This window comes from Methylobacterium sp. Gmos1 (assembly GCF_053764715.1).
Window position 1 is genome coordinate 1 of sequence record NZ_JBSNCC010000031.1, and the last position, 42,139, is coordinate 42,139.

General features: G+C 59.3%; 34 protein-coding genes and 9 pseudogenes. 24 read left to right on the forward strand and 19 right to left on the reverse strand.

Translation table 11 applies throughout. The annotated features are described in order from the left end of the window. Positions 1-196: 196 nt before the first annotated feature. The gene (locus ACS5PV_RS30595) at positions 197-850 is read right to left on the reverse strand and encodes a recombinase family protein (RefSeq protein ID WP_455399098.1); all 654 of its coding nucleotides are present in this window, start codon (positions 848-850) and stop codon (positions 197-199) included. Between the two features lie 265 nt (positions 851-1,115). Here ACS5PV_RS30595 and ACS5PV_RS30600 point away from each other — a divergent pair, with 265 nt between their 5' ends. Together ACS5PV_RS30600 and ACS5PV_RS30605 are read left to right on the forward strand one after the other, a co-directional pair. Beyond that, on the forward strand, positions 1,116-1,379 hold the full coding sequence (locus ACS5PV_RS30600) for an AbrB/MazE/SpoVT family DNA-binding domain-containing protein (RefSeq protein ID WP_455399099.1): 264 nt from the start codon (positions 1,116-1,118) through the stop codon (positions 1,377-1,379). Continuing rightward, positions 1,376-1,762 carry a PIN domain-containing protein gene (locus tag ACS5PV_RS30605; protein WP_455399100.1) on the forward strand — a complete coding sequence of 129 codons (387 nt, stop codon included), beginning with the start codon at positions 1,376-1,378 and terminating at the stop codon, positions 1,760-1,762. Before ACS5PV_RS30600 ends, ACS5PV_RS30605 begins: the two co-directional genes overlap by 4 nt. 718 nt (positions 1,763-2,480) lie before the next feature. Here ACS5PV_RS30605 and ACS5PV_RS30610 read toward each other — a convergent pair. Beyond that, entirely contained in the window at positions 2,481-2,732 is a 252-nt protein-coding gene (locus ACS5PV_RS30610) for a type II toxin-antitoxin system Phd/YefM family antitoxin (RefSeq protein WP_455399101.1), read from the reverse strand. A gap of 83 nt (positions 2,733-2,815) precedes the next feature. Here ACS5PV_RS30610 and ACS5PV_RS30615 point away from each other — a divergent pair, with 83 nt between their 5' ends. After that, complete coding sequence (locus ACS5PV_RS30615) at positions 2,816-3,190, forward strand: hypothetical protein (protein ID WP_455399102.1); 375 nt, start codon at positions 2,816-2,818, stop codon at positions 3,188-3,190. A 102-nt stretch (positions 3,191-3,292) separates the two neighbouring features. On the opposite strand, the gene ACS5PV_RS30620 is transcribed toward ACS5PV_RS30615, so the two are convergent. The 3 genes from ACS5PV_RS30620 to ACS5PV_RS30630 form a co-directional block, all read right to left on the reverse strand. After that, positions 3,293-3,424: a hypothetical protein gene (locus tag ACS5PV_RS30620; RefSeq protein WP_455399103.1), complete on the reverse strand. Its 132-nt coding sequence runs from the start codon at positions 3,422-3,424 to the stop codon at positions 3,293-3,295. Positions 3,425-3,852: 428 nt separating this feature from the next. Then, positions 3,853-4,365 carry a metallophosphoesterase gene (locus ACS5PV_RS30625; protein WP_455399104.1) on the reverse strand — a complete coding sequence of 171 codons (513 nt, stop codon included), beginning with the start codon at positions 4,363-4,365 and terminating at the stop codon, positions 3,853-3,855. Between the two features lie 539 nt (positions 4,366-4,904). Then, positions 4,905-5,249, reverse strand: a complete 345-nt coding sequence (locus ACS5PV_RS30630; RefSeq protein WP_455399105.1) for a mobilization protein — start codon at positions 5,247-5,249, stop codon at positions 4,905-4,907. Between the two features lie 260 nt (positions 5,250-5,509). Between ACS5PV_RS30630 and traA the strand changes: the two genes are divergently transcribed. Next, a complete protein-coding gene (traA, locus tag ACS5PV_RS30635; RefSeq protein WP_455399106.1) occupies positions 5,510-8,521 on the forward strand; it encodes a Ti-type conjugative transfer relaxase TraA in 3,012 nt (1,003 codons plus the stop codon). A gap of 82 nt (positions 8,522-8,603) precedes the next feature. Continuing rightward, on the forward strand, positions 8,604-9,266 hold the full coding sequence (locus ACS5PV_RS30640) for a DUF6118 family protein (RefSeq protein ID WP_455399107.1): 663 nt from the start codon (positions 8,604-8,606) through the stop codon (positions 9,264-9,266). Positions 9,267-9,601: 335 nt separating this feature from the next. On the opposite strand, the gene ACS5PV_RS30645 is transcribed toward ACS5PV_RS30640, so the two are convergent. The 3 genes and pseudogenes from ACS5PV_RS30645 to ACS5PV_RS30655 all read right to left on the reverse strand — a co-directional run. Then, positions 9,602-10,903, reverse strand: coding sequence for an HlyD family type I secretion periplasmic adaptor subunit (locus ACS5PV_RS30645; RefSeq protein ID WP_455399108.1), 1,302 nt, complete (start codon positions 10,901-10,903; stop codon positions 9,602-9,604). A gap of 12 nt (positions 10,904-10,915) precedes the next feature. After that, entirely contained in the window at positions 10,916-11,113 is a 198-nt protein-coding gene (locus tag ACS5PV_RS30650; protein ID WP_455399109.1) for a hypothetical protein, read from the reverse strand. Next, positions 11,110-11,853: pseudogene (locus ACS5PV_RS30655) on the reverse strand (peptidase domain-containing ABC transporter); the annotation flags it as partial. The gene ACS5PV_RS30650 and the pseudogene ACS5PV_RS30655, both read right to left, overlap by 4 nt. 81 nt (positions 11,854-11,934) lie before the next feature. Between ACS5PV_RS30655 and ACS5PV_RS30660 the strand changes: the two are divergent. From ACS5PV_RS30660 to ACS5PV_RS30680, 5 genes and pseudogenes are all read left to right on the forward strand, one after another. Then, a complete protein-coding gene (locus ACS5PV_RS30660; RefSeq protein ID WP_455399110.1) occupies positions 11,935-12,111 on the forward strand; it encodes a hypothetical protein in 177 nt (58 codons plus the stop codon). Between the two features lie 348 nt (positions 12,112-12,459). Beyond that, a complete protein-coding gene (locus ACS5PV_RS30665) occupies positions 12,460-13,395 on the forward strand; it encodes a hypothetical protein (protein WP_455399111.1) in 936 nt (311 codons plus the stop codon). Further along, on the forward strand, positions 13,392-14,039 hold the full coding sequence (locus ACS5PV_RS30670; RefSeq protein WP_455399112.1) for a hypothetical protein: 648 nt from the start codon (positions 13,392-13,394) through the stop codon (positions 14,037-14,039). The genes ACS5PV_RS30665 and ACS5PV_RS30670 overlap by 4 nt, the downstream gene beginning before the upstream one ends. 1 nt (position 14,040) lies before the next feature. Continuing rightward, on the forward strand, positions 14,041-15,135 hold the full coding sequence (locus ACS5PV_RS30675) for a DegT/DnrJ/EryC1/StrS family aminotransferase (RefSeq protein ID WP_455399113.1): 1,095 nt from the start codon (positions 14,041-14,043) through the stop codon (positions 15,133-15,135). 559 nt (positions 15,136-15,694) lie between these two features. Further along, positions 15,695-16,805 (forward strand): annotated as a pseudogene (locus ACS5PV_RS30680) (IS630 family transposase). Between the two features lie 198 nt (positions 16,806-17,003). On the opposite strand, the gene ACS5PV_RS30685 reads toward ACS5PV_RS30680, so the two are convergent. Further along, complete coding sequence (locus ACS5PV_RS30685; RefSeq protein WP_455399114.1) at positions 17,004-17,180, reverse strand: hypothetical protein; 177 nt, start codon at positions 17,178-17,180, stop codon at positions 17,004-17,006. Positions 17,181-17,788: 608 nt separating this feature from the next. On the opposite strand from ACS5PV_RS30685, the gene ACS5PV_RS30690 reads away from it, so the two are divergent. The 3 genes and pseudogenes from ACS5PV_RS30690 to ACS5PV_RS30700 form a co-directional block, all read left to right on the forward strand. Beyond that, positions 17,789-19,492, forward strand: coding sequence for a glycosyltransferase family 4 protein (locus ACS5PV_RS30690; RefSeq protein ID WP_455399115.1), 1,704 nt, complete (start codon positions 17,789-17,791; stop codon positions 19,490-19,492). 9 nt (positions 19,493-19,501) lie between these two features. Then, positions 19,502-21,217 (forward strand): glycosyltransferase family 4 protein, encoded by a 1,716-nt coding sequence (locus tag ACS5PV_RS30695; protein ID WP_455399116.1) that lies wholly within the window; start codon positions 19,502-19,504, stop codon positions 21,215-21,217. 204 nt (positions 21,218-21,421) lie between these two features. Next, positions 21,422-22,079, forward strand: a pseudogene (locus tag ACS5PV_RS30700) (IS630 family transposase); the annotation flags it as partial. On the opposite strand, the gene ACS5PV_RS30705 reads toward ACS5PV_RS30700, so the two are convergent. Further along, the gene (locus ACS5PV_RS30705) at positions 22,055-22,201 is read right to left on the reverse strand and encodes a DUF3768 domain-containing protein (RefSeq protein ID WP_455399117.1); all 147 of its coding nucleotides are present in this window, start codon (positions 22,199-22,201) and stop codon (positions 22,055-22,057) included. The pseudogene ACS5PV_RS30700 and the gene ACS5PV_RS30705 sit on opposite strands and share 25 nt — an antisense overlap. Before the next feature lie 307 nt (positions 22,202-22,508). Then, positions 22,509-23,171, reverse strand: a pseudogene (locus ACS5PV_RS30710) (integrase); the annotation flags it as partial. Between the two features lie 177 nt (positions 23,172-23,348). On the opposite strand from ACS5PV_RS30710, the gene ACS5PV_RS30715 reads away from it, so the two are divergent. After that, positions 23,349-23,660: a hypothetical protein gene (locus tag ACS5PV_RS30715; protein ID WP_455399118.1), complete on the forward strand. Its 312-nt coding sequence runs from the start codon at positions 23,349-23,351 to the stop codon at positions 23,658-23,660. Between the two features lie 158 nt (positions 23,661-23,818). Then, positions 23,819-24,322 (forward strand): annotated as a pseudogene (locus ACS5PV_RS30720) (DUF1612 domain-containing protein). Here ACS5PV_RS30720 and ACS5PV_RS30725 read toward each other — a convergent pair. The 7 genes and pseudogenes from ACS5PV_RS30725 to ACS5PV_RS30755 form a co-directional block, all read right to left on the reverse strand. Further along, on the reverse strand, positions 24,287-25,108 hold the full coding sequence (locus tag ACS5PV_RS30725; protein ID WP_455399119.1) for a transposase: 822 nt from the start codon (positions 25,106-25,108) through the stop codon (positions 24,287-24,289). The pseudogene ACS5PV_RS30720 and the gene ACS5PV_RS30725 sit on opposite strands and share 36 nt — an antisense overlap. A 36-nt stretch (positions 25,109-25,144) precedes the next feature. Then, positions 25,145-25,306 (reverse strand): hypothetical protein, encoded by a 162-nt coding sequence (locus ACS5PV_RS30730; protein WP_455399120.1) that lies wholly within the window; start codon positions 25,304-25,306, stop codon positions 25,145-25,147. A gap of 221 nt (positions 25,307-25,527) precedes the next feature. After that, entirely contained in the window at positions 25,528-26,664 is a 1,137-nt protein-coding gene (locus ACS5PV_RS30735) for a glycosyl transferase family 90 (protein WP_455399121.1), read from the reverse strand. Between the two features lie 486 nt (positions 26,665-27,150). After that, a pseudogene (locus tag ACS5PV_RS30740) lies at positions 27,151-27,345 on the reverse strand (IS630 family transposase); the annotation flags it as partial. A gap of 31 nt (positions 27,346-27,376) precedes the next feature. After that, a protein-coding gene (locus ACS5PV_RS30745; protein ID WP_455399122.1) for an IS3 family transposase occupies positions 27,377-28,560 on the reverse strand; the annotation gives its coding sequence in 2 pieces (ribosomal slippage) (positions 27,377-28,296 and positions 28,296-28,560; 1,185 coding nt in all). 204 nt (positions 28,561-28,764) lie between these two features. Further along, complete coding sequence (locus ACS5PV_RS30750) at positions 28,765-29,418, reverse strand: ABC transporter ATP-binding protein (protein WP_455399123.1); 654 nt, start codon at positions 29,416-29,418, stop codon at positions 28,765-28,767. 239 nt (positions 29,419-29,657) lie between these two features. Further along, positions 29,658-30,017, reverse strand: a pseudogene (locus ACS5PV_RS30755) (transposase); the annotation flags it as partial. A gap of 530 nt (positions 30,018-30,547) precedes the next feature. On the opposite strand from ACS5PV_RS30755, the gene ACS5PV_RS30760 reads away from it, so the two are divergent. From ACS5PV_RS30760 to ACS5PV_RS30800, 9 genes and pseudogenes are all read left to right on the forward strand, one after another. Next, positions 30,548-32,029 (forward strand): FG-GAP-like repeat-containing protein, encoded by a 1,482-nt coding sequence (locus tag ACS5PV_RS30760; RefSeq protein WP_455399124.1) that lies wholly within the window; start codon positions 30,548-30,550, stop codon positions 32,027-32,029. A 461-nt stretch (positions 32,030-32,490) separates the two neighbouring features. Continuing rightward, positions 32,491-32,835 carry a hypothetical protein gene (locus ACS5PV_RS30765; RefSeq protein ID WP_455399125.1) on the forward strand — a complete coding sequence of 115 codons (345 nt, stop codon included), beginning with the start codon at positions 32,491-32,493 and terminating at the stop codon, positions 32,833-32,835. A 491-nt stretch (positions 32,836-33,326) separates the two neighbouring features. Further along, complete coding sequence (locus tag ACS5PV_RS30770; RefSeq protein ID WP_455399126.1) at positions 33,327-35,000, forward strand: FG-GAP-like repeat-containing protein; 1,674 nt, start codon at positions 33,327-33,329, stop codon at positions 34,998-35,000. A gap of 430 nt (positions 35,001-35,430) precedes the next feature. Beyond that, positions 35,431-36,588, forward strand: coding sequence for an IS630 family transposase (locus tag ACS5PV_RS30775; RefSeq protein ID WP_455399127.1), 1,158 nt, complete (start codon positions 35,431-35,433; stop codon positions 36,586-36,588). A 164-nt stretch (positions 36,589-36,752) separates the two neighbouring features. Next, entirely contained in the window at positions 36,753-37,106 is a 354-nt protein-coding gene (locus ACS5PV_RS30780; RefSeq protein WP_455399131.1) for a hypothetical protein, read from the forward strand. Continuing rightward, positions 37,045-37,467, forward strand: coding sequence for a transposase (locus tag ACS5PV_RS30785; RefSeq protein ID WP_455399128.1), 423 nt, complete (start codon positions 37,045-37,047; stop codon positions 37,465-37,467). Before ACS5PV_RS30780 ends, ACS5PV_RS30785 begins: the two co-directional genes overlap by 62 nt. 1,117 nt (positions 37,468-38,584) lie before the next feature. Beyond that, a pseudogene (locus ACS5PV_RS30790) lies at positions 38,585-39,915 on the forward strand (IS701 family transposase). A gap of 54 nt (positions 39,916-39,969) precedes the next feature. Continuing rightward, a pseudogene (locus tag ACS5PV_RS30795) lies at positions 39,970-40,059 on the forward strand (IS5/IS1182 family transposase); the annotation flags it as partial. 23 nt (positions 40,060-40,082) lie between these two features. Further along, positions 40,083-40,376, forward strand: a complete 294-nt coding sequence (locus tag ACS5PV_RS30800) for a DUF4113 domain-containing protein (RefSeq protein ID WP_455399129.1) — start codon at positions 40,083-40,085, stop codon at positions 40,374-40,376. Between the two features lie 863 nt (positions 40,377-41,239). On the opposite strand, the gene ACS5PV_RS30805 is transcribed toward ACS5PV_RS30800, so the two are convergent. Beyond that, a partial coding sequence (locus ACS5PV_RS30805) for an IS630 family transposase (RefSeq protein WP_455399130.1) occupies positions 41,240-42,139 on the reverse strand: 900 nt, incomplete at its 5' end.

Here is a 42,139-nt window from a genome sequence, read left to right on the forward strand (position 1 = left end):
TCAACCGCTACATCGCTGAGCACAACGACAGGCCAAAGCCCTTCGTCTGGACCAAGCCAGCCGCCGCCATCCTCGATGCTGTCAACGGCAACGCTGTACCATCCGTTTGAGTCAGGGCACTAGATTGCTCGGCATCCTCGTTGGTGAGGAAGGCGTCCAGGGCGTGCGCCCGAGCCAGGCTGTGCTTGCCGCAGGTTCAATCTCCCGCACCATGCTCCTGCTCGTAGGCGTTCGCCGCCTGCAACAGGCCATCGCGAAGTTCGTCCGGCATGGCGTCGAGCGTGAAGGCCTGGCGCGGATCATCTGCCCCGATCGCACGGTAGACGCTCCGGCGAGAGACCCCGAGCGCGCGAGCGATCGCGGTTGGCCCCTCACCTGCGGCATGGCGGCGGCGGATCTCGTCCCCGGGGACGGATTTCGGCCGCCCCTTGCCGGCGTAGACGCCCGCCGCCTTGGCCGCCTCGATCCCGGCGCGCTGGCGCTCAAGGATGAACTTCCGCTCCATCTCCGCCACCATCCCGAGCACCGTGACCACGATCCGCCCGACATCTCCGCCGGTGGTCAGCTCGGGATCGAGAATGCGCAGCGAGGCGCCCTTCTGGTCGAGGTCGTGTACCAGGTTGAGAACGTCGCGGGTCGATCGCCCGAGCCGGTCGAGGCGGACCACTACCAACTCGTCGCCCTCACGCAGGAACTGCATCACGGTGGCGAGTTCGGGCCGGTCGTCGGCGGATTTCCCCGACAGCTTCTCCGAGCGGATCACGGTGCAGCCGGCTGCTTTGAGCTTGTCGATCTGGATGGTGAGGTCCTGGTCGGTTGAGGAGACGCGGGCGTAGCCGAAGCGGGGCATGCGGGGCTCTCGATCGTGCCAAAAGGGTGGCTTGCGTACCTGCTCCGACGCATAAGTCGGAACCGACCTTTTTGCCACATGCCGGCGGTGTGCCGTGGTGCTGGTGCGGAACGGTATACCGTTATGTGGCGCACACGCTTGGCATTACTCCTATGGCGACTCCAGTCATAAATATGTACGAGAGCGTTCAGTGTCATTTGCATCAAAGTGACATTTTCGGATAAGTTCAATAGGAAGTGATACGACAACGGCGTGCAGGTACCTCATGGCATTCGTGACCGATGTGAAACTGGCCGCCAACGGACGCATGCTCCTCCCTCAGGCCGTGCGCGAGGCGATGGGCATCACGGGCGAGACGCGCATCATCGTCACCGTCGACGGCACCGAGGTGCGGCTGTCACCGATGACCAACGTCGTCTCGAAGCTCCAAGCGCTCTATCGCCAGCATGCCACCCGGGACGCGGACTCGGCCGCCTTCCTCGACGAGCGTCGAGCCGATGACGGCGACGGCCAGGATGCCGGCGCATGAGCGGTGTTGTCTTCGACACCTCGGCGGTGATCGCGCTCCTGCGCGGGGAGACCTGTGCCGGGATGGTGGCCGCGCGCGTCGGCCAGGCCGCGATGTCGACCGTCAATCTCCAGGAGCTCGTCGAGGCGTTGCTCCTGCGCGGCCTGTCCCACCCGGTGATCGAGGAGATGGTGCAGGAGCTGCGCCTCGACCTGCATGCCCACGACCGCGAGGCGGCCTTCGCCGCCGCCCGCCTGACCGAGGCCACGCGCCGGCACGGCAGCGGGCCGGGCGATCGGACCTGCATGGCGCTGGCAATCAAGCTCGGCGTCCCGGTCCTGACCACCGATCACGCCTGGGCGAACCTGAGGATCCCCGGCCTGGTCGTCGAAGTGGTCCGCTGACCGGAAAGGCAATCCATGGCCTCACGGTCGACCATGGTCCTCGCGGGCGGCACGCTCGTCCTCCCGACCGACCTGCTGCATGAGTTGGGGTCCGGGACGGCGATACCGTCGTCCTGGAGGTAGTCCAAGGCGAGCTTCGGGTTCGCTCGCGCGGCGCGGTGATCGCCGGGATCCAGGCCCTCGCCCGAGAGTACGTTCCCGAGGGCGTCAGCGTGGTCGACGAACTGATCGCGGAGAGGCGCGCTGAGGCGGTCCGGGAGTGAGGCCAGGGCTGGAAGGGGCGAAAGTTGGCTGCGGCTGACTTTTCTCGCGGGCTTCGTCCGTGGCAGCGTCTCCGTACCGTCGCCGACGGGAACGGATTGGCCGCGAACGCCGTCACCGGGTCGTGTACGAATGCCGCGAGGCGATCCCGCTCCACGATGCGGCTTGCGCCCAGCGCCTCGACGAGCCGGGCCTTATCCCCCGAGATGTCCTGTAACCGCTTCCCCTTCCGATCGGGAGCATCCTTCGCCCGCGTCAGTCGATCAGCCAACCCGCCATGATCGTGAGGGGGGTGTCGGGCCAAGGCCCGGCGTCACGTAAGTTCGAGTGGTCGTTCGCACCCGGAACCTGGAGAGCATGACGCAGGTCGGGCGCGCCTTTCGGCCGGCCTCTTCGCCGCGGTCGTACTCCCGTACATACAGGGAGGAGCAGAGGATGATCTCGCCGTGCCCGAGGCTCAGTTATCGCGCCCGTCGTCCTGCGTGACGGCGTCGAGCCCGGCCAGGATCTCGTCGCGCTCCGGACCCGTCAGGTCTTCGGCACGGTGCGCGCGCTGCGAGCCTGCGCCGGACAGGCGATCGAACTGCTCGGCCGTCATCAGGACGAACTTGCGCTTTCCGTGCTTGGTGATGTCCACGGGGCCACGAAACGCCGCCTCGACCACCTCACCGGATTTGTTGCCGAGATCCGTGAGGGTAAAACTCGCCATTGCCACCTCCTGTATTTTCTGTAAAATACAGAAAATAGCCATATTAGCTGTTTTGGCAATTTAGTGAAAGGCAATCGCGCTGGTTGTGTGTCTCCCGGTCGACGGCCGGGGCGGCGCGCCAGCGCTGGGGCCTGCGCGCGATCGAGTTCGAGGCGATGCTGGTCGCCTCGGCCGGGCTGCACTGCTTGATGGCCGCCCTCTCTGACCTGTCGGCCGGCGGCGAGTTGCGCCAGGAGATCCTGCGCTCGCCGAGGCACGTTCTGTACGTGCTGCGACGCGGGGAGGCGGGCCCGATCGTCGGGGCCGTGCTGCACGGCAAGCCGCGCGAGGCGCTGCCGGCATTCACGCCGGCGGCGAGATCGGCGACGGTGCCTCCGGTCATGCTGGCGCGCAGCGTGACCAAGCGCCCGTCACGCCGGCGGGTGGATGCGCGCCAGCTCGATCTGTTCGCGACCTGATCTGGTTAGGGATCGGCCTCCGATCGAGGGCTGCGGTTGAGACCGCGGTGCTGGAAAAGAGGCACATCGCTCGACGGCGCCATCGGGTCCTCTCCGCCTGGTTCAGCCACGCGCAAACAGGGCGATGAAGGGCGGCAGCCAGATAACGGCGATGAGGATGCCGACCAGCACGGTGAGGCAGATCACGATCCTGAGCTGAGCCTCGATACGGGCATTTGCGTCCTTGATCTTCATGGTGACCGATCCCCCGGTTGGCCATGCCGCCCGACGCCGTCTGTCCCTCTGATCTGAGGGTCGAGCATGCCCCTTACAACAGGAGCGGCTTGCGGCCCTGCGTCGTTCGATCGGGAACATGATTCGTTGCCGCGTTCGCCTGCCTGGTGTGCGGCTCGTCGCTCGTGATCGACCCGTCCGGCGTCACTTCACCGCGACCACTAGGCCGTCCGCGAAAGCCGGATTGGCAAAGCCCGCGCCGGCCGGATTGCACAGGACGCGCGTCCCGCCCGGACGCACCAGGTCGACCGTATGATGCACGTGCCCATGCACCCACAGGGCCACTCGACCAGAGTCGGTCAGGGCGGAGAGATCGGAGGCGGAATTCCCGGCATTCCAGGTGCCGCGTTGGGCTGCATGGATGCAGTCCGGGTGGGGGGCGTGGTGGGTCACGACCACAAGGGCAGGGCGCCGTCATCCTCCGCGATCCGGGCGGCCAGCGCGGTTCGAGCGCGGCGATGCAGAGCCGCAGCGTCGCCAATGGTCAGGAGATGGCTGCCGCCCTCGTGCGCCAGTTCGACCGGCTCGCCGGTCGGCATACGGGGATCGAGGTGACCGGCCAAGCGGTAGTCGCTCCATAGCGTGGTGCCGACGAACCGGCATCCGGCAAGGGTCGCGCTGGTGCCGTCGAGGAGGGTGATGCCGGCGCGTTCGGCCAGCATCCCGGCCAGGGCGAGATCCTCGTCAATGAGCCCGTTCCAGTGCTCGTGGTTGCCCATCACGAACACCACCGGCCTGTCGCCGGCGAGGCGGCGCAGGACCGCGAAGCCGCGGCCGGGATCACCTTCCTGGATGTCGCCAGCGGCCACCAGCACGTCGAAGGCCGGCGGTGCGGGGCGGAACTCGTCGGGATCGGGCAGGGTCTCGAGGTGCAGATCGGAGAGGATCCAGAGCTTGGCCACAGACGCTCCCGGAGGCGCGAGGATGGGGCGGGATCGCCGCGACGGGCTTTCGCCCTTCGCGGTGTAGACAACGGTCCAGGAGCTTGCCGATCCCGGTGCCATCCCGGTCGATGATGCAGGCTCGGCCGAGGTCGCAAGCCGCGACGGTCCTCACGGAAGCGAAACCGGGTTCACCGGTCCAGGCCAACCCCGACATCTGCGCCGATCGGCCCAGCCGGTAAGCTTCGCTGGCGGGAGAACCTCCTGCGGCCGAACCACGAGGATCGCTGTGACGGCTTCACAGTTCGCAGCGACCGCTTCTGCGCAGACCAGCGAGGCGGTTCGACCTCACACAGCTGGCGTCGGATCGGAGGCTTGGCACCTTCGCAGGTCGTGTCGTCGGTGACGGCGCCGTGGATCAGGGACCAAGGTGTTCGACGAACGCACAGGCGAGGCAGACGATCACCAGGAGGGTGCCGCCCAAGGCGATGCCCCAGGTTCGCCTCCTAAGATAAGCTTCGAGCCTGGCGTTGGCGTGCACGACCTTCATGGCAACCCTTTCAGGCGGCATCCTGCGGCCTCGCTGCTTCGCTGCTATCCGCCTCGGTCTGTCCCGCGGGATCATCCGTGCTCGGCGTCTCGGCCGATGAGCCGATCAGATCGGCGAACAAGGCCCTGTCGGCGTCGCGGGTGAGGAAGGGCGGCAGCTCGCGGCGGAGCCAGTCGGCGAGGCGCTTGGTGAAGGCGGGATCGTGGCCGGCCTCGAGCCGCTGCAGCACGAGCGCACCGAGCAGGACCTTGCGGCGGGTATCGCGGGTGCGTTCCTGCTTGCCGCGGCGGGCCTGCAGGCTCTTCTTCTGCGCCTCGAGGCGCGCGATGCGTTCGTCGATCGTCCGCCGCGCCATCGTCATCTCCCAGGGTCAGGCATGACCGTTGTAGCCGTCGCACGCGTCATGGCCAAGCTCGCTGATCAACGCCGGCTGCTTCTTCTCTATGGAACGACTACGGTGCAACACCAGTGCCGTACCCTGCTTCTCACGACCAGTCCTGCCAGTGGACACTTTCCGCAGCGGAGGAGCGAAGCGACAGCAGCGGAAGGGCGCAAATACGAATCGCTTCGCGACTCTTTTGCTGCTACGCTCAAGCTCTCAGGAGCAAACCTCTCGTGTCGATCTACCACTGCCAGATGTCGGTCGTCGCCCGCTCCTCCGGGCGCAGCGCAGTGGCCGCCGCCGCCTATCGGGCCGGCGAGCGGCTGGAGAACCTGCGCGACGGCCTGGTGCACGACTACACCCGCCGCATCGGCATCGGGCCGTCCGGGATCGTGCTGCCGCAGGGCGTCGAGGCCGCCTGGGTCAAGGATCGCTCCGCGTTGTGGAATGCGGCCGAGGCGGCCGAGAAGCGCGTCGATGCCCGCGTCGCCCGCGAGTTCGTCGTCGCGCTGCCGCACGAGCTGTCCGGCGAGTCGCGCCTGGCGCTCACCTGCGCCTTCGCCCAGGACCTCGCCGATCGCACCGGCGCGGCGGTGGATTTTGCGCTCCACGAACCACATTCCCGCGGTGACGAGCGCAACCACCACGCCCACCTCCTGATGACCACCCGCGTGGTCGAGGCCGGAGGGCTCGGTGCGAAGACGCCCCTGGAGCTTGCCAACAAGCAGCTGATGCTGCGCGGCCTGCCGACGACGCAGGCGCAGCTAGTCGCGATCCGACAGGCCTGGGAGGGGCTCGCGAACGCGCATCTGGCGCGCGAAGGCCTCGACCTCACCATCGATCATCGCAGCCATGCTGAGCGCGGGCTGACGCTCGCGCCGACGCAGCACGTGGGTGTGGCGGCCACCAGCGTGCGGCGGCGCGGCGGCACGATCGAGCGCAAGCGCCTCAATCCGGCCGACGCCGCCCACAACGCGGCGGTCATAGCTCAGCGGCCGCAGGAGGTGCTCGACCTCGTCACCGGCGAGAAGAGCGTGTTCGACGCTCGCGATATCGCCCGCGCGCTACACCGCGCGCTCGACGACGATGCAGCCGCCTTCCAGAACGCGTTCGCGGCGGTGATGGGCTCGCCAGCCCTGGTGACGTTGCAGCCCGAGAGCACCGACCCGCTCACCGGCGAGGTGAGTGCCGCACGCTACACCACGCACGAGATGCTGACGCTCGAGACCGAGATGGCGCAGGCGGCCGGGCGGATGCAGGTGAGCTACCGGCACCCGGTCGGGAAAGGGCATGTCGCCGGAGCGATCGCGGCGCAGGACGCGGCGATCCGGGCCAGCACGGGCGAGGCCTCGGCCGGGCTGTCGCCGGAGCAGCGCGAGGCGATCCAGCACGTCACCGGGCCGGAGCGGATCGCCGCGGTGGTGGGATTTGCCGGAGCCGGCAAGAGCACGATGCTCGCTGCCGCGCGGGCTGCCTGGGAGACCCAGGGCTACCGGGTGCACGGCGCCGCGCTGGCGGGCAAGGCGGCGGAGGGCCTGGAGGAGAGTTCGGGCATCGCCAGCCGCACCCTGGCCTCGTGGGATCTCGGCTGGCGCAACGAGCGCGGGCTGCTCGGAAGCGGCGATGTCCTGGTGATCGACGAGGCCGGGATGGTCGGCTCGCGCCAGCTCGCGCGGTTCGTCGCGGAGGCGGAGGCGCGCGGGGCGAAGCTGGTGCTGGTGGGCGACCACGAGCAGCTGCAGGCGATCGGGGCGGGAGCGCCGTTCCGGGCAATCGCCGAGCGGATCGGGCACGCCGAACTCTCCGACATCCGCCGGCAGCGCGAGCCGTGGCAGCGCGCGGCCTCGGTGGCGTTCGCCAGCCATCGCACCGGCGAGGGCTTGCGGGCGTATCGCGAGAAGGGGGCGATGTCGTTCGCCTCCGATCGGGCGCAAGCCGAGGCGACGATCGTGCGGGACTACCTCGCCGATCGGGAGCGACGGCCGACCGGTTCGCGGGTGGTGCTGGCGCATCGCCGGGCCGATGTGCGGGCGCTCAACGACGGCATCCGGGCGGCTTTGCAGAAGCGGGGCGCGCTGGCGCAGGGCGAGGAGGCGGGCGAGCGGGCGTTCCCGACCAACGACGGCGAGCGCTGGTTCGCGTCGGGCGACCGGCTGGTGTTCCTGGAGAATGACCGGACGATCGGCGTGAAGAACGGGATGCTGGGTACGGTCGAGGCGGTGGCCGCGGAGCGGATCGTGGTGCGGCTCGACGGGGCGGACGAGCGCCGGGTCGAGGTGGCGACGGACGCGTACCAGGCGCTCGACCACGGCTACGCGACGACGATTCATAAGAGCCAGGGGGCGACGGTGGACCGGTCGTTCGTGCTGGCCTCGACGACGATGGACCGTCACCTGACCTACGTGGCGATGACCCGCCACCGCGAGGCGGTGGAGCTCTACGTCGACGGAAGCGAGTTCTGTGAGTGGGGCCCACACCGACGGGGCCGCCGCGAGGCGGTGTACGCGGCGCTGGAGGCGCGTCTGTCGCGCTCGGGTGCGAAGGAGACGGTGCTGGACTACGCGCCGGCGTTTGCGGCGCGGCGGGGTCTGGCGGAGCGGCTCGGTATCCGCAGCGGGATCGTGCTCGGGGCGGAGCCGGCCTTGAGGAACCCAGCGGCGGGCGAGTACTCTCGTCGGGATCTAGTCGCCGAGCTGCGGGGCGAGCCGACCTTGCCATCAAGGACGGGCCAGGTCGAGCCGCCACGCAGCCCCCGGTTTGCCGGGTTGCGGCTGCGTGCAGGGCCGTCCGTGCCGCGACCGCCGGAGCCGGAGAGGTTGGAGCCGGTCGCCGATCCGCTGGCCGATCGGCTTCGGTCGCGGTCGGACCTGGAGCGGGCGCTGGAGCGCTACCTCCAGGTCCACGATGCGCGCGAGCGGCAGGCCCGGGAAGGTCTGCCGCGGCTGGACAGCCAGAGTGAGGCGCTGGAGGCGGCCGGGCTCGGGCTCGACGCGGCGCAGGCCGGGACACAGGCAGCCTTGAAGGAGGCGCTGCAGCGCGATCCGGGGGTCCGGCAGGCGCTGGAGGAGCCGTCGGGCCCGGGGCGGATGCTGGAGCTGATGGCGGGTCTGGACCGCGAGCGGGAGCGGCAGGTTCAGGTGGAGCTGACGGCCGAGATCGCACGCCAGGAGCAGCTGCGCCGGGAGCAGGTGCAGCAGCTGGAACGGCAGCGCGCGCGTGCCCTGGGTCTGGATCTTGGTCGGTAGAGAGCACGAGGACGGCATGCGGGACGACCGACACCACGATGGCCGATCTGGAAGTATCGCGGGCGTAGCGCCGGATCCAGACGTGGAGGAGGGTGACGCGGCCGCGGCCTTTGACGCGCTGCGAGCACATGTGGAGATCCTATCCGGACAGCTAACGACGATCGGCCGAGGGGTGGGAGCGGTGCTAGACCAGCTCGAGGCGCAAGGAGCGCCGGTCGATTATCGGACGGATCTCGGGCGCCTGGTGCAGGCTCTCGATGCGGTGGACGACCGTCTGCTGGCAGTCGAGCGGGCGCCAGCCCTGCGGCAGGACGCCGGCAAATTGGTGGAGCAGTTCAACGAGCAGAGGCGGATCCTGAACCGGATCGACAGCCTGATGGACTCCCGTCCGGCGCGCGCCCGCGAGCGGTGGCGGCGGAATGCGTGGCTCGGGGGCGCCGGCGCGGCGGGGATCCTGGTGGGGGTGGTCCTGGCGCTGGCGGTGCCGCGGTTCCTGCCGTTCTCGCTGGCGGAGCGGACGGCGACGACGGTGATGGGGCTGCGCGCATGGGAAGCCGGCAACCGCCTGATGGGGTTTGCCAACAAGGATGCGGTCGACTGGATCGTTGCTGCCCAAGACCTCGTGAACGTGAACGCAGATACCGTGGCTTCATGCCGTGCGGCGGTGGCGAAGGCAGGGAAAGAGCAGAGCTGCACGATCGTGATGCCAGTGCAGGGCTGGAGCCTAGAGAAGATCCGTCCCTGATGGTTTTATATTTTGATTTTAAAATATTAACAATTATTTATATTATGATGTATTTGTAGATACAAATACTGATAAAATCATAACTGATAAATGATATTGTCGCTCATAAGAGGGGTATCAGCACCGAATCATAATCCTACCAAAAAATTTCCTTGAACCATTGGTTATGAACTAGAAAAATGGGCTAAGGCGGGGTCTCGATCGGCGCCGATCGGGACCCCGCCTTAAGTGAATTTCCCAATGTAGCTTCAAGGGCTTGTTCCTGATTCAGCCCGGGGTCCCACTTTGCTGTCGATCTACAGCTGAGACCATGGCAACGGGCTGTTTTGCTCAGCTCACCGCTCATGCCCCGCCGTTGAGGTGGTCTCGCGCACCGGTGACAGCAGGTAGTCGATTACCCGCCGCCGCCCGGTCCGGATCTCCACCGTCGCGGTCATGCCCGGCGTCAACGCCACCTCCTTGCCGTCGGCCATGATCGCGGTCCTGGCTAGCGCTACCGTCACCGGGAAGATCAGGTTCTGGGTCTTGGGCATCCCGGTCACCGGGTTGAGGCCCTGGCCCCGCGCCACCGAGAGCGCGTCGCTGCCGCCGCTCGCCTCGCGGTCGTCGATCGCGTCGCGCGACACCCGCACGACCTTGCTCTCGATCGAGCCGTAGCGGGTGAACGGGAAGGCGTCGATTTTCACCACCGCCTCCTGGTCGGGTAGGACGAAGCCGATATCCTTGTTCTGGACCTGGGCCTCGACCTCGATCGGTCCGTCCGTCGGCACCACCACCATCAGCGGCTGGCCCGCCGTCACCACCTGGCCGAGCGTCGTCACGGCGAGCTGCTGCACGGTGCCGGAGATCGGCGCCTTGAGCGCCGTGCGCTCGCGCTTGAGCTGCGCCTTCACCACGTCCTGCACCAGGGCGTCGCGCTTCTGCGCCGCTTCCGTCAGCGCTTGGTACTGGCGCGCCACCGTCTCGCTGGTCAGCTGCGTGATGCGCCGCTGCAGCGAGGTCGCAGCGGCCTTCGCCTCGGTCAGCTGCCCGCGATCGTAGGCGAGGTCGGCGGCGACCTGTTCGACCTGCTGCACCGCGTCGATCACCGCGGCCCGGGTACCGGCGGCCCGCTCGACCAGGGTTTCGCGCATGTCGGCGCGTTCCTTGAGCACTGCCTGGAGGCGCATCCGCGCCGCGATGCTCGCCGTGAACCGCTCCTGGGTTGCCACCTTCTCGGCAAGTTGCGCCTCGAACGCCTCGCGGGTGGTGATGTACTGACCGATCTCGGCCAGCATCGCGCCCTCCTCCCGGGCCTGCACCGCCAGCGGCACGTCGGCCGGGAAGCTCACCTTGGCGGTCGACTTGTTCTTCTCCACAGCCTCGATCGTGGCGCGACGCCGCGCGATCTGGGCCTCCAGGGCCGAAAGGTCGCCCTGGCGCGAGGACAGGTCGGCCTCGGCTTCCGTGGGCTCCAGGGTGAGGAGCACGTCCCCGACCTGGACCCGGCTGCCGTTCTCGACCGCGATCGTCTGGACCTTGCCGGTGTCGAAGGGCTGCACGACCTTCGAGCGGCCGGAGGGCTGGATGCGAGCGGTTGCCACCGCGTGGATGTCGATCTGGGCGAAGATGCTCCAGAGGAGTGCTGCCCCGAACATCAGGCACATCACTCAGGTGAACACCACCGCGTAGGGCGAGGGCGGGGTGTCGAGGATCTCGAGATGCGCCGGCAGGAATTCCTGGTCCGAGCGGTCGTCGGCGAGACGCCGCACCTGCTCGGAGAGGCCGCGCGGGCTGAAGCGGACCGGCGGCGTGGAGCTGCGCCGGGGCGCCGGCAGGTTGGCGGCGGGTTGCGGGTTCGTGCTCACGCGGCCTCTCCCTGGGCTGAGCCGTGGTCGGATTGCAGGCGCCAGAGGCGGCCGTAGAGCGAGGCCGGCCGCTCGACCAGCTCGCGGTGGGTGCCATCCTCAACGATCCGTCCTTCCTGCACGGCGATGATGCGGTCGCAGATCCGCACCGCCGCGAGGCGATGGGCGATGATGATGACGGTGCGCCCGCGCACGATGTGCTTCATGTTCTCCTGGATGATCCGCTCGCTCTCGTAGTCGAGGGCCGAGGTCGCCTCGTCGAGGATCAGGATGCGCGGGTTGGTGGCGAGCGCCCGCGCGATGGCGAGCCGCTGGCGCTGCCCGCCCGAGAGATTGGCGCCGCGCTCCTCGATCGGGGTGTCGTAGCCGAGCGGCAGCCGGTTGATGAACTCGTCGGCGCCGGCAAGGCGCGCGACCTGCATCACCTGCGCCCGCGACAGGCCGGGATTGGCGAGGGCGATATTCTCGAACACCGTCTTGTTGAACAGGAGGTTCTCCTGGAGCACGACGCCGATCTGGCGCCGCAGCCAGGCCGGATCGACCTGGGCGATGTCGACCCCGTCGACCAGCACCTGGCCCTTCTGGGGCATGTAGAGGCGCTGCAGCAGCTTGGTGAAGGTCGACTTGCCCGAGCCCGATGGGCCGACGATGCCGATGACCTGGCCTGCCGGGATGTCGAGGCTAACGTCCTTCAGCACCTCCGGCGTGCTGGGCTGGTAGCGGAACGACACGCCCCGCACCAGGGTCGGCCTCGCCTGCGGCGGTGCAGGCGGCGCGCGTCTCCTTCGCGCTACTTCCACGCGCCGGCAAGCCGCGCGACCGTGCTGCGGCTCGTCACCCGCATGCCGATGCCCGACGCGCCGGCTCCCATCCGGGTCGGGATCGACGGCTGGGCAATCCGCAAGGGCAGCCGGTACGGCACGATCGTCGTCGATTTCGACCGTCACCGCGTCATCCACCTGCTCCCGGATCGCACGGCACCCACGCTGGCCAGGTAGCTCGAACGGCACTCTAGCGTCGAGCTCGTCGCCCGGGATCGCTCGGCCGAACCGGCTCCGCCAGCCAAGCTACCTGTGGTGGAAAGGCCCACGGTCCACTAACATTTCACTTGGGCCACCTCGTGGGGGCTGATCAGCTGGCGCACGGCTAGCTACACCACTCCAAGGGACATGATCGATCTCGACGAGACACATACAATCTGGCAGAAGTTCGTGCCGAGCTTGGTTGCGGATATGCATCCCGGTCCCATATGTCTCCAAGAGTCGAAAAAATATGTCGGCTGTCAAAAAGTAAATGTCGCGCGTCTATCTCTTGATATGCGACAATCATGACAGGGAATATGCAAAATGTCGTTCGTAGAAAATAAACGGATAAAGCGTATAGACATCTTGGTTACAACCTTATGCCGTCCACATCTTTTGATGAAATTGGCTGATTCGCTGAGTAAGCAAATAGATTACGACCATCTTCATATAAAGACGTTTCTCTTTGCAGATAGTGTTCAAACAAGGGACGGGAATTTTATTGGAAGTTTAGCTGATTCAGACAAGTGTGTTCAGTACTTTTCTGAATGCTTTCCTAATTCGACAATTATGAGACCCTCTTACAATCTTGGAATTTGCGGAAATTTTGCCAGAATCAATGACCACATGCTTAATTCAGAGGCTGATGCATTTATTTTTATTGAAGAAGATGTTATGTTAAGATCAGATTACATAACAATGACCGCCGATTTGCTAGACGTTACAGCGCAAAATCCAGCTATAGGCTTAATTTCGGGTGTTCCTGGCATTGCGTTGACGCAAGATGAGCAAGAAGCCAGTGCGTCCGAATTGATTCCTATTGGGCACAAATGGAGTTTCGCTCTAAACCATGAAACCGCTCGCATTCTGTGCCCAATGCTAAAAGTCTATCTTGATTTTTGTAAGTCAGTAAATTTTTATTGTAATGGGCGAGATGGACTTAAAGAGACCGGCGCGGTTAAGGCATTTTTAAGCCGGTATAGTTACCCTATCCCCGTAGAAGGGACTGGTCCTGACGCCGCAATTGATATTATGTCTAGTAAACTCGGGCTGCATAGCATTTGTACAAAATCTTCTTATGGTGTCAGCACAGGACGCAACGGTTTGCATTTTACAGACACTCAATTTGAAGCTATGAATTTGCATCAAGTTACCTTGTTTGAAGGGCAACGCGTGCGCTATTCGACTAGCGATGTGAATAAAGCTCTACATAGCTCGATGCAGTATCATAGAAATTTATTACTGGAGTCGATCTCTTGACCCATAAAATATTCGTCGTCGGCGCTGGAGGACTTGCAAGCGAAGTCTTTTCCGTTTTGAAAATGCAGCATAGTCAGAACGAATCTCAGATTGAAACATATTTTGTCGTCGAACACGGAGTGGCTGCGCCTCATACAGTGTTTGGACGTCCGGTTCTCGTCGGCCTAGATGAAATACCAACAACAGAGCGTAGCGAAATTTATGTTGCTATCGGATCTATCGTCGCAAGAGATCGCATCGTAACCGCACTTCAGCTGCGTGGTCACAATTTATTTCCGAATTTAGTTCATCCTGATTTTCGAATGGGATTGAATATCAACATTGGCGAGGGAGTAATTGCGCTCGGTCCTGGTATCATGACTTCTAATTGTAGTATAGGAGCATTTTCGATTGTCAATCCTCTTTGTTCTATATCTCACGATTGTAAAATTGGAAGTTTTGTCAATCTCGGCCCTGGTGTTTTACTAGCAGGAGGTGTGACGATTGATGATAGAGTTGATATTGGAGTAGGAGGCAAAGTAGCACCGAGAAAGTATATCGGACAAGGAGCTGTACTAGGCGCCGGCGCGGTTGCAATCCGCGATATTCCGTCAGGGGCGACAGCCGTTGGTGTACCAACTAAGTTGATCAAAAAGGAGATCTAAAGTGGTCATACCTGTAACGAAGCCATTCCTGCCCGAGAGAGTCGAGTTTGAAAGATTGATAGACGGTGTCTGGTCAAGAAACTGGCTAACTAACAATGGCCCATTGGTTAACGAACTTGAGATTAAGTTGAAAGAGCGTATTTCAGTCGATCATTTATTATTTGTTACAAATGGCACAGTGGCTCTTGAATATTGTATACGCAGTTTAGGAAAAAAAGGCAATGTAATAACAACTCCTTTTACATACATTGCTACAGCGTCAAGCTTAGTATGGCATGATTTTTGCCCGATATTTGTTGATATAGACGAAGAAACATTTAATATTTCACCAGACAGCGTTGAGAAAGCCTTGCAAAGCACAGATGCAGTCGCAATCCTTGCGACCCATGTGTTTGGAAATCCTTGCCATGTGGTATCCCTACAGAACATCGCGCAAAAATATAATACAGCTTTAATCTATGATGCAGCGCATGCCTTTGGTGTGTCAATTAACTCAAAGTCGGTCGCAACGTTTGGCGATATGTCAGCATTCAGCTTCCATGCAACCAAACTTTTTCACACTGTTGAGGGAGGAGGCGTAGTAACAAGAGAGCCGAACCGATTGGCACGAATGGCAGCATTTCGCAATTTCGGTCATATCACTCCTGATACTTTTAGCGAAGCAGGCATTAACGGAAAGAATTCCGAGTTCCATGCTGCGATGGGTTTGGCTGTATTGCCGCATTTGGATAAAATAATTCTACGAAGAAAAGAATTATCTGTGCGTTACAATACTAAATTGGAGAATTCAAATATTAAACGACAAAAAATTGATCCTCAAGTTGAGTATAATTATGCTTATTACCCTGCTTTATTTGAGTCTGAAGCTGTTATGCTCTCTTGCAAGCAAGAACTCGAGGCACATAATATATTTCCAAGGCGATATTTTTATCCTGCGCTAAGCGATATTCCCTTTTTTAATTCAAAAAAAATCAGCACCGCGACAGATATTGCTAGCAGAATACTATGCTTGCCTTTATATCATGAATTAAGTTTTGAGGAAGTTGATTTGATATCACGAATCATACTAAGAACGATAAGGTATAGATCAAGCTAAATAAATGTACTGAAATGACTCTCAGCGCTATTTGAAAATAGATAACTAAGTGAGAGCCTACAAATGTGATTTGATCGACCGTTAGAAAGATTTTTTGAATTGAGTCGAGAGATGAATTCAGCTGCATCCAATCTAGTTAAAATAGATGTCGTCATGCGTAAGGCTTCTTCTATAAGGACTGGATCAGCTTGATAGTTGCGTGATCGGCAGGCGTCGCGGGTGTTGATAGAGTGTATAACGCTCATCCAATAGATCCAAGGTAGACGCCTGCCGCCTATGCTGACATAATGCGTGAAAGCCTGCTTTTGACACCCCCTTGGATTGGCTGCTTCGATCATTTTTAGGATAAGCTTCGTCCCAAGAGTATCTTTCGATAGTTGGACTAAGTGTGGGGCATAATGCGAGTGGGCGGTTCCATCCTATGTCGATATCAGTGCGTTCGATATGATTTCTTATTAATCACTTTGCGATGCAGAGATCGGCTTCGCTCAGACGCCGCGCGGGCTAGTGTCCTGCGTCTGAATTTTATGACAAAGTGTCGGTCTGCTGGGAGGCGCCGATGGCCTACCGTGTACCCACATCTCTCGACCTGAGCGCCGAGGAACGAACTGAGCTTGAGAGCTGGGCCCGCCGCCGCAAGACAGCCCAGGGGCTCGCTCTGCGTGCCCGCATCGTGCTTTTAGCCTCCGATGGACGGAGCAATACGGCCATCGCGGCGGAACTGAGAATCGGCAAGCACACAGTCGGCAAGTGGCGCGAACGGTTTGCCCGCGAACGCACGGATGGGCTGCTGGATGAACCTCGCTCGGGAACCCCGCGCCGGATCGGTGACGAGCAAGTCGCCGAGTTGATCGACCGCACGCTCTGCGAGCCGCCCCAGGGTGCCACTCACTGGAGCCAGCGCAGCATGGCCAAGGCTAGCGGGGTGTCGGGCGCGACGGTCGGGCGTTCGGCCTGCAGCCGCACCGGTCTGAGACCTTCAAGCTCTCGACCGATCCGCTGTTTGCCGAGAAGGTGCGCGACATCGTCGGGCTCTACCTGTCTCCGCCTGCTCGCGCCCTGGTTCTCTGTGTGGACGAGAAGTCCAGGTTCAGGCGCTCGATCGCACGCAGCCGCTGCTGCCGCTCCGGCCCGGACAGGTGGAGCGGCGCACGCACGACTACGCCCGACATGGTACCACCAGCTTGTTTGCTGCCCTCGACGTGAAGGCCGGGAGCGTGATCGGGCAATGCTATCCGCGTCACCGCGCCAGCGAGTTCCGCCGCTTCCTGGACGAGATCGAGGTGGCGGTCCCGGTCGACCTCGACGTGCATCTGGTGCTCGACGACTCGGCGACGCACAAGACCAAGTTGATCCGCGATTGGCTAGCCAGGCGCCCGCACTATCACGCGCACTTCACACCGACCTCTGCTTCATGGATCAACCAGGTCGAGCGATGGTTCGGCTTGCTGACGGAGCGGGCGATCCGGCGAGGCGTTCATTGCTCGGTGGACGAACTCGAACGCGACATTCGCGCCTTCATCGAGGCCACGAATGCCGATCCGAAACCGTTCTGGTGGGTAAAATCGGCCGACGCCATCCTCGCCAGCGTCAAACGCTTCTGCCTGAGAGCACTCGAAGCTGAGTCAGAGACAACGCCTTTGCTACAAACTTCAGGTGCAGGACACTAGTGCACTGACGCCTTCAAAAGGTGCACCACGCGGCAGAAATTTCCTTTTGACGGCAGGGATTTGGCGAGAGTGCAGGTGGCGCGTTCGTCGGTGTCAGTGCACTAGTGCAGTGACACCGACGAACGAGACACATGCTCATTCGCCAACTGACTGCAACGGCGAAGGAAATCGCGCTGCGTGGTGTACCTTTTAAAGGCGTCAGTGCACTAAGCTGGTGGCGCCGGCCGGCAAAGTAGTCCAGTTTGTGACTTCAAGCATGCGAAAGGGCTCGGCGGAGAGCAGGACGACGCGGATGCGCGGGACGTGCTTGAGGGGGCGAGAGCGATCCTGGCTGATCGCGCGCAGCCGCACCTTCTCGTCCTCCGCGAGGATCACGCAGACAGTCTGAGCCACACCTCAGACTTGTATGCCTCACGCTAAAGGTGAACCTTCTGAATACGTCAGTGCATTGGAGGCTCGCGCAACGGCGGCGCGCCCCGGCCGAGAGCACGGGGGTCTCCTCGAAGGTCACTGCCTTGGCATCCACCTGCCGCACCTTGCGCGCACTCCCACCCGTAATCCCGTCCAGACGCCGCAGCTAAAATCTATGGTCAAGTTAATACAAAAGTTGATCCTCAGGATCAAACTGAGAACATTACAATCTTTGCCCCTCAGTATCGAGAAAAATTAAGCGCAGCAGAAAAATTTTTTGCGTACATACGCGCTCTTAGAAATATACAAATAGGCCTATAGGCTACAAATACGCTTTTTACGTCCTATATAATAAGATTTTAAGCTTCAGATATAGAGATTTATACTACGAAATGGATTCGCACAATTTCATAAATTACTTGTTTCGGCGATTGGAAATTCTGAGGCTTGCCAAACACGGGCGGCTCGCGTACGGCGTGGGTATGGAAGCTAGTTATTGCTGTGGCTCCACCGTCTTAGCTCAAAGGAGATTTGACGGAGCATCCGGCGATCAGAGCATCGGAGAAGACGTCTTGTCCTCGCAGCATCTGTACGTTGATATACTTGATCTGATTAACTACTTGAGCGTGCACAGTAGGCCGAGTGGCATACAGCGTGTTGTTATAGAGTTTATCAAAAATTCTGCGGGCAAATCAACTTCAATAATCCCATGTCGAATTAATGAACAAGGGATTTTCGTGACTTACAAATTTGATCATCTTATTGAACTTATTGATATAATCAAAAAAGAAGGAGATAATCATAATGATATAAAACATCAGCTTCAGACTTTAATGTCACATGAATCATCGCAATCGCCTAAGCGCGGTGATGTTTATATCGTGCTTGGCGCTTTTTGGATTGCTGGACGACAGCATGATTGGCAGCACCGGCTTAGAAAAAGAGGTGTTATAGTTGTAACATTTATTCATGATCTCATCCCATTGAGTCACCCCGATTTAGTTACAACAACCACTAGAAATTATTATGAAAAATCTCTTGCATTGATAGCCCAACAAACCGATCTATTTATATGCAATTCGAAATACACAGAGCAGGCTCTTAAATCAACCCTTCTCCGCGAACTCGAATTTATGCCAAATACGGCGGTTGCCACCCTGGGAAGCGATCCCGTTCAAAGTAGCGCGGCTTCATTACCAATCCCATTAGAAGAAGGAAATTTCGTACTGGCAGTAGGCACGCGCGAGATCAGGAAAAATCATATCATCGCTGTGCGCGCCTGGGCGACTCTTCTGAGAAAGCATACGCTCGAGCATGATGTTCCGTACCTCGTCATTGTAGGAAGGCCAGGCTGGAAGGCTGACCTTCTAAACGAATTTGTTGAAGACTCGCCTATAATGCAGAGGAAGGTAATATTCTTAGAAGATGTCGATGAAAAGGATCTTATTGCACTTTATAGCAAATGTTTATTTACTATTTTCCCTAGTTTTGTAGAAGGCTGGGGGTTGCCTATCACAGAAAGTCTTATCCATGGTAAAGTCTGCATTGCTGGAAATGGCGGTGCGCAAACTGAGGCAGGCGGCGACTTAGCCATTTACGTCGATCCAAGAGATTATCAAGGACTGTATCGGCAGGTTCGGGATTTGCTCAATTCTGAACTGAGGTCAGAAATCGAAAATAGAATAAAACAAAACTATGTACCCCATACATGGCAATCATTCACCGAAGATGTTTGGGCGGCATTTTCAAACATTACCAATACTAACTCAAATATCGGCTCATTTAAAGGATTTAAAGCAGAAATCAACAAAATATATTCTTTAAGCTCACTTGATATTTCTAATGATATTTGTATGAGCTGGGTAGATCGTGGACGCGTGTTCTGCTTGGATGAAAACTGGAATGAATTAGAGGATTGGGGCTGCTGGAGTTCGGCAGAAAACGCTGGGTTGGAAATCCCGACAAATGCTCAACCAGGCGATAAACTGCGGTTATTGCTGGAGCTTCGTTTCCCACCACCGCCACATCCAGACGATATGGATATGACAATTGAGGTAGACGGTTTGCATAAGCATCCGATTGCAAAAACAGAACTAGGTCCTGAGTGGATAAGTTTATTTGCTTATGTAGACCAGAATAGAAAAATCAATCTAACACTTTCTCGAAAATCTTTTTTTTCTAATCCCCATAGACAGCTGTATGTCGGGATTTCAAAGTTCTGTCTTTTTGAGGCAACAATCAGAGAAGAAGACATTCAGAAAGTTCTCTCGGAATAGGATCATAAAATGACAATCTTTGTCGAAGTTAAAGATCTCCTGGTTTTTCTCAGGACACATAGCTCGGTCACAGGCATTCAGAGAATTGTTTCTGGGGTGATATCGACCTTGCATCATGACGTAGTCCAAAAATATCAAGATGAAATTGTTTTCTGCAGCCTTGTGCCTGATAGACAGGGCTTTGTCGCAGCGTTTGACGAAAAAAAACTTAGAAGTATTTGCGATAATGTGATGTCTGGAAATATCAATCATGATGATAAGAATAATTGTATAACGGATATTGAATCAAATGCAAAATTCGTTAGACCTCGACGGGGGGATTTGTTATTTTTCATTGGCGCATATTGGAATTCATATGATTTTTTCCATCTTCTTACACCGCTAAAAACTAACGGAGTTCTCATCGGAGTCCTTGTATACGATATTATTCCAATAACTCATCCGGAATGGGTACCAAAGCAAGCGCGCCGACTTGTTGTCGATCGTGCGATTGCTATGTTTTCTTCCTCTGATATATTCTTAACTATTTCCGATTTTGCGCGTCGAGAGCTATTATTTGTTCTGAATGAAGAGATGAACCTAGATAAGCCCGTAATCACAGTCCCGCTCCCACAAGAACTGCCCGGGAATCATACAGATAACGGTAAGGTATTAGAAGGTGGTCACCCAAAATTTGTCCTTTCTGTTGGGACTATAGAAGGTCGAAAAAATCACCGTCTCCTTTTTCACGTATGGGCGGCGCTGTGTCGTAAATACGGCTACGAAAATGTTCCTTACCTATTTCTAGTCGGCAAGTGGGGGGGGTATTCGGAGGAATTTGCAGAGCTTTGCTCAGACTCCAATTTTATCAACGGTCGGATCCGTGTGCTTGACAAGCTCAGCGATGCTGATTTAGCAAGTTTGTATAAAAATTGCCTTTTTACAGTCTTCCCGAGTCATGTTGAAGGATGGGGGATGCCGGTAGGTGAGAGCTTGTCATTTGGCAAGGCTTGCTTAGCATCAAATAGTACTTCTATACCTGAAGTTGGAGGAGATGTAGTTGAATATTTTGATTCTTTAGATGTCGATTCGGCTTTCAAGTTAGTCGAAAAATATATTTTTGATCCCGAAGCTATCTCGGAGGCTGAAGGCCGGATCGCTAGCGAATTTCATCCTACAACCTGGGACGGCTATGCAGAAAGATTGTTTCAAGCGATCAATGAATTGAAATTGCAAGCTCAAGAACATCGTGGGGCGACGCTGGAGCTTGAAGAGTCAATAAAATTTCGCTCACAGTTTGGACTCAATACTCAACAACGATGGGCCGTTCGTTCCAAGTTTACATCCCTTGCAGAAGGTTGGGGAGCTGTTGAGGATTGGGGTTGTTGGTCAAATTCACCCAATTCGGTTATACATCTTGAGTTGCCGGACGTAAAATGTAAGACATATTTGCACCTTGAGCTTTGTTTTCCGCCCGGACACTCTGGTGATGTTGTCACGGTATCTTTGGGAGCTACTTCACAAATCATAAATGCTAAGGCGGGACGTGCTGTACCTTGTGTAATTTCAATTCCTCCAGGTGCGAAAAATGTTGATATCTTGATATCTCGAGCTAGGGTTTTTGGTTATGCCGAACCTGACCGAACACTTTTCGTGGGAATCATGTCTCTTAGGTTGTCAAGGTCCGATAATATCGACGCACCTACTGAGTCGAAGCGAAAAATAATTCATATAAATACACTATAGATAGTAAAAATTGGAGTTATATTCAATATATAGCGATTACTATTGACAGTAGGTGTGGCAACCGGGAGATTTTCGGCGAACATTTATCCACCGCGTGTGGTGTTGGAGCACAGAAGGAGCGTATGTACCACCGATAATCATACCCTTAGTGCACTGACGCATACGGAAGGTTCACATCTGGCGTGAGCCATGCGAGTCTCCGGCATGACTCAGACCGTCTGCGTGATCCTCACTGGAGACGAGAAGGTACGGCTGCGCGCGATCGGCGACGATCGCGCTCGCCCCCTCAAGCACGTCCAACGCGCCCGCATCGTCCTGCTCTCCGCCGAGCGCTTGCCCGTGCTCGATGTCGCCCATCAGGCCGGCGTCAGCCGTACCACCGTCTGGCGCTGGCAGCGGCGCTTCGCTGAAGAAGAGATCGACGGCCTACTGCGCGACAAGACCCGCCCGCCCGGCAAGCCGCCCCACTTCACCAGCACCGTCGCCGAGGTGCTGGCGCTGACCTGCTCCGAGCCGTCCGGCGAAGTCACCCACTGGACTGGTCGCGCGGTTGCTGCCGCGACCGGCATCTCGCTGCGCTCGGTCCAGCGCATCTGGCAGGAGCATCGCCTGCAGCCGCACCGCGTGCGCACCTTCAAGCGCTCCACTGACCCGGCCTTCGCCGAGAAGGTGGAAGACATCGTCGGCCTCTACATGGACCCGCCTCGTCACGCGGTGGTGCTGTCCGTCGACGATCCTTCGACAGGCTCAGGATTAGGAGAGCCAGATCCAGGCCCTCGAACGCACCCGGCCCGACTGTCCGCTCGCGTCAGGACGCCCGGCTACCCGCACTCACGACTACATCCGCGACGGCACCTCGAGCGCGCCGAAGTCGTGTTCCCCGCGCGGGTCGTTATCGGGCGTGAAGGCGTCGTAGGCGGCGATGGCATCGAGGACGGCCTGCTGGCGCTCGCGGCCGAGGGCGATGACGCCAGCGGTCAGCATCAGTAAGCCGCCCTAGAGGGAGCGGCGGAGGATGTCGTTGAGCGTGCGAGTGCGATCCACGTCGAGGACGGTGGTCAGCATGAGAACCTCGAATGTCGGAAAGATAGTGAGCGGCGGCGCCGGATGGCCTGCCGCTGGGCACCCGAGCCAACCTGCGGCTCAGGTGCGGGGCGCGGGCCGGCTAGGCTTTGCCGGGCAGCAGCAGCGCGAGTTCGTCGGCGCGGCGCAGGATGGTTGGCTGGATCGGGAAGTCGCGCCAGCGCAGCGAATGGACGGCGCCGTTGATCCCGATCACCTCCGCTTCCCACCCGCCGGACGCGAAGGCGACCAGCAGCAGCGCTCGGTCACGCACGTCGACCAACCGATGCTCGTACAGGCAGGTGGTGAGCAGCTTCTCGATTACCGCGGCGGTGACCGCCCGCTAACTCTTACGAGTGCGAGGCCGCCGGTTCGCCCGCATGGCTAACGACAGGGCGGTCCGTAGGCGCGGTGCCTTGAACGGTCCGTCCGCGCCGCGGAAGCGGTGCAGGGTCGACCAGTGGGCGAGACGCCGACGCACGGTCGAGACCACGTGCGGTCCGGCGACCCGCAGCAGGCTGCGGGTGCGCAGTTCATCCTCAACGGCGCTGGGCATGCCATGACGGGGATCGCTCTCGCGCTCGGCCGGATCCCAGAGGTGATGGGCGACGAACTTCAGCGCCAGGGCCTCGGTGGCAGGCCAGGGCAGGGGATGACTGGTTGCAGCCAGGCACCAGGCCTCGAGGTAGCCGAGGTCGGAGGCGAGCGCCCGCAGCGTGTTGGCGCCCATGCCGGAGCGGGCAAGGTGCTTGAGGGTGGCAGCGTCCTCGTCGGTGAGGAGGGCGGCCAGTCGCTCGCGAGCGTCGAAGGGCAGAAGTCCGGCGAGCGCGTCGAGGTCACGCTCCCGGGCGAGGGTCGGATCCGAGGGGAGGGCAGGCGAGAGATCCGACATCGCGGGCGGGCTTCCAAGGGGATTTGGACGGCATTCAAGCCGATTTCTGGGCTTGCGTCCATCATCATCGATAAGGGCCAATTATCAATAGTTAGAATACCAATCGCTTGCTCATACAGGTGCACGAAGCGAAATGCATTATCGCTTCTGTCGCGGTATGCAGATACAGCCCTAGCAATGGTTTATCGCCTGCCCGAGCCACTCCCCTGGGCCGCCCTCGCCACACCCCTAGCCGCCGCCGAGGACGACCTCGCCCGCCTCGACCAGCTCCTCGCCATTAGCCCCATCCGCCACGGCTGGTGCGCCCGCACCGCCTTCGCCGACGCCTGCGCCAGCCTCGCCCTCCAGGGCGACCTCGTGCTCCTCGAAGACCTCGTCTTCCACGACGCCGGCCGCGACCGGCACGCCCCCTCCCAGGAGCTTACCCGCGCCCACGCCGTACCAGCCCCACCGGCCTCGCCGCCCTGTCCGAGGATCCGGATGAGGTAGGGGATCAGGACACGGTCCCGGTGCCAGCCGCGCCGCCGACCGACGGTGCAGACGGTGAAGGGGATCTCGCCGACGTCGATGAGGCGTTTTCCGCCGAGCTCGCCGGCATCGACGCTCTGATCGCCCGCTCCAGTCGCCTCCTCGCCGACACCGGTCTGGTGCGGGAGAGATCACCCCTCGTCTACGATCCGGCCTGGGGCGAGACCGACCGCCTCGCCGCTTGGCGCCACGCTGTCGCCAACAACCGCACCCTGCCGCCGGTCCTCGCTGCCACCACCGCGGTCGACGCCTGGACCACCCTCGAGCCGCTCCAGCACCGCGCCTGGCTAGGACCCCTGCTCGCCGCCGACATCCTGCGCGCTCGAGACAAGGCCTGACACCACCTGCCCGCCCTCGCCAGCGCCTTGCGCCGCGTACCCCGCGACCGCTGGCTCGTGCGCGATCCGCTGACCCGCTGGCTGGCCGTCTTCGGCGCCGTCACCGCGCGGGCCGAGCAGGGCATGAGGGATCACGACCGCTGGATGCTGGCGCGGGAGGGGCTGCTGCTCAAGGTACGCGGAGGAGGGGGAGTTCCAGCCTGCCTCTGGGATTGCCCCGTTTCTGATACTGCTGGCGAATGCAGTGGCTCAGGCCGCTTGGCTGATGATGCGAGCGAAGGGTGATCGCCGCGTCGAAGCGACGGCCTCACCCGCCAGCCAATCGGCGATCCGGCCGATGTTGAGGACAGTGGCGGTCAGCACATGCTGGAGATGGACCTTGGCGAGCCCGAGGTAGCGGGCCCGTCGCAGATGCATGGTGCGTACGCCCAGCGACAGTGTCCCTTCGATGCCCGCCCGCCAGCGGTACTGCTCGGCGAAGGCCTCATCGGCTTCTCGCGCTCGCGCGGTCTCCAGCGCGGCGTATTCCTCGCGCCGACGAGGTGTGAGCAACCGGCGCGGGGAGCGCGTACAGTTCTGCTTCAGTGCGCAAGGTTTGCAGTCCGCACTGGAGAAGCGGATGCGGATCACCGTGCGTCCCAGGTTGTGGTCGGGGCTCCAACTCGTCTTGGTGTGAATAGCAGGACAGGTGGCGATCTTTCGATCCCAGTCGATCTGGACGTCCTGAAGCCTGAAGGCTCCCGCCTGACGCGACTGCCACTGCGTATCCTGCGGGCTCGGCCCGAGCAGCGTCACGGCGTGATCGCGTGTACTGGCGAGCAACAGGTCGGCATCGACGTAGCCGGCATCGACCAGGTGCGTGTCGGGGAGAAGATCGTGGGCTGCCAAGTCGGCCTGGATCGACCCGAGGGCGTCGCGGTCGGCGACCGGGGCCAGCGTGGTCGCCACGTGAGTGATCAGGCGGGGGCGATCCGCGTCGCAAGTCTCGGTGAGGTGGACCTTGTAACCGATCCATGTCGTCGAGCGCTTCTTGGCGTAGTGCGTCTCTGGATCGTGGGGCGAGGCGATCATCAGCAGAGAGGGTGGTATGCCCTCCAAGAATGTTCGCTAGACAACTTGCGTGGTCTGCGGGTTCATATGATCCAAGTCGTCTTTCGTGCCGGTCTCGTCATCGACCGAGACGATCTGGAAGTTCTGCAACCAGACCCGGCCGAGCAGGATCACGGCGGGGATCTCGCGCAGCCAGACCGGTGCGTCGGGCGAGAACACGGCCGCCAGGAGCGTGTGTCCGTCGCGGCCGATCTGTTCGGCATGAGCGCGACGGGCCGCTTCGCCCTGCGGGACGTACAGATCGTCGATGGGCTTGGCGTAACGCTCGCTCCAGCTCTCCTCGGCGTGGGAGAGCTGAAACTGATAGTTATCCGTTGTTCAAGCCGACGATTTTTTCCGTATCTCGGTTCAGCGACATGGGTGCGCCATGATCAAGCTCCCTACTCGATTAGTAATCTGAATTCTTGTAGCAATCTTCTAGTATACTGAATTATAGAATTTTTACAGAGCAACTCTTCAGCAAAATTTGTACTAGCCAACGCAATATAATGAAATTTTCCTGGCTCGTTTCTTTCTAATCTGACTATATCGATGACTTCTTTGTCATCATATATTGGAATATAATGTGTCCAAGGTTTAGCATGGTTTGACCAAAACAAAATATAATTAGACGAATACTTCAGTAGTACCGATTTACTGCGCATAATAAGGACTGGTCTTGAGCATGTTGCTCCATTACCATCCATAGATATGATAAATTTGGATCTATATGCCTCGTCCCAGGTCATTATATTCACACCAAACCCATCCTGGCGTAGAGCTTCCTCTGCCTCTGCTGTACATTGAACAATCGAAGGTAGACGAAAGTCTACGTCGCTCTGATTCCGAAAATATTTGGCTGCTCTAATCCGCGGCACTGTCGCATTATGAACATCATAGAGGTCAACCCGATGCTTCCCCGTTGTCGATCCAGCAAATGAAGCTTTGTTATTCTTATCATCGTAGATTGTATAGTCATTAGACAAATAATTAAAATAATTATTTAATGTAAACTCAAAATCAGGTAAAAGAATATTTTTTGTCCCAGACTGTTTCTGGAAGCTAAATATCGGATAGTCTGTGCGTTCAGGGGCCTCATCATCGACATCTATTGCTATAATTAATTTATCAATACCAGATTGATCTTTCAAGCTGTCCTGAAGCAATATAAGAAATTGTTCCGCCCTAATTGTAAATACCGCCGGTACATCTTGCGTTTTTGGAATTATTGTAATATTATTATTGCAAATTTCGTATAGAAAAGTCGAAGGCGAATTAGCATTTTCCGAATCAAGATCTTGAAAATAAGCGCCGGATTTGAATTGGCGAATCTTCCATGGCGCCAACTGTTCCTCGATAGCGTTTCTAATAAATCCTTCTAAGCGAATTTTTTGTTTGAATTCTTCTGAGTGCACTAGAGTTCTAATTAAAGATTCTATATCTTTACACTCTAGTAAAGACGAAAGCAAATTATTGCTTTCTGGCTCAAGTTCGAGCAAAGAGCGAATTATATATGAAATTTCTTCTCTGTTCATCATCGTATTCCTTCCATGCGGTCCGATTTTGATGAAATATTTATTAACGATCATAAGATCTTGGTATGGTCGTCATATTTGATCCGGCGTCTGCCTTGCGGGCGAGGGGCGGGGCGCTCTGGCAGTAGCTGGTTTTAGCGAATCGGTCGCCGAGGCCAGCACCTGCTCGCAGGTGATTAGCTCCTGCAGGTAGGGGATCTCCTCCAGGCAGGCAACCTGCATGCTCTGGTTGTGCTGGATCGCGCGCGAACTGGCCGACCTCGAGCCGGTTGTCGTGAGTGCCAGTGTGGAGTCGGCATAACCGCAAAAGATGCATTTGACGTCGAGCTGACCGCGGTCGAGATAGTCTTATGTCAGTGATCTCGAGCTCGACGCGCGCCGGCGGCCTCACTGCCGCGGCGATTTCCACCACCTGGTTGTGGTGTAAGTCCAGCACAGCCCGGGGAGATTCTAGGTCTTGGACTTCTCGTGGGAATCTAGGGTGTTGACTCATTCAGATGGTACAGCGTTGCTATTGACGGCACCGAGTATGGCGGCGACCGGCTTGGTCCAGACGAAGGATTTGGGCTTGTTGCTGTGCTAGATGATATATCGATTGATCGCGGCCTGAAGATCAACTATCCCGCTAAATATTTCCTGTTTTAGCCTGCGCCGGGTCAGAGCCGAGAAGAAGAGGTCGACTGATCAGCCCCCACGAGGTGGCCCGAGTGGAATGTTAGTGGACCGTGGGCCTTTCCACCACGGGTAGCTTGGCCGGCGGAGCCGGTCGGGCGAGCGCAGCCGGCCAAGCGGTTAAGGCTGGCACGAACACCTCCGGGGCCGGCGGGCGGTAGCCGAACGAGGCGTGCGGCCGAACTCCGTTGTAGTGTCTCCTCCAGCTCTCGATCAGGATCTGTGCCTCCCGCAGAGAGTAGAAGATCTTCCCATTCAGCAACTCGTCCCGTAACCTCGCGTTGAAGCTCTCAATGTAGCCGTTCTCCCACGGTGAGCTAGGCGTGATGTAGGCCGTCTTTGCGCCCACGGTGGTGATCAATTTCTGCACAGATTGGGCGATGAACTCAGGTCCATTGTCAGAGCGAACGTGCGCAGGTACGCCACGCAGGATGAACAAGTCCGAGAGCACATCGATCACGTCCGGTGCCTTGAGCTTGCGGGCCACCCGGATGGCCAGGCACTCGCGGGTGAACTCGTCGATGACGTTCAGCAGGCGGACCTTGCGCCCGTCATGCGTGCGCGCCTCGACGAAGTCGTAGGACCAGACATGATCGCGATGCTCGGGCCGCAGCCGGACACAGGAGCCATCCCCGTCCCACAACCGGCCCTTCTTGGGCTGACGGGCCGGCACCTTGAGCCCCTCCTGCCGCCACAGCCGCTCCACCCGCTTGTCGTTGACCAGCCAGCCCGCCGCCCGCAGCAGGGCGGCGATCTTGCGGTAGCCGTAGCGGCCATACCGGCGCGCCAACTCGATCAGGTCGGCCAGCAGCGCCGCCTCGTCGTCTCTCCCCCGCGGCACCTTGCGCTGCGTCGAGCGATGCTGCCCGAGCGCGCGACAGGCGCGCCGCTCGGAGACCGTCAGCACGGTCCGGACATGCTCGATGCAGGCGCGCCGGCGCGCGGGGCTCAGAAGTTTCCCCGGGCGGCCTCCTGCAGGATCAGCTTGTCGAGGGTGAGATCCGCGATCGCCTTGCGCAGCCGCTGGTTCTCGGTCTCCAGCTCCTTCATCCGACGCACCTGGTCCGACTTGAGCCCGCCGAACTCCTTGCGCCAGCGGTAATACGTGACCTCGGTCACGCCGATCGCGCGGATCGCATCAGCCACGCTCTGCCCCTGCGAGACCAGCACGTCCACCTGCCGCAGCTTGGCCACGACCTCTTCCGGCTTGTGCTTCTTCGTTCCCATCGCGTCCGTCCTCCGTCGGCTCAAAGCCATACTTCAGGCCGGACCACTCCGATGGGGGCTGACCAGGGGCCTCATCGCGTATCTATCGCCCCGCTGCGCCTTTCCAGCCGGCGAGGCTCTTCGTTTCAGGATGCTCAAGGTCGCGGCTCGGCGTGCCCCTGGCTCCTGCGCAACGCCTCCGCTCGCTTCCTGCGATCGTCCCGCTCACTGGTTTAGGCGCTGGTAGACTTCGATCGCGTCGTTGATGTCAGGATAGATCACGGCGCGGCCGTTTGCCAGCACAATCCCCTGCTGGGCATAATCTCGGATCGTGTCCATCGAGTGCGAGCACATGATGATGTCAGCATTCTTCCGCCGCTGGCTCCACACCTCATCGCAACGCTTCATGAAGCGGGCATCGCCGACGCCGGTGATCTCGTCGACGATGTAGCAGTCGAACGGGATCGCCATGCTCATGCCGAATGCGAGGCGCGCGCCCATGCCCGAGGAATAGTTGCGGATCGGCACGTTGATGTAGTCGCCGAGCTCGGCGAAGTCCTCCACGAAGGCCAGGACCCGGCGCGGATCCTCGCCGTGGATGCGAGCCACGAAGATCACGTTCTCGCGGCCGGTCATCGCCGAGTGGAAGCCGCCGCCGAAGCCGAGCGGCCAGGAGATCCGGGTGGTGCGGATGATTCGGCCCTTCGTCGGCATCTCGCAGCCGGCGATCAGCCGCAGGGTCGTCGACTTGCCGGCACCGTTGATGCCGAGGATGCCGTAGCTCACCCCGGGCTTCAGCGTCATCGACGCCTGGTCGAGGATGGTACGGCGATACCCGTCCGTCTTGTAGATCTTGGTGACGTTGTCGAGGCGGATCATCGGCGAAAAGGACACGCTCGAAGCGTGGCGGTCGCCGTCCAGGCGCGACGGGCGGACCTTCGGGCCTCACCGATCATGCACCAAGCCGGGCATCCGCACGGTTGACGAGGCCGACCGGGGCGATCGGCAGGCTCCGACCTAGCCGCAGAAAGCGGCGAATCTGAGGAGCCGGCGATCATGTCCCAGGGGGGGGTGCAGCTGCGTGTGGTCCACCACGATGACCGGCAGGGCCGAACTGGTCAGACTGCGAGGTTTGGCAGACTGACGAGAGGATCATCGCCGATCGGGGCGATGCTTTCCAGGGTCATGTAGCGGCAGTAATGCACGGCGCATTCGTCGTTCTGCTCCAGGAGGAGCGCGCCAACCAGCTTGCGGATCGAGGACTCGTTGGGGAAAATGCCGACGCCATCGGTGCGCCGCTTGATCTCGCCGTTGAGGCGCTCGAGCGAGTTGGTCGAGTGCAGTTTGGCACGCTGGGCGGCTGGGAAGCCCATGTAGGCCAGGACGTCGGTCTCCGCCGTGTCCATCTCCATCAAGGCCGCCAGCTTCGGCATCTTGGGCCGGGGCTGATCAGTCACCCGCGGCCACTGCTGGCGGGCAGGCGGCCTCGGCATCCTCATAACGGCATCGGTCATCGAGGGTCCCCTGGGTTCGGGGTTGGTGGCTCACAACCCGATCCTAACCCGTCACCGCCGATGGCCACCCCCGCGGGAGATCCCGCCTGTTACAGCCCTATTGAGGGCGCGCAGGCGGGATCTCCCGCTCTCGGTCAGTTACACTACTCTAAAGGACACGACCCTGTTGACTGATTCATCAAATCTATATCCACTTTGCGGCAACCGAGGCGGCGGCGCGTGAGCGCACAGCAGGTGGGAGACGCACCAGCGGTGCGGCCGGTTTGTCGAAGGCCAATTTTTAAACAGCTGGCTTGAGCGCTGCCTTCGCCCACAGCGACGGCTTGGATTGGAGAAATATATTTGAAATTTCCAAACTGTGCAAGAATGGCATATGCCGATAAATTTTTGTATTTGACCGCTAAATATGCTTGTTGTATCTCGATCTGACGTACCTACGATGAATCTGTCGGTTGGTTCTCCAGCATAGACATCAAGATTTTGGAGATTTTTGAATGTCCCGTATTTCGCGTAGACCGAGGCTCGTTGTTGAAGGTGATAGCCTTTCTGCTTCCGGCATTTGGGTACCATATGCGCTGCAGGTGGCATCTGCTTCTAACGAGTTTTATTTGCCACCCAGCTACAATCAAGCTGTAGGAGGAGAAACGGCCCTACAGATGATGAATGAAGTTGGTTCCGTTAACGCAATAAGACCAGATGCCGTAGTTATTCTTGCGGGAACGAACGATCTTGGATTGGGAGTCTCTGCTAGTGTTATCTATAGTAGATTGAAATATATGTGGAAGAATTATTTAGATTCTGGCGCTGATTACGTGATCGCAGTGGATATTCCTCCTCGAAACGATGCCGGGTGGATGAAGAACTATTTTGTGCTCGAGACAAGGCGGCTCCAGCTCAATGATATGATAAACAATTTAGCCAATGACGTCGATCTGGCAAATTATAGGGACCGTATCTTGGTAGTTAAAGATTACAAATTAAACCCGAACACTGACACTATCGATGGATTGCACGAAAATGGCGTTGGGGCACAGAAAATAGGGAATGCGATCGGGGCTGCCATGTTACAGCTAAAGTTCTCTTTGCCTCAAGTCAAAGGCGACCTAAATGGCGATGGCACTACAGATATATTATATCGAAACGACAGCACAGGCAATATTGATTCTTTTCAGATGCATAATGGTGAGCTAGAAAGCCGTCACAGCATCGGCGACTCAAGCGCCGCCTACCTGATTGCCGGCACCGGCGACTTCAACGGCGACGGCACCTCTGACATTCTGTTCCGCAATAACGCTACGGGCGATGTTGGCTACTGGCAGATGCAGAACGGCGCGTTGGAGGCCTGGCACGCTATCAGCATGTCGAGTACAGACTACCAGGTGACTGGCATCGGCGACTTCAACGGCGACGACACCTCCGACATCCTGTTCCGCAACAGCAACACCGGCGATGTCGGCTACTGGCAGATTCAGAACGGCACACTGGAGGACTGGCACAGCATCGGCAAAGCGAGCATCGACTACCAAGTCGCCGGCATCGGTGACTTCAACGGCGACGGCACGTCCGACATCCTGTTCTGCAACAACAGCACCGGCGACGTCGGTTACTGGCAGATGCAGAACGGCACACTGGATGGCTGGCACAGCATCGGCAAAGCGAGCGCCGACTACCTGATCACCGGCATCGGTGACTTCAACGGCGATGGCACGTCCGATATCCTGTTCCGCAACAACAGCACCGGCGACGTCGGCGACTGGCAGATGCAGAACGGCACGTTAGCGGCCTGGAACGCTATCAGCGGGTCGAGCACGGCCTACCAGGTCGCGGGTACGGGCGACTACAACGGGGACGGCACGTCCGACATCCTGTTCCGCGACGCTACCGGTGACCTCGGCTACTGGCAGATGCAGAACGGCACGCTGCAGAGCTGGCAGCATATCGGGGGCTCGTCACCGGCCTATGGCGTAGTCGGATGAGGCTGCTGCGTTAGCTGCGCGTGCCACTCACCACAGGAGCGCCAGCCACTCAGCTGGCGTTCCCTTTCATGCTACCGCAATTGGCACCTCGCTCAGCCGCGCCGTGAACCGCGGCGAGCGCTTCGGGGATGGCGATCCTGCCGGCAGCGGCCCGTAGTCCGCGCTGTAGATCAGTCAAGCTGCAACAAATTGAGGCATGCGCGACCCACTCGTCTCCGATAGGCTTATGCTGCCTACCTCAGGATAAGGGGTGCGTCCACGCCAATCATCTCCACCACGATCATAACCTCGGCGATGGCGCCTTCTTGATCAAGTTTATAACGGCTACCACTATGAAGGCGGCAGCAGTCGCGTTGAGCCAGGAATGATTTGTCGCTCGTCGAAAGCTCAGTTTTTCTTGCGCCCTGATCGTTGGAGCACACCTCTTGCACTAGGTGCATGATACGCCCCGGGAGACTTAAGTGCTGATAGCTCGCTTCATAATTTTTGTTTCTCTGCTTTATAGTTTTGTAAGCTGCGCCTACTCACAAGAAATAGGTTTTGCAAGTGAAGAGAAATCTTCAATAAATTCGCACGCTACCTGCGCAAACCATGCCGCACTTCAACTTGACGATAAAATATCCAGCGCGGAAATCATAGCTAAGGCCGTTATTATGCAATGCGTCGATTTTGAAAAAATGCTTGTCTTAGCTTCCTCTTACGGAATGAACGAAGAAGAAATTAAACGCCAAGAATATATAGTTCATGAATTAGTGTCGGGGCAAGCTCTGATTACAGTCCTAGCCAATCGACAGAAAGGCCGTTAGGCAATAGCTTGATGTCATGCCACACCCTCCCATCAGCCCCGAACCCCTCGACGTCATCGCCGAGTGGCTGCACGAGCAGGCACGTGAACGCATCGAGGGCTGCCCGGCCTGGGGAGGCCTCGACATGACAGACCCGCTCGAGGTGGGCCTTATCCGGACGGCCTGCAATCGTTAGCAGGTCCTGGTGGAGAAGGGGCGGGACGAGGAGTGAGCGCTGATCTAAATATTGGGGTGGAGAGTAGATCCGAGTTAAGCCCTAAGACAAAACTCTCATCTGATGTCTATCCACAAATCCTTTCAATTCTAAATAAACAACAATTATTAATATCTTTATAGTAAGACTGTCGATGCGTCATCAACCGCTATCATGATTGCCGATTTCTTGAAAAATCACTTTATAATTGACAGTAAGCTGCTTTGTCTATATATACTCGGCGACAGCCCGCCTCCGCTGTTTCGCGGAATTTTCATGACTCTAAAGGAGAAAAATTATGGCGTGGATTTTTTCAGCATTGACGTATTCAGCGGCGCCGAGCGCTGTAGCAACAGATATTACATCTCAAAATAAAATACTACTAAAGGATTCTAATGGCACACTTTATCTGTACGATAAGCAATATTTTAGCAATCTAAGCTATAGTCAATACGGAAATTTTTCAAGGATTAACGACTCATTGGTTGCAGCGGGAACCGCAGGCGTCATTCCCGGCAGAGACGCCTCCCTTAAATTAGTGATACAGGCGCCTGGAGGCAGTATAACGCAGGTAGAATCATTTGGATATTCAGGACAATTCAAACTAGGCGACATTAACAATAATGGCAGCATCGTTGGCGCCACAAGCTCTTTGGGGTATTATTATAATAATGCAAAGGGCCAAAGTGTACGGCTCCAATACCCTGTAACAGATACGACGTCGGTCGCAGTCACAGCGGTGAATGGCATCAACGACAGCGAGACTTTGGTTGGAAATTACACAATCGGCACCTCTACTCAAGGTTTTATATATTCTGCTGGCGTATATACAAGTGTAAATTATCCTTATTCAAAGAATACTTTTCTTAAGGGCATTAATAATAAAGGAATAATCGTTGGAGAGTACGACGACCCGAGTGGAATGCATCACGGATTCATCGATAAAGGTGGAGTATTTACTGCGATCGATTATCCAGGCGCCAAGTCAACAAACATCATTGGCATCAGCGACCGCGGTTTGATAGTCGGGAACTATACAGACAGTAGCGGAGCACAGCACGCCTTTACCGCCAAGCAACCGAGTTTGGCTATCGACGACTTCAATGGCGACGGTACTTCCGACATCCTATTTCGCGACCGCAAAACCGGTGACATCGGCTCCTATCAGATGCAGAGCGGAGCGCTCGACAGCCGCCACAACATAAGCGGATCGAGCACTGCCTACCAAGTCAACGGCGTCGGCGACTTTAACGGCGACGGCGCCTCTGACATCATGTTCCGCAACAACAGCACGGGCGACGTCGGCTACTGGCAGATGCAGAACGGCACATTGGAAGGCTGGCACGCTATCAGCGGATCGAGCACCGACTACCAAGTAGCCGGCATCGGTGACTTCAACGGCGACGGCACCTCCGACATCCTGTTCCGCAACAACAGCACCGGCGATGTCGGCTATTGGCAGATGCAGAATGGCACACTGGAAGGCTGGCACAGCGTCGGCAGATCAAGCACAGACTATCAAGTCGCCGGCATCGGTGACTTCAACGGCGACGGCACCTCTGACATCCTGTTCCGCAACAACAGCACCGGCGACGTCGGTTACTGGCAGATGCAGAACGGTACACTGGAGGGCTGGCACAGCATCGGCAAAGCGAGCGCCGACTACCTGATCACCGGCATCGGCGACTTCAACGGCGATGGCACGTCCGATATCCTGTTCCGCAACAACAGCACCGGCGACGTCGGCGACTGGCAGATGCAGAACGGCACGTTAGCGGCCTGGAACGCTATCAGCGGGTCGAGCACGGCCTACCAGGTCGCGGGTACGGGCGACTACAACGGGGACGGCACGTCCGACATCCTGTTCCGCGACGCTACCGGTGACCTCGGCTATTGGCAGATGCAGAACGGCACGCTGCAGAGCTGGCAGCATATCGGGGGCTCGTCACCGGCCTATGGCGTAGTCGGATGAGGCTGCTGCGTTAGCTGCGCGTGCCACTCACCACAGGAGCGCCAGACACTCAGCTGGCGTTCCCCTTCATGCTACCGCAGTTGGCACCTCTGTCAGCCAAGTTGTGAACCGTGGTGGGCGCATCCAGGGCGGCGATCTTGCTGGCGCTGGTCGGATGACCGAGCAGTAGCGACGAGCCCTCATCGCTCTGGTCAAAGCTGGCCGGCTCATGTCGCTCACCGAGGCACGGCGGCTTGATGCTCATGGCGGCCGGAATGATACCTTCCTTGCCAGCCTCGTGGCTTATAGTGGGATCTTCGTAGACAGCGTTGCTGACGCCATAATCTTCACGGATGCAGGCCGCGATGCAATCAGGTCGTGAAATGGTTCGCCACCCTAGTGTCCTGCGTCTGAAGTTCGTGGCAAAGTGTGGGTCTTCTGGGAGGCGCCGATGGCCTACCGTGTACCCACATCTCTCGACCTGAGCGCCGAGGAACGAGCTGAGCTTGAGATCTGGGCCCGCCGCCGCAAGACAGCCCAGGGGCTCGCCCTGCGTGCCCGCATCGTGCTTCTGGCCTCCGATGGACGGAGCAATACGGCCATCGCGGCGGAACTGAGCACCGGCAAGCACACGGTCGGCAAGTGGCGCGAACGGTTTGCCCGCGAACGCACGGATGGCCTGCTGGATGAACCTCGCTCGGGAGCCCCGCGCCGGATCGGCGACGAGCAGGTCGCCGAGTTGATCGACCGCACGCTCTGCGAGCGGCCCCAGGGTGCCACTCACTGGAGCCAGCGCAGCATGGCCAAGGCCAGCGGGGTGTCGGGCGCGACGGTCGGGCGAGTCTGGCGCGCGTTCGGCCTGCAGCCGCACCGGTCCGAGACCTTCAAGCTCTCCACCGATCCGCTGTTTGCCGAGAAGGTGCGCGACGAGTTCCCATCGAACTCGTTCGATGGGCTCCCTGATCGTGGGGCTCTATCTGGCTCCGCCCGCCCGTGCCCTGGTTCTCTGCGTGGACGAGAAGTCCAGGTCCAGGCGCTCGATCGCACGCAGCCGCTGCTGCCGCTCCGGCCCGGACAGGTGGAGCGGCGCACGCACGACTATGCCCGACATGGCACCACCAGCTTGTTTGCCGCTCTCGGCGTGAAGGCCGGGACTGTGATCGGGCAGTGCTATCCGCGTCACCGCGCCAGCGAGTTCCGCCGCTTCCTGGACGAGATCGAGGCGGCGGTACCGGCCGACCTCGACGTGCATCTGGTGCTCGACAACTCGGCGACGCACAAGACCAAGTTGATCCGCGATTGGCTAGCCAGGCGCCCGCACTATCACGTGCACTTCACCCCGACCTCCGCCTCGTGGATCAACCAGGTCGAGCGATGGTTCGGCCTGCTGACGGAGCGCGCGATCCGACGTGGCGTCCATTGCTCCGTAGCCGAGCTTGAGCGCGACATTCGCGCCTTCATCGAAGCCACGAATGCCGATCCGAAACCGTTCCGGTGGGTGAAGTCGGCCGACGCCATCCTCGCCAGCGTCAAACGCTTCTGCCTGAGAGCACTCGAAGCTGAGCCAGGGACAACGCCTTTGTCACGAAATTCAGACGCAGGACACTAGTTGGTCCAGACAATCCCAAATCGCAGGTTGAAAAATGAAGCTGGGCGCTTGTGCAAGCGGCCCGGCTTCGTGCACCATTGGAGATGCGACCCAGCCGATGGATTTGAGTAGAATGACAGGCACTTTGATGACAACAAGTCCGACATTGCGCAATGGAGTTAGCGATGGAAACTAGCTATTATGTTGATATTGAACCAACGTTCACTTGCTGCAAAAAGGATAGCGAAAAGCTCCATATTGGCAAGTCGTCATTGGGCTGGGAGTTTTTGTTCGTTCCGTACCCTGAGCATGGGCTGACTAGCTTCGCGGCATGGAAGGAATACCTACAAAGCCGGGAGATCGTTGATGAATATGGTCGCGTGGTGTCGCTAGCCGATTTCGTCAGTCTGGTTGAGGCGAAAAAGGGTGGCTGGAACTCTCAGACCGCTCCGGCATCCGCATGGGGCCCAAGCCGCCGTGATTGCGAACGACCGGACGCGGAGGGGTACAGGTTCATCAACACGGCTGAGTTCTTTTAGCGCCAGGGGGCTGGCCGCCCTGGTGCGTGACGCCATCGGCGCCGATCCGTTCTCGGGCATCCACGTGGTGCTCGACAACCATCGCACGCACACCCACGCGAAGGTGCGGGCGTGGCTGTCGCGCCATCCGCGCTGGGTGTTCCACTTCACCCCGACCTCCGCCTCGTGGCTCAACGCGGTCGAGGGCTTCTTCTCGGCGCTGTCACGTGGGCGGCTGCGACGTGGCACGTTCACCGGGATCGTGGACCTGCAGGCGGCGATCAAGCGCTACATCGCCGAGCACAATGAGAGGCCAAAGCCCTTCATCTGGACCAAGCCCGCCGCCGCCATCCTCAACAGCCAGGCTGCACCTTCCGTCTGAGTCAGTGCACTAGCACATCCGATGATGCGAGGATTGTTGGCGCCTCGACAGCGTCGCCTTGGCGTCCGAGTGTGAACATCAAGGCGCCCCGCCGTGACTTTACGGCTCCTGCGGAGGCTCCACGATATCGTGCTTCTTCCGAATGATGCATGTGCGCCGATACCACTCAATCGAGCGTATTGTAGGCGCATAGTTCCCAATGAATCCGTCGTATGGGCGCTCTTCCGCCATATCTCCAGCGCCGACACATTTCGGTTCAGATGTAGAATATAATCATATGCGCTGATCGTAGAACTGCCTTGGTACCAAGGATAGTTATTAATCTGTTCAGGCATTGAAGTATGTATATCTTCCATTATGAAATATCCTCCTGGCAAAATCTTTGGCCAAAAATAGCGTAGCGACTCGATTTGATGATGCCAGATATGGGATCCATCTTCTAAAACAATCAAGGGGCGGCCATGTTTTTTGACAACGTAATCCGCTGTTTCAGAGCGTGATGCATTTCCAATAACGACGTACCTATTGTGTCCAGAAAAAACTCTGGCGTTGGGCTCTATGTCAATGCCTACAATCTACGCATTAGGGAAATACTCTCCCCAAGTCTTCAATGAACCACCCTAAAAAACACCGATTTCGACCATTGTGAATTTTTTATCTTTAAGATGACTAATACGTTCTTCATAGAATGAGAGATAATCGTCACCATCAGAGGATTTGTCGGTTTTATATTTCTGTCCAATCTCATTGAGTATTTGCGGATAAGGCATATTTCTAACTCCTGAGAAAATAGTTGTTTAGATAAGACTATCTAGCACTTATAAGCCAGCGCCGGTCAAGCCAGAAATCCTCCATGGCTTACGGCCCGGTCAAAAAACAGCTGCAACCTGCTGGTATCTGGCCGCAGCGACAGTCCTCAAGCGTAGGCGCATCATGCCCGAACCCCTCGACGTCATCGCCGAATTACTGCACGAGCACGCCCCAGAGGATGATACGCAACCATCATTTTGAGACGCCTCGACAAATCAATGGGACGCGAGGCTGAGACAAGTTAGCACTACTCTGCCAAGTTGATATCTCCTATCTCTTGTTTGCTGAGGCGAGCGGGAGAACCGCGATGGGTGACCTGGGGTCGAAGGCATGGCTGGCTCCCTTTCTGGCCGCCTTGCCCCGCGCCGAACGGCGACGCTGGGCGCCGCTCTATCTGCGCGGCCTGCTTCTGCCCGGCGAGCGCAAGAGTGTGGAACCGATGGCAGCGCGCGTTGCCCCCGGCAACGTGCAGCAACTGCACCACTTCGTATCTGCCTCGCCCTGGCCGCATGCACGGCTCGAGCGCGTGCTGGCCGAGCAGGCTGACCGGCTCGTAGGCGGGCCGCAGGCGGTGCTGGTCGTCGACGACACCGCACTGGTCAAGCAGGGGCGCCACTCCGTCGGCGTGCAGCGCCAATACTGCGGTCAGCTCGGCAAGACGGCGAACTGCCAGGCGCTGGTGTCGCTGACGCTGGCCCGGGGCGAGGTTCCGGTCCCGGTGGCGCTGCGGTTGTTCCTCCCCGACAGCTGGGTGGACGATCCGGTTCGGCGGCGCACGGCAGGCGTGCCCGATGACGTCTCCGGTCGGCCCAAGTGGCAGATCGCCCTCGATGAGGTCGACCGGCTACGCGACCAGGGCGTGCGCTTCGGATGCGTGCTGGGCGATGCCGAGTACGGCAAGGTGGCCGCGTTCCGCCACGCCCTCGACGCCCGGGGCCTTCGCTGGGCGCTGGGCCTGCCGCCGACCCAGAAGGTGTTTGCCGCCGATGTGACGACGGCCATGCCCGCGCCCACCAGGGCGGGAGGACGCCCGCGCAAGCACCCCGTGCCCTCGGCGCCGAGCCGCCCGGCGGCGGCCTTTTCGCCGATCCCCCCGACGCGACGTTCCGCAGCCTGTCGTGGCGCACCGGCACCAAGGGGCCGCTCCAGGCCGCCTTCAGCGCCCACCGCGTGCGCGTGGTCGACGGCCCGCTCGCCTCAGGGGCCCAGCACCTGCCAGGGGCCGAGCGCTGGCTGGTGTGTGAGCACCGCCTCACGGGCGAGCGCAAGCTGCACCTGACCAACCATCCGGCCGACACGCCGCTGGAGCAGTTGGTAGCGGCCATCAAGGCGCGCTGGAGTTGCGAGCAGGCGCACCAGCAGCTCAAGGAGGAACTAGGCCTCGACCACTTCGAGGGTCGCTCCTGGATCGGGCTGCACCACCATGCACTCCTGTGCCAGATCGCGTTCGCCTTCCTGCAGAGCCTGCGGGTCGGGGAAAAAAAGGTGCGGGTCACAGGCGCCCGGCCCGCCGCCTCGGCCGACGCTGCCCGAGGTCAGGCGCCGTGTCGCCGCCGCGCTCCTCGTGCATCTCACTCGCTGCCCGCACTGCCGCCGGCCAACCCTCATCCACATGCTGCTATGAACATGGCAGAGTAGTGTTAGAGCGCCTAACAGAACGGCACGATCGGAGCGGTTGGGCGTCGGGTTGGTATGGCTCGCCCGCTTCTGCCCGACGATCTCTGGACTGCAATCGCCCCGCTTCTGCCGCCTCACCCGCCTCGCCCCAAGGGCGGGCGCCCCTGATCCAGGCGGCGCTTCACGGTGTGGCGAAAACCTGGAAGGAGCAGGGCCCGACGCTCTGGCGCTACAGCAAGGCGGGGCTCGTCACAAACGACCTCGTGGCGCTCGCCGAGGCGCTCCGCCCGCTGTTCGAGGCCTTCGACCGGGACAAGTCGAGCAATCTGATGACGGCGATGGACACGTGTAACGCGCGGTTCGGACGTGGCGCTGTCATGCCGGCGCAGGTGGGGCTCATCGAGAAGCGCAGTTGGTCGACGAAGTTCGAGATGCGCTCTTTGCGGTTGAGCGAGGTGCCGAGGGTATCGGCTATGCAGTAGGGCTGCTGCGGGTCGGGGTACTGGATCCCTCAACTCTGACGTACATCGACACTAAGTCTCGCGCTCGGTCATAGGCGGATTGGATTAACCCAGCCTCGAATGAATTGTCTGGGTTCAGATCCTCCCAGGCAGGCCACCACCCTACTCGCCAGCGGGCGTGCTCATGTAGCCTGCGGGCAATGATGTCGAGAGGTTCGGGGTTGGCTGGAGGGTGGGTCATAGCTTATGTCTGATGCACTGAACGCTAAGCCCGTCGTCTCAAACGAAGGGCCAATTCGCCTTACGCAAGCACTCTCCCATCTAGTGCAGTGACACCGACGAACGCGCCACCTGCACTCTCGCCAAATCCCTGCCGTCAAAAGGAAATTTCTGCCGCGTGGTGCACCTTTTGAAGGCGTCAGTGCACTAGCCGTTTTGGCGCGCATACAAAGCCATATCACTCTTGTCTTACTGCATTTGCGGCCACCTTCGTCATGCAGGTAGCCGGTACAATCTTGAGAAACAAGACGTCCACGCTAGGTTGTGATCATGGTGGAAGTGAATGGCGTAGGCGCACCCCTCATCTCGACGTAGGCATCATAAGCCTATCGAAGTTGAGGGATTCGTGCACGTGATATTTGCGCGTACCACTCTGAAGTGCGAGGAGGCCACTTATGCGACCGCCGCGGCGGCGGAGCGCCGCGCTCGAACGGTTCTGGACTGTCGGTTGCCCGGTCGGCTGCGCTATCGCCTGCCCCACGTAACGAGCCAGGCCGAACAGGACGATGGCCCAGAACAGGGATGTGAGCACGATGACGATCGCGTCAGAGATCCGTCGGTGGCGCGCGCTCGGCCGGTCGTACTTACGCGGCTAGTGCACTGACTCATTCGGATGGTGCAGCGTTGCCGTTGACGGCATCGAGAATGGCGGCGGCTGGCTTGGTCCAGACGAAGGGCTTGGGCCTGTCGTTGTGCTCGGCGATGTAGCGGTTGATCGCAGCCTGAAGGTCGACGATCCCGCTGAAGCTGCCACGTTTCAGCCTGTGCCGGGTCAGGGCGGAGAAGAAGCCCTCGACCGCGTTCATCCACGAGGCCGAGGTCGGGGTGAAGTGGAAGATCCAGCGCGGATGCCGGGCCAGCCAGGCTCGCACCTTCGGGTGCTTATGCGTGCCGTAGTTGTCGAGGATCACGTGGATCAGTTTACCGGCCGGCGCCGCGGCCTCGATGGTGTTGAGGAAGCGCAGGAACTCCTCGTGGCGGTGACGCTGCATGCAGCGCCCGATCACGGTGCCCTCCAGCACGTCGAGCGCGGCAAACAGCGTCGTGGTGCCGTGGCGGATGTAGTCGTGGGTCTGTGTCTCGGGGCGACCTAGCGTGACGGGTCGGCTCGGGCGAGTGCGCTCGAGAGCCTGGATCTGGCTCTTCTCGTCGAGCGAGAGCACGACGGCGTGGCGCGGCGGATCCATGTAGAGACCTACGATATCCTCGACCTTCTCGGCGAAGGCCGGATCATTCGAGCGCTTGAAGCTGCGCACCCGATGCGGCTGCAGGCGGTGCGCGTCCCAGATGCGCTGGACCGAGCGCAGGGAGATCCCGACGGCCTGCGCCAGGGCTCGGCCAGTCCAGTGGGTGACCTCTCCGTGGGTGGGATTGCCCCGGATTGATGTTGACCCGCTCTCGTGGAGCCCTTCAGGCTTTTCCACGAGGTGCAACCGATGCCCCATACACGTCCGCCCTATCCTGCTGAGTTCCGTCGTCAGATCGTCGAACTGGTCCGCGCCGGA

Coding starts and splice junctions, on each gene's coding strand:
- ACS5PV_RS30595 (WP_455399098.1), bottom strand. CDS start 850: ATGCCCCGCTTCGGCTACGCCCGCGTCTCCTCAACCGACCAGGACCTC.
- ACS5PV_RS30600 (WP_455399099.1), top strand. CDS start 1,116: ATGGCATTCGTGACCGATGTGAAACTGGCCGCCAACGGACGCATGCTC.
- ACS5PV_RS30605 (WP_455399100.1), top strand. CDS start 1,376: ATGAGCGGTGTTGTCTTCGACACCTCGGCGGTGATCGCGCTCCTGCGC.
- ACS5PV_RS30610 (WP_455399101.1), bottom strand. CDS start 2,732: ATGGCGAGTTTTACCCTCACGGATCTCGGCAACAAATCCGGTGAGGTG.
- ACS5PV_RS30620 (WP_455399103.1), bottom strand. CDS start 3,424: ATGAAGATCAAGGACGCAAATGCCCGTATCGAGGCTCAGCTCAGGATC.
- ACS5PV_RS30630 (WP_455399105.1), bottom strand. CDS start 5,249: ATGGCGCGGCGGACGATCGACGAACGCATCGCGCGCCTCGAGGCGCAG.
- ACS5PV_RS30645 (WP_455399108.1), bottom strand. CDS start 10,903: ATGTTCGGGGCAGCACTCCTCTGGAGCATCTTCGCCCAGATCGACATC.
- ACS5PV_RS30665 (WP_455399111.1), top strand. CDS start 12,460: ATGTCGTTCGTAGAAAATAAACGGATAAAGCGTATAGACATCTTGGTT.
- ACS5PV_RS30695 (WP_455399116.1), top strand. CDS start 19,502: ATGACAATCTTTGTCGAAGTTAAAGATCTCCTGGTTTTTCTCAGGACA.
- ACS5PV_RS30705 (WP_455399117.1), bottom strand. CDS start 22,201: ATGCTGACCGCTGGCGTCATCGCCCTCGGCCGCGAGCGCCAGCAGGCC.
- ACS5PV_RS30715 (WP_455399118.1), top strand. CDS start 23,349: ATGGTTTATCGCCTGCCCGAGCCACTCCCCTGGGCCGCCCTCGCCACA.
- ACS5PV_RS30725 (WP_455399119.1), bottom strand. CDS start 25,108: ATGATCGCCTCGCCCCACGATCCAGAGACGCACTACGCCAAGAAGCGC.
- ACS5PV_RS30735 (WP_455399121.1), bottom strand. CDS start 26,664: ATGATGAACAGAGAAGAAATTTCATATATAATTCGCTCTTTGCTCGAA.
- ACS5PV_RS30750 (WP_455399123.1), bottom strand. CDS start 29,418: ATGATCCGCCTCGACAACGTCACCAAGATCTACAAGACGGACGGGTAT.
- ACS5PV_RS30760 (WP_455399124.1), top strand. CDS start 30,548: ATGTCCCGTATTTCGCGTAGACCGAGGCTCGTTGTTGAAGGTGATAGC.
- ACS5PV_RS30770 (WP_455399126.1), top strand. CDS start 33,327: ATGGCGTGGATTTTTTCAGCATTGACGTATTCAGCGGCGCCGAGCGCT.
- ACS5PV_RS30775 (WP_455399127.1), top strand. CDS start 35,431: ATGGCCTACCGTGTACCCACATCTCTCGACCTGAGCGCCGAGGAACGA.
- ACS5PV_RS30780 (WP_455399131.1), top strand. CDS start 36,753: ATGGAAACTAGCTATTATGTTGATATTGAACCAACGTTCACTTGCTGC.